General features: G+C 52.9%; 44 protein-coding genes and 1 pseudogene (2 of these 45 cut by a window edge). 10 read left to right on the top strand and 35 right to left on the bottom strand.

From position 1 onward, the window contains the following. From OM794_RS06820 to nrdR, 10 genes and pseudogenes are all read right to left on the bottom strand, one after another. Positions 1-1260: pseudogene (locus OM794_RS06820) on the bottom strand (methyl-accepting chemotaxis protein); it reaches 908 nt to the left of the window's first position. A 162-nt stretch (positions 1261-1422) separates the two neighbouring features. Beyond that, the gene (gene lon, locus OM794_RS06815; RefSeq protein ID WP_226251307.1) at positions 1423-3963 is read right to left on the bottom strand and encodes an endopeptidase La; all 2541 of its coding nucleotides are present in this window, start codon (positions 3961-3963) and stop codon (positions 1423-1425) included. Between the two features lie 140 nt (positions 3964-4103). Continuing rightward, a complete protein-coding gene (locus OM794_RS06810) occupies positions 4104-5360 on the bottom strand; it encodes a DUF945 family protein (RefSeq protein WP_226251306.1) in 1257 nt (418 codons plus the stop codon). 102 nt (positions 5361-5462) lie between these two features. Further along, positions 5463-5936, bottom strand: a complete 474-nt coding sequence (locus tag OM794_RS06805; protein WP_088701213.1) for a phosphatidylglycerophosphatase A — start codon at positions 5934-5936, stop codon at positions 5463-5465. Then, positions 5933-6922 (bottom strand): thiamine-phosphate kinase, encoded by a 990-nt coding sequence (gene thiL / locus OM794_RS06800; RefSeq protein WP_226251305.1) that lies wholly within the window; start codon positions 6920-6922, stop codon positions 5933-5935. The genes OM794_RS06805 and thiL overlap by 4 nt, the downstream gene beginning before the upstream one ends. Positions 6923-6958: 36 nt before the next feature. After that, complete coding sequence (gene nusB, locus OM794_RS06795; protein ID WP_007114491.1) at positions 6959-7453, bottom strand: transcription antitermination factor NusB; 495 nt, start codon at positions 7451-7453, stop codon at positions 6959-6961. Next, entirely contained in the window at positions 7450-7938 is a 489-nt protein-coding gene (ribE, locus tag OM794_RS06790) for a 6,7-dimethyl-8-ribityllumazine synthase (RefSeq protein ID WP_211593749.1), read from the bottom strand. The genes nusB and ribE overlap by 4 nt, the downstream gene beginning before the upstream one ends. Positions 7939-7957: 19 nt before the next feature. Beyond that, positions 7958-9124, bottom strand: coding sequence for a bifunctional 3,4-dihydroxy-2-butanone-4-phosphate synthase/GTP cyclohydrolase II (gene ribBA, locus OM794_RS06785; protein ID WP_226251304.1), 1167 nt, complete (start codon positions 9122-9124; stop codon positions 7958-7960). A 110-nt stretch (positions 9125-9234) separates the two neighbouring features. Further along, complete coding sequence (gene ribD / locus OM794_RS06780) at positions 9235-10410, bottom strand: bifunctional diaminohydroxyphosphoribosylaminopyrimidine deaminase/5-amino-6-(5-phosphoribosylamino)uracil reductase RibD (RefSeq protein WP_226251303.1); 1176 nt, start codon at positions 10408-10410, stop codon at positions 9235-9237. Next, positions 10407-10886, bottom strand: a complete 480-nt coding sequence (nrdR, locus tag OM794_RS06775; RefSeq protein ID WP_226251302.1) for a transcriptional regulator NrdR — start codon at positions 10884-10886, stop codon at positions 10407-10409. The genes ribD and nrdR overlap by 4 nt, the downstream gene beginning before the upstream one ends. A gap of 212 nt (positions 10887-11098) precedes the next feature. On the opposite strand from nrdR, the gene OM794_RS06770 reads away from it, so the two are divergent. Next, positions 11099-12865, top strand: coding sequence for a sugar phosphorylase (locus OM794_RS06770; protein ID WP_226251301.1), 1767 nt, complete (start codon positions 11099-11101; stop codon positions 12863-12865). Positions 12866-13014: 149 nt separating this feature from the next. Continuing rightward, positions 13015-13797 carry a thiol:disulfide interchange protein DsbG gene (gene dsbG, locus OM794_RS06765; protein ID WP_226251300.1) on the top strand — a complete coding sequence of 261 codons (783 nt, stop codon included), beginning with the start codon at positions 13015-13017 and terminating at the stop codon, positions 13795-13797. 52 nt (positions 13798-13849) lie between these two features. On the opposite strand, the gene OM794_RS06760 is transcribed toward dsbG, so the two are convergent. Genes OM794_RS06760 through OM794_RS06750 form a run of 3 tightly spaced genes read right to left on the bottom strand, consistent with a single transcriptional unit; the run spans position 13850 to position 15671 of the window. After that, entirely contained in the window at positions 13850-14299 is a 450-nt protein-coding gene (locus OM794_RS06760; protein ID WP_226251299.1) for a DUF6691 family protein, read from the bottom strand. Between the two features lie 11 nt (positions 14300-14310). Then, entirely contained in the window at positions 14311-14775 is a 465-nt protein-coding gene (locus tag OM794_RS06755; RefSeq protein WP_226251298.1) for a YeeE/YedE family protein, read from the bottom strand. Between the two features lie 29 nt (positions 14776-14804). Further along, the gene (locus OM794_RS06750) at positions 14805-15671 is read right to left on the bottom strand and encodes an MBL fold metallo-hydrolase (protein ID WP_226251297.1); all 867 of its coding nucleotides are present in this window, start codon (positions 15669-15671) and stop codon (positions 14805-14807) included. 198 nt (positions 15672-15869) lie between these two features. Here OM794_RS06750 and htc2 point away from each other — a divergent pair, with 198 nt between their 5' ends. Together htc2 and OM794_RS06740 are read left to right on the top strand one after the other, a co-directional pair. Further along, positions 15870-17486, top strand: a complete 1617-nt coding sequence (gene htc2, locus OM794_RS06745) for a methyl-accepting chemotaxis protein Htc2 (protein ID WP_226251296.1) — start codon at positions 15870-15872, stop codon at positions 17484-17486. 149 nt (positions 17487-17635) lie between these two features. Continuing rightward, complete coding sequence (locus OM794_RS06740; RefSeq protein WP_226251295.1) at positions 17636-19249, top strand: methyl-accepting chemotaxis protein; 1614 nt, start codon at positions 17636-17638, stop codon at positions 19247-19249. An 86-nt stretch (positions 19250-19335) separates the two neighbouring features. Here OM794_RS06740 and OM794_RS06735 read toward each other — a convergent pair whose 3' ends face one another. The 3 genes from OM794_RS06735 to OM794_RS06725 all read right to left on the bottom strand — a co-directional run bounded on the left by OM794_RS06735 (position 19336) and on the right by OM794_RS06725 (position 23049). After that, positions 19336-20556, bottom strand: a complete 1221-nt coding sequence (locus OM794_RS06735) for a glycosyl transferase (protein ID WP_226251294.1) — start codon at positions 20554-20556, stop codon at positions 19336-19338. Positions 20557-20574: 18 nt separating this feature from the next. Further along, complete coding sequence (locus tag OM794_RS06730) at positions 20575-21537, bottom strand: HAD-IIB family hydrolase (protein ID WP_226251293.1); 963 nt, start codon at positions 21535-21537, stop codon at positions 20575-20577. 507 nt (positions 21538-22044) lie between these two features. Next, positions 22045-23049 carry an OmpA family protein gene (locus tag OM794_RS06725; RefSeq protein WP_226251292.1) on the bottom strand — a complete coding sequence of 335 codons (1005 nt, stop codon included), beginning with the start codon at positions 23047-23049 and terminating at the stop codon, positions 22045-22047. 313 nt (positions 23050-23362) lie between these two features. On the opposite strand from OM794_RS06725, the gene OM794_RS06720 reads away from it, so the two are divergent. The 3 genes from OM794_RS06720 (at position 23363) to OM794_RS06710 (ending at position 25206) form a co-directional block, all read left to right on the top strand. Continuing rightward, entirely contained in the window at positions 23363-24025 is a 663-nt protein-coding gene (locus tag OM794_RS06720) for a hypothetical protein (RefSeq protein WP_264168005.1), read from the top strand. 4 nt (positions 24026-24029) lie between these two features. Further along, positions 24030-24620: a FlgO family outer membrane protein gene (locus OM794_RS06715; protein ID WP_226251290.1), complete on the top strand. Its 591-nt coding sequence runs from the start codon at positions 24030-24032 to the stop codon at positions 24618-24620. An 85-nt stretch (positions 24621-24705) separates the two neighbouring features. Continuing rightward, complete coding sequence (locus OM794_RS06710; RefSeq protein ID WP_226251289.1) at positions 24706-25206, top strand: GNAT family N-acetyltransferase; 501 nt, start codon at positions 24706-24708, stop codon at positions 25204-25206. Positions 25207-25229: 23 nt separating this feature from the next. Here the strand turns inward: OM794_RS06710 and OM794_RS06705 are convergent, their stop codons facing one another. Together OM794_RS06705 and OM794_RS06700 are read right to left on the bottom strand one after the other, a co-directional pair. Next, complete coding sequence (locus tag OM794_RS06705) at positions 25230-25553, bottom strand: DUF6916 family protein (RefSeq protein ID WP_226251288.1); 324 nt, start codon at positions 25551-25553, stop codon at positions 25230-25232. A gap of 55 nt (positions 25554-25608) precedes the next feature. Next, positions 25609-26154: a phage tail protein gene (locus OM794_RS06700; protein WP_226251287.1), complete on the bottom strand. Its 546-nt coding sequence runs from the start codon at positions 26152-26154 to the stop codon at positions 25609-25611. A 982-nt stretch (positions 26155-27136) separates the two neighbouring features. Between OM794_RS06700 and OM794_RS06695 the strand changes: the two genes are divergently transcribed. Then, positions 27137-33220: a DUF4347 domain-containing protein gene (locus tag OM794_RS06695; protein ID WP_226251190.1), complete on the top strand. Its 6084-nt coding sequence runs from the start codon at positions 27137-27139 to the stop codon at positions 33218-33220. A 187-nt stretch (positions 33221-33407) separates the two neighbouring features. Here OM794_RS06695 and OM794_RS06690 read toward each other — a convergent pair whose 3' ends face one another. From OM794_RS06690 to OM794_RS06625, 15 genes are all read right to left on the bottom strand, one after another. Continuing rightward, on the bottom strand, positions 33408-34925 hold the full coding sequence (locus tag OM794_RS06690; protein ID WP_226251189.1) for a DUF4214 domain-containing protein: 1518 nt from the start codon (positions 34923-34925) through the stop codon (positions 33408-33410). Between the two features lie 374 nt (positions 34926-35299). Continuing rightward, entirely contained in the window at positions 35300-35512 is a 213-nt protein-coding gene (locus OM794_RS06685) for a DUF6447 family protein (RefSeq protein WP_226251188.1), read from the bottom strand. Between the two features lie 93 nt (positions 35513-35605). Beyond that, positions 35606-36190 carry a hypothetical protein gene (locus tag OM794_RS06680; RefSeq protein ID WP_226251187.1) on the bottom strand — a complete coding sequence of 195 codons (585 nt, stop codon included), beginning with the start codon at positions 36188-36190 and terminating at the stop codon, positions 35606-35608. Between the two features lie 119 nt (positions 36191-36309). After that, complete coding sequence (locus OM794_RS06675) at positions 36310-37560, bottom strand: DUF4214 domain-containing protein (protein WP_265154380.1); 1251 nt, start codon at positions 37558-37560, stop codon at positions 36310-36312. After that, positions 37557-37997, bottom strand: coding sequence for a trypsin-like serine peptidase (locus OM794_RS06670; RefSeq protein WP_265154379.1), 441 nt, complete (start codon positions 37995-37997; stop codon positions 37557-37559). The genes OM794_RS06675 and OM794_RS06670 overlap by 4 nt, the downstream gene beginning before the upstream one ends. Before the next feature lie 207 nt (positions 37998-38204). Beyond that, a complete protein-coding gene (locus tag OM794_RS06665) occupies positions 38205-39008 on the bottom strand; it encodes a SapC family protein (RefSeq protein WP_226251185.1) in 804 nt (267 codons plus the stop codon). Positions 39009-39190: 182 nt separating this feature from the next. Then, positions 39191-42109, bottom strand: coding sequence for a DUF4214 domain-containing protein (locus OM794_RS06660; protein ID WP_226251184.1), 2919 nt, complete (start codon positions 42107-42109; stop codon positions 39191-39193). Between the two features lie 446 nt (positions 42110-42555). Continuing rightward, positions 42556-43473 (bottom strand): NAD-dependent epimerase/dehydratase family protein, encoded by a 918-nt coding sequence (locus OM794_RS06655; RefSeq protein ID WP_226251183.1) that lies wholly within the window; start codon positions 43471-43473, stop codon positions 42556-42558. A gap of 79 nt (positions 43474-43552) precedes the next feature. Next, positions 43553-44584, bottom strand: coding sequence for a GDP-mannose 4,6-dehydratase (gene gmd, locus OM794_RS06650; protein WP_226251182.1), 1032 nt, complete (start codon positions 44582-44584; stop codon positions 43553-43555). A gap of 128 nt (positions 44585-44712) precedes the next feature. Next, positions 44713-48195, bottom strand: a complete 3483-nt coding sequence (locus tag OM794_RS06645; RefSeq protein WP_226251181.1) for a glycosyltransferase — start codon at positions 48193-48195, stop codon at positions 44713-44715. After that, positions 48195-49472 (bottom strand): ABC transporter ATP-binding protein, encoded by a 1278-nt coding sequence (locus OM794_RS06640; RefSeq protein ID WP_226251180.1) that lies wholly within the window; start codon positions 49470-49472, stop codon positions 48195-48197. The genes OM794_RS06645 and OM794_RS06640 overlap by 1 nt, the downstream gene beginning before the upstream one ends. Beyond that, entirely contained in the window at positions 49469-50263 is a 795-nt protein-coding gene (locus tag OM794_RS06635; RefSeq protein WP_226251179.1) for an ABC transporter permease, read from the bottom strand. Before OM794_RS06635 ends, OM794_RS06640 begins: the two co-directional genes overlap by 4 nt. A 151-nt stretch (positions 50264-50414) precedes the next feature. Beyond that, positions 50415-50801, bottom strand: coding sequence for a GtrA family protein (locus OM794_RS23330; protein WP_226251178.1), 387 nt, complete (start codon positions 50799-50801; stop codon positions 50415-50417). Further along, on the bottom strand, positions 50798-51772 hold the full coding sequence (locus OM794_RS06630) for a glycosyltransferase family 2 protein (RefSeq protein WP_226251177.1): 975 nt from the start codon (positions 51770-51772) through the stop codon (positions 50798-50800). Before OM794_RS06630 ends, OM794_RS23330 begins: the two co-directional genes overlap by 4 nt. Further along, positions 51769-53472, bottom strand: coding sequence for a DUF6311 domain-containing protein (locus OM794_RS06625; protein ID WP_226251176.1), 1704 nt, complete (start codon positions 53470-53472; stop codon positions 51769-51771). Before OM794_RS06625 ends, OM794_RS06630 begins: the two co-directional genes overlap by 4 nt. 371 nt (positions 53473-53843) lie before the next feature. Between OM794_RS06625 and OM794_RS06620 the strand changes: the two genes are divergently transcribed. Both OM794_RS06620 and OM794_RS06615 read left to right on the top strand, forming a co-directional pair. Further along, positions 53844-55082, top strand: a complete 1239-nt coding sequence (locus OM794_RS06620) for an MBOAT family O-acyltransferase (RefSeq protein WP_265154378.1) — start codon at positions 53844-53846, stop codon at positions 55080-55082. Between the two features lie 27 nt (positions 55083-55109). Then, positions 55110-56108, top strand: a complete 999-nt coding sequence (locus OM794_RS06615; protein ID WP_226251175.1) for a hypothetical protein — start codon at positions 55110-55112, stop codon at positions 56106-56108. Here the strand turns inward: OM794_RS06615 and OM794_RS06610 are convergent. Next, positions 56105-57220 carry a glycosyltransferase gene (locus OM794_RS06610; protein WP_226251174.1) on the bottom strand — a complete coding sequence of 372 codons (1116 nt, stop codon included), beginning with the start codon at positions 57218-57220 and terminating at the stop codon, positions 56105-56107. The two genes, OM794_RS06615 and OM794_RS06610, sit on opposite strands and share 4 nt — an antisense overlap. Positions 57221-57268: 48 nt before the next feature. Further along, positions 57269-57671, bottom strand: the final stretch of a protein-coding gene (locus tag OM794_RS06605; RefSeq protein WP_226251173.1) for a mannose-1-phosphate guanylyltransferase/mannose-6-phosphate isomerase. Its footprint extends 1037 nt past the window's final position; the window shows 403 of its 1440 coding nt (coding positions 1038-1440); the start codon falls outside the window, past its right edge; its stop codon occupies positions 57269-57271.

Here is a 57671-nt window from a genome sequence, read left to right as displayed (position 1 = left end):
GCCCACGATGCTGGAAAGGCTAAAACGCATGGTGTCCAGGGAGTAAAGCAGCTCGCCAAACTCATCGCGGGTTTGGCGCCGCTCACGGGCGGCCAGGTTGCCAGCGGCAATTTGAAAGGTGATATAGCGTGCGCCGGACAGGCTGCGAAACACCGATCTCAGAATCATCACGCTTAAGCCGATCATGACCAAAAAGCCAATAGCCAGTAGCACCAGTTGGGTAATTAGCAGCTGTTGACGCCCGCCTTGCGCTTGAGTAACCAGTGCTTCGGCATCAGCGCGCACCAGCTCGACCAGGGTGCCATTCATCTCGCGTAGTGAGTCAGTGGTCGGCACCACCACGTCATTAAAGGCCTCAAAGGCCGCGAATCCATTCCCCTCCTCAATCGCCACCAGGCTGGTTTGTACCCCGGTTGTCCAGGTAGTCAGCGCATTATCAAAGGCCTGGGCGGCTTCAAGATTGACGGCATCATCGACATAGTAATCCGCCCACAGGGTTTGCATGGCATTGGTATATTGACCAATCTCTGCATTGACGGCCTCCATGTCAGCCCGGCGGGGACTGCGCACCGCAGGCTCCAGTGTCTCAATCGTTTGCCCCACGTAGCGCTCGATATGTTGCAGTGAGGCAACGTCATTCAACCCTGACCGGTTAAGTGTTTCCAGCCGCTCGCCAGAAACCATCACCGCGTACACCCCCAGCCCGCCCGAAAAGCAGAGCAGTAGCAAAGAGGCTACCACCATACTGATGAGCTTGGCTTTTAGACTGGAGAACTGAAAGCGCGACAGTATACCGGTCAAGCCTTTACGCCGCAGCGTGCCGTGGGCTAGCGCGTAGTGGCGGGACTTACCTTTTTCACGAATTTCAGCGTAGATCTTTTCTGCACGGGCCACCGCTTGCCCAGCAGCTTTGCGACGCACAGAGGTATAGCCAACGATACGCTCCCCGTCCCGCAGCGGGGCGACAGTGGCATGCACCCAGTAGTGGTCGCCATTTTTACGGCGGTTTTTGACCACGCCTTGCCAGGTTTCCCCGGCTTGGATGGTTTTCCAGAAATCTGCGTAAGCCGCTTCAGGCATATCCGGGTGGCGAAGGAGGTTGTGGGGCGCGCCGATCAGCTCGTCGCGACTGTAGCCGCTGACCTCAACAAAGGTGGAGTTGGCATAGGTCACATTGCCCTTTAAATCCGAGCGAGAGATAAGTACTGTCTCCTCGCTCAGGACATACTCGCGCTGGGTGACGGGCTGATTATTACGCATTAGTTCTCCGAGAATTAGATATTCTTAATTTTTATTAAAGCAGAGGTCATTATCGCTATAGATCATCTCGGCAAACCAGTGAACAAATATAAAAAAAGCGCCTTACTCTCGTAAGACGCTTTAAAAGGTTAAACAGCCGTTGCTGCAAATAGAATCAACGCTCTATTTTTGGCCGAAAACCACGTCTGATACATCACGGTAGCGCTTGGCAAAGTGCACCGTCATGCCCTCTTTCAGATAGTCCGGCAACTCTTCGTAGTCGCGCTTATTGGCATCGGGCAGAATCAATTCAAAAATATCACTGCGCCGCGCGGCAATCACTTTCTCGCGAATCCCCCCTACCGGCAGCACCTGTCCGGTTAGGGTCAGCTCGCCGGTCATCGCCAAGGGCCGGTCAATCGCATGGTGCTTGGCCAATGACAGCAACGCAGTGGTCATGGTGACACCGGCTGAAGGACCATCTTTCGGCGTAGCGCCCTCGGGTACGTGCAAGTGCACAAAGGCCGAGTCGAAGAAGTCCGCATCGGCGCCATACTCCTGTAGGTGCCCCAGGGTATAGCTGTAAGCGATATTGGCAGACTCCTGCATCACCTCACCAAGCTTGCCGGTAAGCTTAAAGCCGCGATCCAGCGAGTGCACTTTGCCCGCTTCAATGGGCAGCGTTGCCCCGCCCATGGATGTCCACGCCAGGCCTGTCACTACCCCTTCCCCGGTGAGCACTTTCTCTTTACGGAAGATCGGCGCCCCCAGGAACTCTTCAAGATTTTTAACCGATATCTTGACGGTTTCGGCCTCTTCTTCCAGCAGCTTAACCGCCGACTTACGCACAATACGGTGGAGCTGTTTCTCCAACTGACGCACCCCGGCTTCACGGGCGTAGCCTTCTATCACCTGCTTCAAGGCCGCATCAGAAAGGCTGATACGTTTTTTAGTCAGGTTGTCGCGTTTGAGCAGCTTTGGCCACAGGTGGTGTTTGGCAATTGCCAGCTTCTCTTCGGCGATATAGCCCGAAAGACGGATCTGCTCCATACGATCCAACAGCGGCCCAGGAATTGAATCCAGGGTGTTGGCGGTGCAGATAAACAGCACCTTGGAGAGATCCATGCGCACATCAAGATAGTGATCGAGGAAATCGACATTCTGCTCGGGGTCGAGCACTTCCAGCAGCGCCGAAGCGGGGTCGCCCTGGAAGGACTGTCCCAGCTTGTCGATCTCATCCAGCATGATAACCGGGTTTTCGACCTCGACTTCCTTAAAGGCTTGCACCAGTTTGCCGGGCATAGCGCCTACATAGGTGCGCCGATGCCCCTTGATTTCCGCTTCGTCGCGCATACCGCCAACCGAGAAGCGGTAAAACTGCCGACCCAACGCCTCAGCAATAGAACGCCCGATGGAGGTTTTACCTACCCCCGGTGGGCCTACCAACAGCACAATCGAGCCGCCTACATCGCCTTTAAACTTGCCCTCGGCGAGAAACTCGATAATGCGCTCTTTCACATCTTTCAGGCCGTCGTGGTCTCGATCCAGCACCTTACGGGCATGGGGTAGATCCAACTGATCCTGACTGGTCACTCCCCAGGGCAGCGATGTTAGCCAATCCAGGTAGTTACGCGTGGTGCCATACTCCGGCGAGCCGGTTTCCAACACACTGAGTTTATTGAGCTCGTCGTCAATACGCGATTGAACACGCTCAGGCACCACCAGCGATTCCAAGCGCGCCCTGAAGGTATCCACATCGTTTTCACGATCATCTTTGGAGATACCCAACTCACGCTGAATGACCTTTAGCTGCTCCCGCAGGAAGAACTCGCGCTGGCGATCCTGCATTTGCGCGTTGACCTGCTCGCTGATCTCACCTTGCAGCAGGGCCACATCAATCTCTTTACGCAGCAGCGGCAGGACTTTCTGCATCCGCTCCTCCACCGACAGGGTGGCCAGCACATCCTGCAGCTCTGGGCCTTTGGCAGAGGTGATTGCGGCGGCAAAGTCAGTCAACGGCCCCGGCTGATGTGGACTAAAGCGGTTAAGGTAGTGCTTGAGCTCTTCCCCATACAGCGGATTGATCGGCAGCAGCTCTTTAATGCCGTTGATAATCGCCATGGCGTAGGCGCGGGTCTCTTCGTTTTCCGCATCCACCGGCTCTTTAGGGTAAGTCACTTCAACAAGGTAGGGCGGCTCTTTAGAGAGCCAGCGGGTAATCTTGAAGCGCTGCAGTCCCTGGGCGATAAACTGGATCTGGTCATCCTCACCCTTGAGTTTATGCACTTTAACCGCGGTGCCGATCTCTGGAAAACCTTCGTGATCCAGGGAGGTAACGCCCTGCTCCCCCACAAAGGCAACGCCTAGGGTGTGGTGCGGCGTGTTACCCACTCGGCGCATGGTCTCTTCCCAGCGTTCGCGGTTAACCACCAGCGGCTGCACCTGGGCAGGGAAAAAAGGACGGTTATGAATAGGCAGAAGGTAGATGCGCTCGGGCAGCATTTCGCTGGCGGGCACCAGAGAGTTTACCCGTTCGCCGTCGGAGCGGTAATCACTGCCCTCCGGCTGGCTAGCCTGCTTTTGAGCGCTCTTTTCGCGACTCTCTTTACTGCTCTTTTCGTTATTCTCTTCACTACCGGGGGCATCATCACTGGTTGATGACTGTTCATCGTCAAGTTGCCAATCAAGATGTTCAGCGTCGTGTTCGTAATCCTGGTCGCTCATGCGTCCTCCAATGAACCGATACCGGCGGTGAACACCGCCAAGTGTTGTTCATGGAATGTGGGCAGTGAGCTAAAACTTCAACCCTTCGTAAGTAGAACAGTCGATTTAACCGCGCTCCCGACGGTCTTAAGCCTTTAACGTTATTGAGGCCAGAGCTCGGGCATTGGGCGGCCGTTGACTCGCCATACGCCGCGAACTACATCAAACTGCAGCTCCCGCGTTCCCAGCGGCAGCCCTAACCATAGCGCGGCGACGGTGGGCGCGTCGTGCCAGGTGAAGTCGCCATCGATACGCTCCAGCCATTTCGCCTGCTCTTTCTCTTTGTCGAGATGAATCACGCTGAGCTCATCCAACTGACGGGCATCAAAAAACAGCGCGCCATCCGCATCCAGGCGAATACCCAACAGCGGGCTATCCATAGCAACCGTCGTGACATCTAAACGCGGCGAGTCGCTAAGGACTTTGCGCAAATCCGGCTCAAGGCGGGCTAGCAGCCCTTCCGCCATGGGTAGCGTCGCGTCTCCCCAGGCAGCTTCCTGGCGCAAACGACGAATCACATTACGAACCGCATCGGCATTCAGCCGGGAGAGCTCCAACGCTATACGGCCGTTTAGTAGTGGCATGTCCGGCGCTTCAGAAGGTACCATCACGTCGCCTATTGTCAGGTCGCCTTTAATACGCAGCTCGCTCTCATCCAGCACCATGTGGCTATTCAAATCGAGGGGAGACAGCTGGATATCATAGGAGGGGTAGCTCAACGTCAGCGTTTCAATATGCAGGTGGTCGCGTTGAGCAAAATTGTAAGCATCATCAATATAGGTATAGCGGCTCTCCAGCTCTGTGGGGCCTAGTGCGAGTTGGGCCATGCCATCCATCAGGGTGAGCTGGTCAAACAGCGCACGTAGTCGCCAATCACCAAAAACACCTTCCAGGCGCAGCCGACCGCCGCGGACGGCTAACTCGCGACCATTTTGTTGGATAACGAAGGGGGCAAGGGCAAGGCGCACTTCGCTATGGCCGCTAAGGGTATGATAGCGCCCTTGCCAGCGCGGCACCGAGGGCGCAGTGACTTCACCCACCGCTTGCTGCAATACGGTATCAAGGCGAGGTAGCACCGTGCCTTCAACATCCGTGCTTAAAATACCGTGACGTGCGCTATAGGTGAGCTCGAGCCGCCAGGGGCGACCCAGCAGTGGTGACAAAATCAACCTACCCTGGGAACTTAACCAGCCTTGGTGGTTCTCAGTACGGTTGACGCGCCACTCCCCCCGCGCTTCCAGGTCCTCAAGCGCTTGGCGCAAGCTACGCTCAAAAAGCACGCTTGAGAGAAGCTGCGCGGCCGCCCACACGATGGCGATGATCGCCAGTGTGGGGACAATCAGACGTTCCTTGCGCATGCTACCTCCTTGAAGCCAACGCCTTGCAGCCAATGCTCTCGAAAAAAGTTATCAACCGCTCCTGAGCTCTATTTACCACTCACCACTCACCACTCAATCAGCTTAGTGCAGCCAGAACCACAGGTGCATAGTACTCCAGGCGTAGATCCCTGCCATCACATCATCAATCATAATGCCAAAACCGCCCGCTACACGGCGATCTGCCCAACGTATCGGCCAGGGTTTAAAGACATCGAAGATGCGAAATACAATAAAGCCCCACAACGCAGCTTCCCACGAAAAAGGCACCGCCGCCATGGTCAGCCAATAACCGACAAACTCATCCCACACGATGCCTGAGTGGTCATGGACACCTAAGTCGTGAGACGTTTTGTCGCATAACCAAACCCCCACCACGAAAGTGACAAAACAGATGCTCAGGTACCATCCCAGGGGCAATTCCGCCATCATCCAGTAAAACGGAATTGCCGCTAGCGTGCCGAAGGTGCCCGGTGCCCAAGGCACCGTACCACTACCTAAACCAAAGGCAAAAAAATGCGTTGGGCGACGCCAGACACTTTTTGGTGCACGATTCATGGCGCTTCCCCACTAAAATGCTGCCAACCGGCGTAGTCACTGAGGTCACTCTGGTCAGAGGCACTAACACCTAGTGCTTCACAACAGTGGCCGATGACGGTTAGCGAGAGCCCCAATGGCGCTAAACGCTGTTGCGCCTCTGCGACACCGTCAGCACCGAGGGTAACCAGTAATTCGTAATCATCCCCACCGGAAAGTGCCGCCTTTAGTGCAGCTTCCCGGCCTAAGGAGCTTTCCAGCGCATCGGCCAGAGGCAAAGCGTCTAACGCGATGACGGCTCCCACCTGCGAGGCGTCACGAATATGCGCCAAGTCAGCCAGCAGCCCGTCGGAAATATCCAGCGCAGCGGTGGCTAAACCACGCAACGCCAAGCCCGCCGCTAAGCGAGGTTGTGGCAATAGATAGCGACTTAGCAGCGGATGCGTCAAATCGCGCTCGCCCTGCTGCCAAAGCGCCAGCCCGCCGGCCCCGCCACCAAGTGCGCCAGTGACGGCGATCACATCGCCTACCTGGGCACCGCCACGGGTCAGGGCTTCGCCTACCGGCACTTCGCCCATTACGGTAACCCCTATGGAGAGCGCACCAGACGTGACATCGCCCCCCACCAGCGTTGTGGCGTGCAGCTGGCTAAGGGCATGAAAGCCACGCGCATAGTCTGCCAGCCAAGCATGGATAGCTTCGTCATCGGCAAACTGGCGCTGATCCAGCGTCAACGCCATTAAACACCAGCGTGATGTCGCCCCCATGGCAGCCAAGTCGCTCAGCGCAACGGCCAACGCACGGTGACCTATCGCAAATGCCGGGGCTTCGCGGGGAAAGTGTACATCCACTACCGAGGTATCAACGCTCACAGACAGCTGTTGGCCTGCTTGCGGTAGCAGCAGCGTGGCATCGTCTCCACATCCCAGTGCGACGCCATTTGACGCGGTCGACGCCTCCTGCGACGACATAAAGTAGCGTCGAATCAAATCAAATTCGGCAAGCACAAAGGCCCCTTAAACGCATTGTCATACCGCTCGCGTTCAGAGACGACGAGCGCTGACCTCGGCACTACGCAAGCGTATCGCTAGCTTGTCGAGAATGCCGTTCACGTATTTATGGCCGTCGGTGGCGCCAAATGACTTAGCCAGCTCAACGCCTTCGTTAATCACTACACGATAGGGTACTTCCATGCGCCGTGAAAGCTCGTAAGCGCCCAACCGTAGTATTGCCAACTCGACTGCATCCAGATCTTCCAGACGGCGGTCTAGCAGGGGAGAGATTTCACGATCCAGTTCCGCCTTAAAACGCACGGTGTTATGGAGCAGTTCGTGAAACAGCGCCTTATCGGCGATCTCCATTACCTTTACCCAGTTTTCATGATCTTCCAGGTCATCGTCAGCCACTTGGCTACGAAACTCGGCTTCAATGGTGGTGATGGATTTTCCCGTCATGTGCCACTGATAAAGCCCTTGCACGGTTAACTCGCGCGCAGCGTGGCGGCCCTGCTGAGCAGCAGAGGGTTTGCGCTCGCTCATTGGGTATCTCCTGCCGGCAGTGCGCGGAGCAGAGAGACCATTTCCATGGCGGCCATGGCAGCTTCGGTGCCTTTGTTACCGGCTTTGGTGCCCGCACGCTCGATCGCTTGCTCGATGGTTTCAACGGTCAACACACCGTTTGCCACTGGAGTGTCGAACTCAAGCTGTAAGTGATTAATCGCCGTATTGCAGCCACCTGCCACGTATTCAAAGTGAGGCGTTCCGCCGCGGATGACCGCGCCCAGGGCAATCACTGCATCGGGCTTCATCACCTTGAGCACGCGCTTTACCGCCAGTGGCAGTTCCCAGGCGCCCGGCACATGAACAATATGAATATGTTCGGCGTCTACGCCGTGGCGAGTCAAGCTGTCGACGGCGCCCTCTACCAGGCTATCCACCACGTGATGGTTAAAACGGCCAACAACGATGACATAGCGACCATCGACGTCAACAAAGGTACCTTCAACTTGAGTGAGGGAGTGCATCAAATTATTCCTGCTAAAATTAGTCTTGCTGAGAAGTTGGCTCGTACGCCGTGTCGTTAGGCCCTAGTCGCTCGACGACTTCAAGGTCAAAGCCGGACAGCGCGGAGAACTTCCACGGTGAACTCAGTAAACGCATTTTACCTACGCCTAAATAGCGCAGAATCTGCGAGCCGGTGCCAATGGTTAAGTAGTTACCGGCACCGTCGGAATCACTGGTACGCGGCTGACGCACGCGATCCAAAAAGATATCGAGCTGATCTTTTAAATCCTGATGAGGACGGCCATCATCGATCAGCACAAACACGCCTGCCGCGGCACCGGCAATTTCCTCCAGCGCGCGGTGAGCATCCCAGCGGCACTGCTCATCTTTCATTAAACCCATCACATCTCGGAGCGTATCGCTAAGATGCACGCGCACCGTGGTGGCTTGCTCAGGCGTAGGCTGGCCCTTCACCAATGCCAGGTGATGGGCGCCCTGGATACGATCACGGAAAACGTGCAGCGTGAGCTCGCCATGGGAGGTCATTACCGTTGACGCTTCCAGATGGTCAATGGTTTGCTCATTGACGATACGGTAGTGAATCAGATCCGCGATGGTACCGATTTTAATGCCGTGCTCCTGGGCAAAGGCTTCCAGCTCCGGACGACGCGCCATGCTGCCATCATCGTTCATGATTTCGCAGATCACACCGCTAGGGTCACAGCCTGCCAGTGCAGCCAGGTCGCAAGCCGCTTCCGTGTGACCAGCACGGCGCAGCACGCCACCCGGCTCAGCCATCAGCGGAAAGATATGCCCAGGCTGAACGATATCAGAGGGTTTGGCATGGGGCGCTACCGCCGCCTGTACAGTGCGCGCTCGATCCGCGGCGGAAATACCGGTCGTGACCCCTTCGGTTGCCTCAATCGAAAGCGTAAATTTGGTGCCAAAACCGGAGCCGTTATCGCGCACCATCAGCGGCAGATTAAGCTGCTCGCAGCGGGCGCGGGTCATCGGCATACAGATCAAACCACGGGCGAAACGGGCCATAAAGTTGATATGTTCGGCCTGCACCTTTTCGGCGGCCATGATGATATCACCCTCATTTTCGCGATCCTCGTCGTCCATGAGAATCACCATTTTGCCCTGGCGGATATCGTCCACCAGCTCGGCGATAGGGGCTAAGCCTCTAGAGGTGGGGTGCGCCATGGTATCTCCAATGTATTTTTTGCAAGCGGTTGCCACGAACGTTTATCACGAACGGTTTTCGTGCCATTTTTCACGAAAAAGGTCGCGTCTGTTAGTCACGATTTTGCGCGTCAGGGTACCTTGCTCTCGCTGAATGCGCCAGATGCACTCATCGGCTGAGGGGACGCAATAATACGCCAATCACGCCCCACTGCTCGCATATCGTGAATGGTTAACCGCCGTTGATCCGCCATACGTGAGAGCCCTGGCAGCGCAAAAAGCGGTCGGGCTTCGCCGCCTAACAGCGTGGGGGCGACAAATAGCTGCAGTTCATCAATCAGCCCCGCATTGAGCATAGCGCCCGCCAGGGTCGCGCCGGTTTCCACTAACAGTTCGTTAACCTGCTCATTTTCGGCTAACCACTGTAGCATTGCCACCAGATCGATCCGCCCATCGCTACCGGCCGGTAGTACCAGCACTTCGGCCCCCGCCTGGGTTAGCCGATGGCGCTTCTCTTCCACGTGGTCTGGTGTGGTGAGTACTAGTGTACGCCCTGGCTCGCGTAAACAGGCCGCCGCTAGGGGTAAGCGCAAATGCGTATCTAAAATCACCCGCAAAGGCTGGCGGCGAATCACATCGTCAGCGTTATCGAGCTGTAGCTGCTCTGCCCGTAGCGTCAGCCGAGAGTCGTCCATGATCAGCGACTCTACGCCGCTTAATATCGCGCTGGAGCGTGCCCGTAGCCGCTGCACTTGAGTGCGCGCTTCAGGCCCGGTGATCCACTGGGACTCCCCCGACCCCATGGCAGTGCGACCATCTAAACTCATCGCCATTTTCAGGCGCACAAAGGGGCGCTTTAGGGCCATGCGCTTAATAAAACCGGGGTTCAACGTGCGCACTTCGCTTTCCAGCAAGCCCACCGCGACGTCGATACCGGCCTGTTCGAGTATTCGAATACCGCGGCCGCTAACCTCGGGGTTAGGATCTATCATCGCCACGACGACCCGCGAGACCCGGGCTTCGCGAAGCGCTACTGCGCAGGGGCCGGTGCGCCCAGTGTGAGAGCAGGGCTCCAGGGTGACGTAGGCGGTGGCCCCCTGGGCGCGTGCTCCTGCGGCGTTTAAAGCGTGGATCTCAGCATGAGGTTCACCGGCACGCAGGTGAAAGCCTTCGCCGACTATCTCCTCGTCGCGCACAATGACGCAGCCTACCCGTGGGTTGGGATTCGTAGTGTATAAGCCTTTTTGCGCCAGCTGCAGCGCCCGGGCCATGTAGCGGTGGTCAGCCTGGCTAAAATCGGTGCTCATTTTGACGGCACGCTTTTGTTTGAGGGCTCTTGGGAAAGCCGATCTATCTCAGCGCGAAACTCATCCAGATCCTGGAACTTGCGATACACCGACGCGAAGCGGATATAGGCCACATGATCGAGGGTTTTAAGCGTATGCATCACCGCTTCGCCGATATCACGAGCGTTGATCTCACGATCGCCTCGAGCACGAAGGGTTTGACGAATGCGCTCGACCGCTGCCTCAATGGCTTCAGCACTGACCGGGCGCTTTTCCAACGCGCGCAGCATGCCAGCCCGCAGCTTGGCTTCATTAAAGCTCTCACGGGAGCCGTCGGACTTCACCACCCGCGGCATGACTAATTCAGCGGTTTCATAGGTGGTAAAGCGCTCTTGGCAGCTCGCACACTGGCGGCGACGGCGTACCTGGTCACCATCAGCGACCAACCGCGAATCGGTCACTCGAGTATCGTTTGCACCACAAAAAGGGCAATGCATAGCGGTCAACCTGTTGTCAGCTCGTGTCAGCGTGCCGCACGAGTTAGCGTGTTATAACCTGTCAATATGTGTGCTATTAGTAGCGTTTTAGCAGTATCCACTGCCATAAGCTAATGTATCTTAGCGTTTAAACGCGGTATCAACTTCGTATTGTAACGATTTGGCACACAAGCTGCAGCGTTTGTGGCAGATTGTTTATCAGGAGTCACTCCATGTCCCCCTTTGAGCAGATCGTTCACCACTACCTCACCCACCTTTACGGGCCCAGAGCAAGCGAAGTGCAGCGCCGCTTGAACCAGCGGCTAGCGCATTTCCAGTCGCTTGCCCTATTTCCATCCGCCCAGATAGAAAACAGCGCCAAGCATGCACCTTCTTGGAGCGAAAAAGATCAGTGGGTGATCAGCTATGGTGACTCCATTATCGAAGATAGTGTGCCGCCGCTGGCCGTACTTAGCGATTTTCTTCAAAAGCGGTTAGGTGATCGTATCAGCGGCGTGCACGTACTGCCCTTCTTTCCCTGGAGCAGCGATGACGGTTTCTCGGTCATCCACTACCGGGAAGTTAACCCCGACCTTGGCGACTGGTCGCATATCCGTGAACTGGCCAGTCATTACGACTTAATGGCCGACCTGGTGCTCAACCACGTTTCACGGGAGTCCCTCTGGTTTGTGGATTACCTGAGCGGCAGCCTGCCTGGCCGCGACTACTTTATCGAAGTCGATCCAGATACCGATGTCTCTCAAGTGGTGCGTCCGCGCAGCAGTCCCTTGTTAGTCCCCATATCCACCCGTCGCGGCACCCGCTATCTATGGGCAACGTTCTCCGAAGACCAGCTTGACCTGAACTTTGAAAATCCTGATGTGCTGCTGGAGTTCGTGGGTATTTTACTGTTCTACCTGGAGCAGGGGACGCGGATTGTGCGCTTGGATGCGGTGGCCTTTCTATGGAAGAAGCTGGGCACCGCCTGCATTCACCTGCCAGAGACCCACACCGTGGTGCGGCTGCTGCGGGCGATTGTGGATCACGTGGCACCCGGTACCCTGCTGATCACCGAAACCAATGTGCCCCATCAGGAAAACATCAGCTATTTTGGTTTAAACCGGCTACCGGAGGGGGCGCCCGACGAAGCTCATATGGTGTATCAGTTCGCCCTGCCCCCTCTGCTACTGCACACCCTCACCCGGGGGGAAGCCAGCACCTTGCAGAGCTGGCTTTCCAGCCTTCCCGTTCTGCCCGACCACTGCACCTACCTCAACTTTACCGCCAGTCATGACGGCATTGGCGTACGCCCTCTGGAAGGCCTACTGCCTGACCACGAGCGGGACGCGCTGCTGGAACTGATGCACAAGTTTGGCGGTTTTGTCAGCATGCGCAGTAACCCGGATGGCAGCGACACGCCTTACGAGATCAATATTACCTGGTTCGAGGCCATGCGCGGCACCCGCCGTGGGCCCGACCCGTGGCAGATTGCGCGTTTTCTATGCAGCCAAGCGATTATGCTCAGCTTACAAGGTATACCCGCGCTGTATATTCATACCCTGACGGGCACGCTCAATGATGTGGAAGGCGTTGAACGCAGCGGGCGACTGCGCTCGATCAACCGCCGACGCTGGCAGCGTAGCGAGCTTGACCTCCTGCTCGATAGCCCTTCAACGCCCACCCACGATGTTTTCCACGCGTTAAACCGGCTATTAGACCAGCGCCGCCAGGAGCCCTGTTTTCACCCCAATGCCGCCCAGCGGGTTGTGGTCTCAGCACCGGAACTGTTGGCAGTGGAGCGTGGCCCACTGCATGATGGCCGACGCTTACTAGCGCTGTATAACGTTACCGACCTGCCACTGCCCTTAGAAAACGTAGGAGAAGCGGTTACCCAGGCACTGGAAAAACACGCTTGGCAAGCGCTGGATCCCAGCAACCCTTGGATCCCCGAAGGTACACTGCCACCTTACGCAGTTCGCTGGCTGGTGGCTGATCGTTAGATTACATGGCGACATACCGCTCCAGGAGCAGCGCCCAACATTGCTGAATAATGTTGTGGTGGGATAATGGCAGTGCAGCATTGCGCCAGTGTTAAGATGGCGGATAGCAAACCTTTAGCCCTTCACTTCTTTTCAAACAAGGCGCTGCAATGCACTTGAAACGTCACTCTGTGATAAGCGGTTTTCTTCTCCTGGCAGGCTGGGCGGTGTCCTCTGCCAGCCCTGCAGATGAGCTTCCCCCCCCTATTCAAGCCCTGGCCGATCAGGGCCTGGAAATTCATGGCCAATTTGATGCCCCCGGTGGGTTACGCGGCTACGGCGCCAGCGTACAGGGCCAGGACATGGCGGTTTATCTGACACCTGATGGCGAGCATGCGGTGGTCGGTACGCTGATGGATAGCGAAGGTAACGACCTTACCGAGGAACAGTTGGATGAGCACGTGCGTGCGCCTCTAGAAGCACAAACCTGGCAGCTATTGAGCGAAAGCCACTGGATTCAAGATGGCGATGAGGATGCTCCGCGGGTGATTTACACCTTCACCGATGCCAACTGCCCCTACTGCCGCCAGTTTTGGCATGAGGCACGTCCCTGGGTAGAGGCGGGTGAAGTGCAACTGCGCCACATCATGGTCGGTATTTTAGCCGCCGACAGTCCAGGCAAAGCAGCCGCCCTACTCGGCGCTGACGATCCAGCGGCTACGCTGCGTGCCCATGAAAGTGGCCAGAAAGAGGTCGCGGCCAGCGCCCAACCACGAGAGATTGAAGAGCAGGTCTACACCAATAACCAGCTATTTGAGGAGTTAGGCCTATATGCCACCCCCACCTCGGTTTTTCAGCGCGAAACAGAAAATGGACACGTGCGCCTTGACCGTATTCAGGGTATGCCCAGTGATGAGCGACTCATTGAGATGATGGGCAGCGAAGCGCCCTGACATGTTGAGGGAGGCCGCTAAAGCAGCTTCCCTCAAGACCACGTAGATCAATCTAAGAAGCTGAAATTCGCTTAGCAGCGAACCACCCCAGCACCATTGTGGTGAGCATGGCCAATAGCGGTAAGGAAAGACCGCCAATAGAGGCAATCGCCGGCCCTGGACAGTAGCCAGAAAGCCCCCAGCCGATGCCAAACAGGGCCGCGCCCCCTAACAACTTCGCGTCTAACTCCCGCTTGGTAGGCAACTGAAAGACGCCACCCAACAAGGGGGCCGGACACTTAAATACCAGCCGATAGCCGATAAAAGTGGTGATAACGGCTCCGCCCAACACAAACATCAGCGTTGGATCCCAGGCACCCGCCACGTCTAAAAATCCCACTACTCGTGCGGGATCAGTCATGCCTGAAACAGCCAAACCAAGGCCGAAAAGCAACCCCGCTGCATAGCCCGCCGCTGTTTTCAGCCAACGACGCTTATCCGATTCATTGATTGAACTATTCATTAAGCTATTCATTATGGGCTGCCTAAACCTAGCAAGTGACGGGAGATATAAACGATCACCAGCGCTGTCACTAGAAACATGCCGGTGGCTGCCATGGAGCGTGGGGCCAAGCGCGCCAATCCACATACACCATGACCGCTTGTACAACCACTGCCCAGCCCTGTGCCTAGCCCCACGAACAAACCGGCCATCAGCATTAACCCTACGCCGCCTGCGGGTGCACCGATTACCTCACCTGGGCTACCGGCGACATTGCCTAAACCACCACCCAACGCCATGAGCACTAACGGCCCACTGATTAGCCCTAACAAAAACGCTACTCGCCAAGCGCTATCGCCCTTGGGTCGCTGCGTAATCAAGTTTCCCGCGATACCACTGATACCCGCGATTCGCCCCAGCGAGGCCATCAGCCAGGTAGCGGAAAGGCCGATCAATACCCCTCCAACCAACCCTTGTAACCCTGCTGTCCAATCCACTGATCACTCCTCAGCTCGCACTTAAACCGTTAGAAAAAATTAATCGGCACTTTGAGATAGACGGTGCCATTCTCTTCCGCCGGAGGCATCTCCCCAGCGCGCATATTGACCTGCACCGATGGAATGATGAGCCGTGGCATACCCAAGGTGGCATCGCGCTCAGTGCGCATTTTTACAAACTCGTCTTCGCTGATACCTTTATGTACGTGAACATTACCGTTTATCTGCTCAGCCACGCTGGTTTCATGCTGGAACGTCTCACGGCCAGGGGCTTTGTAGTCGTGGCAAAGGAATAGCCGCGTCTGCTCGGGGAGCGCCAGCACTTTTTGAATAGAGCGATAAAGAGTGCGCGCATTGCCGCCCGGGAAGTCGCACCGTGCAGTGCCATAATCCGGCATAAACAGCGTATCGCCAACAAAAGCCGCATCTCCCACAACGTAGGTTAAACAGGCGGGCGTATGGCCTGGGGTATGCAGCACATGGCCCTTTAATTGACCAATCGCAAATGTGTCCCCTTCTGCAAATAGTGCATCAAATTGGCTGCCATCCCAGGCAAACTCCGTACCCGCATTAAACGCCTTACCGAATATCTCCTGCACCACCACTATATTGGCGCCAATGCCGGTTTTTCCGCCTAGCTGCTCATGCAGGTAGGGCGCCGCCGAAAGGTGGTCGGCATGCACGTGGGTTTCCAAAATCCAGGTAACGTCAAGCTCGTGTTCACGAATAAAGGCGATGATGTTGTCAGCAGATCGCACGTCGGTTCGACCAGCGGCGTAATCAAAGTCGAGCACCGAATCTATAATCGCGCAGGCACGACTACCGGGATCCTGAACGACATAGCTAAAGGTGTTGGTCGGCTCATCAAAAAAGTGCGTAACGATTGGGCGTTGCATTACTGCCTCCCATAGAGTGGTAATGTCATTCTGATTCTGTAGAGACAGCATAGCTTAAAAAAAGGTTCTATACTTAGACTATTTAAGAATAAAAGAGCAGTGCTATCTTAAAATGGTGTTCAAGGCTATTTTTGCTAAGGTCTGTCCTGTTTAGGCCGATAGCTTAAGAGTTACTCAATTACAACAACTAGGAAAAACATGACTCACTTAACAACCACACAAAAACTCTGGGGAACGCTAGGTATTATCTGGATCGCCATGCTGCTCTTGGTTGGCTGGCTGGCCTGGGAGAACCGCCAAACCATTGAGAGCGAACGCCGCGACAGCATTCAGTACGTAGTGGAGAGCGTGCAGAACCAAATTGAAGCCCTCCAGGAGCGAGTCGCCGCCGGGGAGCTCAGCCTGGAGGAAGCACAACAGCGCGCGATCGATAATATGTCTAGCGTTAGCTTTGGAGCGGGGGAGTATATCTTCTCTTTTAACAATGACTTACTTATCATCTCTCATCCAAGCCGTGACCCCGGCACTGACATGACCAACTATGAAGACGCCAGCGGTATGGCGCTGTACCCCGAGTTGCTGCGTGTTGCCCAAGCGGGGGGTGGTCACGTTAACTACTACTCAACGCGTGCGGGTGGCGACGAACAGCTGCCAAAAACCAGCTATGTCGCGCACCTTCCCGAATGGGAGTGGTCACTGGCGACAGGCGTTTATGTGGATGATATTAACGCCGCCTTTATTGCTGGCTTGGTTCGCTCAATTGGAATACTGCTGATCATTGGCCTTCCGGTAACGCTGCTGATGGGCTGGGTTATTCGTGATGTTTCTCGTCGTTTAGGCGGTGACCCACGCTACGCTGCCAACGTAGTGCGGCATATCGCTGATGGCGACCTGACCCAAGTCACTCAGCTTTCACCCAAGGATCAACAAAGCTTACTATTTAATATCAATCGTATGCGTGAGGCGCTCGCCGAAACGATTGGCGACATCCATCTCGGCGCGAGCCAGGTCAATAGTGGTGTAGAGCAGATTGTGGGCGTTAATGAAGAGCTTTCCACACGCACAGAAGAGCAGGCTGCTTCATTGGCCGAAACCGCCTCTAGCATGGAACAGCTCACCGCGACAGTTAAGCAAAATGCCGAGCACGCCGATCACGCTCGTACGCTTGCCACCCGAGCGGCGGACAGCGCCCAGCGTGGCAGTGACTCCATGTCGACAGTGATCACGACCATGGCCACGATCAACGAAAGCGCCACCCAAATGAGCAGCATCGTTAACACCATTGACGGTATTGCCTTCCAAACCAACATTTTGGCCCTTAATGCTTCGGTGGAAGCCGCAAGAGCCGGCGATCAAGGGCGTGGGTTTGCCGTTGTGGCCAATGAGGTTCGCCAATTGGCCAGCCGTTCAGCCGCCGCCGCCCAGGAGATCAAAACCTTGATCGAAGCGTCGGATAGCAAAGTGGTGGAAGGTAGCCGTCAAGTGCGTGATACCGGCGATGTGATCAATGGCATGGTCGATGACATCAAACAGCTCAGTACCCTGGTTCAGGAAATCTCTGCAGCCACCATTGAGCAGAGCAGCGGCATTGAGCAGGTCAACCAGGCGGTAACGCAAATGGATCAAATGACCCAGCAAAATGCCAGCCTGGTACAAGAGAGCAATCACGCCACCCAGACGCTTGCACAGCTCAGCGCCCAACTGCGCCAACTGGTTGCCCATTTCCGCATCAACCAACAGAACTTGGAGCATACGCAGGCGTTACCCGCCTCCTCTCCTGCCCCGCGGACAGCCCACCAGCACAGCGATTTTTAGCGCCTACCATCACGAACAAAGCAATCTAAAAGTATGCCGTCGCGGCAAGCAGCACTGCCGCGGCGGCATTTACTTTAAATTACGTTAAGGTATTGGCGCCTTAAGCCGATAAGAAGCAACGTTGCTTACTTTCATCGGCTAGGAAAAACATGACTCGCTTAACGACGACACAGAAACTCTGGGGAACACTGGGCATTATCTGGGTGGCCATGCTGCTCTTGGTTGGCTGGCTAGCTTGGGAAAATCGCCAGACGATCGAGAGCGAACGCCGCGACAGCATTCAGTACGTAGTGGAAAGTGTGCAAGGACAACTTGCAGCTTTGCAAGAACGGGTAGCCGCCGGGGAGCTTGGCCTGGAAGAAGCCCAGCAGCGCGCCATCGATAATATGTCTAGCGTTAGCTTTGGTGGCGGGGAGTATATTTTCTCCTTTGATGACGATCTAAAGATTGTCTCCCACCCCAACCGCCCTCGCGGTGAAGACATGAGCGCGTACAAGGATGCCAGCGGTATGGATCTTTACGCCGCTTTTAGAGAGGCAGCCAAAGCCGGTGGTGGGCACGTTGACTACTATTCCCGCCGTATTACCGGGGATGAGCAGGTACCGAAAATCAGTTACGTGGCCTATCTTCCTGAGTGGCAGTGGTCGCTCGCGGCAGGCGTTTATGTGGACGATATTAATGAAGCCTTTATTGCCGGTTTGATTCGTTCGGTTGTCATACTGCTGATCATTGGCCTCCCGGTAACGCTGCTGATGGGCTGGGTCATTCGTGACGTGGCACGCAGGCTGGGCGGCGACCCGCGCTATGCCGCTAGCGTAGTACGCCATATTGCCGACGGGGACTTGACCCAAACCACTCGCCTTTCGGCGAAGGATCAGCAGAGCTTACTGTTTGATATCAACCGTATGCGTGAAACCCTGGCTCATACGATTGGCGACATTCACCAAGGAGCGAACCAGGTCAACAGTGGTGTAGAGCAGATTGTAGGGGTTAATGAAGAGCTTTCCACACGCACCGAAGAGCAGGCCGCTTCATTGGCCGAAACCGCCTCTAGCATGGAAGAACTCACCGCTACGGTTAAGCAAAATGCCGAGCACGCCGATCACGCCCGTACGCTGGCCTCGCGCACCGCTGAAAGCGCCCAGCGCGGCAGTGACTCTATGGCAACGGTGATCTCCACCATGGCGACGATTAACGAAAGCGCCACCCAAATGAGCAGTATCGTTAACACCATTGACGGCATTGCTTTCCAAACCAACATCCTGGCCCTTAACGCCTCAGTTGAAGCCGCACGCGCCGGCGAACAAGGGCGTGGGTTTGCCGTTGTCGCCAATGAGGTTCGCCAACTGGCCAGCCGCTCGGCCGCTGCCGCCCAGGAGATCAAAGTTTTGATCGAAGCGTCGGATAGCAAAGTGACGGAAGGCAGCCGCCAAGTGAGTGACACCGGCGATGTGATCAATGGCATGGTCGATGACATCAAACAGCTCAGTACCCTGGTTCAGGAAATTTCTGCGGCCACCATTGAGCAGAGCAGTGGCATTGAGCAGGTCAACCAGGCGGTAACCCAAATGGATCAAATGACCCAGCAAAATGCCGGCTTGGTGCAAGAGAGTAATCATGCCACCCAAGCCCTCGCACAGCTCAGCACCCAGCTTCGCCAACTGGTAGCCCACTTCCGCATTAACCAAAGCATGGAGCATACGCAGGTATTGCCCGCCTCCTCACCTGCCCAGCGGGTCGCTCACCAGCACAGTGATTTTTAGCACGAGTAAAAGCCAAGCGTTAAACATCAAGGGCTAAGAAAAGGCCAGTTACCCCAGGGCAGCTGGCCTTTTTAATGAATAAAATGTTAAACCTTACCCCGATTATCCAGTTCGACCGCCTCGTGCATACGGGTGAGCAGATCCGGCACCGCAGCCTGCACGCGGTTCCAGCTAGGAATAAAAGGCCGCTCTCGAGGGTTATCGATAAACAGATTGCCTGCTTCGAGCAGGTTACTGGCAAACAACTCCACGGCTTGCTCTTCACTGTGACGGTCAAGGCTAAGGCCGTTCATCGTCGCATCATGGTCATAGGCTTCTATCAAATCCAGCGCGAAGCGGTAGTAGGTAGCTTTGAGTGTGCGGAAGTCTTCGCTGCTAAACGTCACCCCCTGGGTTGCTAGTTTGCGATAGAGAGCTTTTGAAATATCCAGGCTCATGCGGTTCAAACCACTGTCTGGGTCATCTTCGCTAACCGGTTGGTGCTTGTGGTCATAGGCGTCGGCAATATCTACCTGACACAGCTGGCGCAGTGAGTAGTTACGCTGTAACTCTGATAACACGCCAATCTCCAGGCCCCAGTCTGCCGGCATACGAATTCCCTCAAGCACTTCGCTACGCATCGCAAACTCCCCCGAGAGCGGATAACGAAAGCTATCCAGGTAATCGAGGTAAGGCATCGGCCCGCAAACAGTTTTAAGCGCCCGCAGTAGCGGCGTCACCAACAGCCGAGAGACGCGACCGTTCAGCTTGCCCTCGGCAATGCGCGGGTAATAGCCTTTGCAGAAACTGTAGTTAAAATTGGGATGGGCCACCGGATACATCAAGCGCGCCAGCAGCCCCCGCTCATAGGTCAAAATATCGCAGTCGTGAAGCCCTACCACCGACGAGCGCCCAGACGACAGCATATAGCCTGCGCAGTACCACACATTGCGTCCTTTGCCAGGCTCTAAAGCGCCTAAACCGTGCTCTTCCAGCTCCGCATCAAGGGCACGCAACCGTGGGCCATCGTTCCATAAGATGCGCGTATGCTGGGGTAGACGTGAGAAAAATTCCCGGGCATACAAGAATTGCTCACGATCAGCACGGTCCAAGCCAATGACGATTTCATTGAGATAGGGGACTTTTACCAGCTCATCGACGATCGCCGACAGTGCCGACCCTTCCAGCTCCGAAAACAGCGACGGCAGAATCAGCCCCATGGGGCGTCGTCGCGCAAACTGACATAGCTCCTGTTCAAGCGCCTCCACCGAGCGCCGGGTAAGGTTGTGAAAGTCGGTAATAATTCCATTTTGATGAAAGTCACTCATACGCTTACCTCCCTGGATTCAAAGAGCTGTGCTCAAAGAACTGGATTCCGAAAACATAGCAGCCCCTTTCTCCGCCGTCGCTAAACGGCGGTCATCTCGCCCCCACCAGTAGGCCACCCCCTCGGCCCAGCCGGTCGGCCCTGTTGCGTCCGTGCGATAGAGTGAAGTATTGCGGGGCTCCACGGCTAGTTCGTGGCAGCCACGGATAACGACCGCTTGATCGACTGCTTCGAGCATGCTGATATCGTTCGGCCCATCGCCTAACCCTAGTGAAAGAGGCGTTCGACCTCTTAACGCCGTAAAGCGCTTGACCAACCACTCGACGGCACTGCCCTTATCGGCGGAGCGTCCCATTACGTGCCAAAAGCGCCCCCCTTGAGTAAGCTGTAGCCCATCCCCTTCCAGAGCGGTACGAAACGCCTCCAGCGCCATGTCGCTGTCGTGCCACAGCAAAGGCTCACTGCCTTCACGCTGCCGTGCATCCCGGGCGCGAACCGCGTCAAGCCCGGTAAGCTCCATCACCTCTGGCACACTCAGCTCACCCATGCGGGTAAAGCGAATATTGAGACGCTCGCGCCACACCTTCAGTCGGGCACGAATAAAACCAATATCCACACCGGGATGTTTGATAACGACGCCATCACGACCACTTCCTGGGCGGTCTAAGCGTGCATGGCACCAACCCGGCGGCAGTCCAATCACCGCACCGTTTTCCGCAATAAAGGGGGTTGCCGTGAGGCCTAAAGCTTCGCGCAGTGGTATCAGTTCGGCACGGGTTTTACTGGTGACCGGAATCACCGGCACCCCCATCTGCTTTAAGCGGGCAAGCCAGGGAGCAGCGGGGCTGAAATCGTAACTGTGATGATCAAGCAGAGAGCCATCTAAATCGGTCACTACCAGCCGTGGCTGTAGAGCGGGATCAACTGAAGGGGTTGACGCTGCCGAAAGCGTTGATGGAGAAAGACGAGCGGATTCAGGCATGGCACTACCTCTTTTCGGGCTCAACGAATCGTTAAGGCGTCATGTCTGGGACACCTAATGGCTATGGCCAGTTATTAATTGCTATGTGAAAGCATAGCAATTAATAAGCCAAAACAGAGAAGCACTGTTTCAACAAGGGGTTACATAGCAACTGGCGGAATAGAGAGCGAGGAAAACAGCAAGGCACCAAAAAGAGGCAACGCAGTTGCACCAAAAAAGCGCATGATGAAGATCAGTGCGCTTCTGGCGCTATTCTCAACCAAAATGAAAAAATATAATTAGCATTGATAAAAATAGTTCTATAAAAAACGTTACAGCGCTTGGCAACGTCTAATAAATAGCTATACTGAAATTGTACCCACTGACCATCCTGTACACCCCTCACCTGATGCCAGTGGGCTGCAGTGAGCCAAGCCCTTTGATGCCCGCCTCCCTGGCGGGTTTTTTTTGCCCCCACGACTGAAATGCCTACCAACAAACAGTCGCTAGTTCCGCGTTATTCACCCACTACTCGACGTGAATCACCACCTCAACTCGACGATTACGCGCACGCCCTTCAGCAGTAGCGTTGCTTTCCAATGGCTTGGTGGCCGCCAGTCCTACCGCGCGTAGTCGCTCGGCATCGACTCCCGCGGCTTCCAGCGCTTCCACAATGGCAATCGCGCGGGCGCTAGATAGCGCCCAGTTAGACGAGAACTCATCGGTGCTAATCGACTGGCTATCCGAATGGCCCTCAACCCACACTTCACCATCGTAGCGCTGAATAGTCTCCAATAAGCTACCCACTAGCGACGATCCGTCATTGGTTAATTCAGCCGTTGCTGAAGGAAACAGCAGTTGATCCTGCACACGGAGACTAATCCCCTCGGCCACCCGGGAGACTTCAACCCCCTCAAGGTCGGGCAGGTAGGGAGACTCTTCTACGCGCTCTGAAAGCGCCTGATTGAGCGCAAGTGCCCCCGAGACTGACTCATCGCTCACTGCCTCTACATTCACCGGGGGACGGTCAGTTAACACCACCATGTAGTCAGCTAAGGGTGATGTAAAATCATCGCTGCCCGCGGGCATCAACAGTTTTGGTAAAGCAATATCCGGCTCGGCGGGCGGCAGTGGTGCTGCCAAAAGCGGTGGGACACCGACGCTGACTCGCCGAGGTAGATCAGTCAACTTGGGCAACCCAGCGACGCCGAGCGCCGCACTAATAGCCATAGGGCTCAACCCCGCCCCGCTCCACCGGACAACGCCCGCACGCTCATGATTTAGCTGGGCCAACGACTCAGGCAGCGGGACTTCCAAGGCCGACGATGGTGTATAAGTATAGTCACTCTCACTGTCGGCCTGGTTCCACTGGGGTATTATTGGCCCTGCCGCGGCAATAATGACCACGAAAAGAGCCACCAACAAGGTCATGATATCGAGATAGCTGATCATCCAACCACTACCACTATCACTTTCATGATAGGCCGACATTAGCGAATCGTGGCGTGGGCCGCCGCGATGATCTTCAAGCATTGGTTTTATCGCTCATTAAAGTTTTTAACCTCGTGGCCGATCTAGCTAAATATGACGTATTAGGTACATCACGCTAGGCGTGTCAAATCAAATGCTTATAATTAGTCACATTAAGCTAGGTACGTCAAAATTAAGTATGCCGAAAAAGTACACCGAAAAAGTACGTCGAATTAGGCATGGCAAGCTAAGCATGGCGAACAGTCTATCAAAAGCCGTTTTGCAGCGAAAAAGGAACCCGCAGGTGCGCACCCGTCCCAGATTATTCCCATTACCCTATTTCATACGTCCTGTTAGTTTGGGGCTGGCAAGCTTAATGCTCAGCGGCTGCTTTTATGCCAATACCTCTCAAGCGCCAATCGCCACCACCTACCCCTATACCGAGCAGCAGCGTATGCAGGCTGCTCACCACTGGGATGTGCTGGCCCGCCATGAAGCTACCAGCATTTTGAAACGCGAGCGCGTTCGCAATCGCGATTTACACATTAGCGAGCCAGACGAGGCACTACACGCTTACAGTGGCGGTGAGTTTGGCCGCGGCTTTCGCGCCCTGCTGACCAGCGAACTGGTCTCACGGGGCGCCAACCTCACCACTGTGCCCACTGCAAACAGTGCCAACATTACCTTTGATGTCGAAGTCGTCGAACACCGGGATCGTGGTTTTATTCGACCCCCCGTCGGTGCTTTTACCGCCCTCACCGCGGGCATCGCCGTGGCCACCATTCCCTATAATCAGTGGGCCGAACCTGCTTTGGGGTTAATCCCCGCAGCCATGCTTGCCGATACCACTAGCGGTAGCTGGACACACACTGGTGATGAAGAGATCATCGTGACCACGCAAATTATCGATGGCGAACGAATTCTCTACTCTTCGTCCAACATTTACTACATCAATGCCGGTGACCGTCGACAATACGCCCCTCACCGCGTGCCCCAGGCACCTACCACACCCTCCGTTCCCCTTACTGATACGTGGTAATTTCATGCTGATGACATTATTAACGACTTGGCACGCTCGCTCTATCAGCTATGCTGCCCGTGGAGTGGCCGTGATGATGGCGCTACTTTTACTGGCTGGCTGCAGTACGCTGGGTAATGCTAACAATCGATCAGCCGAACCGGAACCCGATCTCTCCGAATTGGTACATGCCGCTGCTGAACAGATGGTTGCCAGCAACCCAGAGCTCACGCGCTATAGCCCCATGATTGCCGCTACCTTTGTCAGCATCGATAATTTAAGCCAATCCTCCACCCTGGGGCGCATGAGCTCAGAAATTATGGCCTCAGCGCTATCCCGTCAGGGCATGCAGGTGCGCGAAGTTAAAATGCGCGACAGCATGTTTATCGAAGAGAGCGTGGGCGAGCTAATTCTTTCGCGGCAAGTTCAACGCTTAACCGCCCAGCACAATGCCCGATCAATATTGATGGGCACCTATGCGCAAGGCCAAGACTACGTCTATGTAAGTGCTAGGGTGGTGCGGGCAGGTGATGCGATGGTACTCGGCAGCGCCGATTTCCGCTTGCCGCTCAATAACAACACCCGCAGCTTGTTAGAGGGCCAAGGGGGGTGGTGAGCACTCCCCATTTTTGGCAAGCTCACGCTTATCTTGTAGGGGTGGGCGATTCAATCAATGTATATCCTTGGGCAATGGCAAACGAATGGCTGGTATTGGCGGACACTTAAACGATGGGTTGCAACTTCGACCCTCCAGAGATTCAGATAATCTTTTTCTTGAAGCGCTTTATCGAGATATCCGGCAAGACCTGCAACTGGCGCTGGCTGATCAGGACATGATTGAGGCGCTGCTTGAGATGCAGGTTAAGGCCCAGGCAATTGGTTATGGAACCGCCTACCCCAATGCCTTGTATTATATCGTCGAGAAACAGGGTGAGCGGATCGGCCGTGTCACCGTGGATTTCGGTGCCAACGAAGTGCATGTTCTTGATCTCGCGCTGATCAAGGGAGCACGTAACAAGGGCTATGGGGCTGTCGTTCTTAAGGCAGTCCAGTCAGCAGGGGCTCAAGTTATGAGCCCCGTTTCCCTCTCCGTCGATCCATTGAATGTGTATGCCAAACAGCTTTACCAGCAGCTAGGCTTCCGCTTTGAAAGACTAATGGGGGCGGTAGAGCGCTGGGTCTGGTATCCGCAAACGCCCTAGTCAACTATTAGTTAGTAAAAATATTAGTTAAAAACCAGTTGATACCAGGGCCGTGGGTCGCCACCCATTGGGGGTAACACACGGTTAATGTAAACGCCTTCCAGCGTTGCCCCGTCGCCTAAGCGCAAGACCCCGGTGGCGCTGGTAAAATCAACCTCGTCTTGTTGCCCCGATAGAAGAACACCAAAAGGCTCCCGTGCCTCGCCTGCCCCCGGCACTTGGCAGTCGGGGCGGCTGGTGACTTGCTCGACCGTTAATCTCACCGAAAGCGTTGGGGTCGTCGTCTCAAAGATACACACTTGTCCTTGTAGCGGCTGAAAGTCTGCCGCCGTAATGGTGCCTAACATCATGACTCCTCAATAAGAGGCCGAACCCTCGCGCGTTCGGCCACCGCCACTTGCCCTAAGGGCGGGATGGATAGATACCCTGTAACGCAATACTGAAGTTCAGGGCGAGATAAGGGTTCATGACGTTAAACGGTTGGCTCCCTCCGCTAATGCCCGTTTGGCCATTGCCTAACTCAACCGTGCCAGAGGGGGTGCCACGATAGTAATTGCGAACCGGGTCATTGAGATTAACTTTACCGCTGGCTAGATAATCCCCTGTAGCAGGCGTGTCTTCATTGGCGGCATCAGGTGTGGTCATTGCCCCAGCGGCATGCGTGTGTTGAGGCATTTGATTGATAGTCAGTGTGCGGTTTTCCGCTCCAGCCTGCTCACCGATAGTGACATTTGGCATGCCCGCTCCCTGACCTTGCCCTCTGGGCATTCGCCCTCTCAGATCTGGCAAGTTAAAAACGGTTTGGCCATTGCCGCCATAAACGGTGCCGAGCAAAGAGAAGAGAGCCTGATATTGTGCAATAGATAGCTGGGCACCATTGCACAGAGCCCAGTCCACCGGTGCCCATGCAAAGCCTAGCATTTTGATTTCCCCAACAAATGGATCCATAAAGCACTCCTTGTTACTGTTGTAATAAAAATGCCTTTAATAAGGCATCACTTTAATGCTTACGCTGGCTAACATTGTCCACTCGCTACTAGGCCACTAACCGCTACGCGTTAGTAGTGGTCAACCCTGCTGCGCGCTCTAGCACCATAGCCTCATTGAACCTAGCAGTAAAATCTTGCACACACTTAGGCCAACGACCATAATATTAATACTTATTTGGCAATTTTCTCAATAAACTTCAATGACTGTTTTCCGTTCAAGAAACCCAAAATTGTATAAGTGGTAATTGGTAAGTGGTAAGTGGTAAGTGGTAAGTGGTAAGTGGTAAGTGGTAAGTGGTAAGTGGTAAGTGGTAAGAAAATCTAAATAAGAAAAATCTAAAAATAAAAGTTAAATAAAGATTCAGGACACTTTACGAATCAGCGAGGCCCTTTGATGTAGCGAAGAGCGCGATCACGTGTTTCTGAACGTGGAAAGATGGGCCTAATCGAGCGACCAGATCATCCAGCAGTGTTGAAAACTGCGTTGAAATAGGGAAATCCAATGTATGCATCTTTCACCCTGTGAGCGTCTTTATATTAATCACAGACAGTGTCGCTTACTCAGTGACGGCTGTCATACTCAGCATTTCAGCTTAAATGCCGCAGAATCACAGTATCAGTTGGGTATCACTGAAATTACTAGAACGGTCACCCACAGCACAACGGATCACTTCAGTATCAGCTTCTCACAACCCCTTGTCAGCGACGTACTCTCGAAAGATCCTGGAGAAAAGAACTGCACTAGGAGCATTAAAATGGACATTACAGCGCTTCGGGTTGCTATCTTTGACGGCGACAGCTCCAGCCTGTCACTTGCCTATTGCCGGGTCGACGCCGTATAAGAAAATCCATATAAAAAAGACATATAAACAAAGACTTACAGATAAAATATACACAAACATACAACCAAATCTCTAGATAACTTAAAGAGTGTGCTCTTTATGAATACTCCCACCCGCCAAACGCCCCCAAGCCAATCGACTGGACGTAACGAAGTCATCTTCGTCGACCCCCGAGTTGAAGACTACCAGACACTGCTTAACGGCGTGGCCGACGATACCGAGGTCATACTCTTAAACTCTAACACCAGCGGCGTTGAACAAATCGCCCAGGCGTTAGCACAGCGCGGCGAATTTGACGCCATCCACCTGGTTTCCCACGGCAGTGAAGGGCGCCTAGCGCTTGGTAACAGCACGCTTGATAGCGAGACTCTGCCGGGTTATGCCAGCTTCCTGGAACAATGGGGCGAAGCATTGGGGCCAAACGGTGACATCCTTATTTACGGCTGTGATGTTGGCGCGGGCGAGCAGGGACTGCGGTTTGTGGAAGCGCTAGCACGGGTAACTGGGGCGGATGTGGCCGCTTCCAATGACTTAACCGGTGCGAACAGCCTTGGCGGCAACTGGGTGTTAGAGCAGCAGTATGGTCAAGTGGAAACCAGCAGCTTAATAGGTATTGAGCAGCAGAACACTTGGCAGGGGCTGCTGGCGGCAGAATCTGTATTTGATTGGGATTCAAGTACCGCCATTGATAACGGACTAAGTGTCAGCGAACAAGTCGACGGGGTTACCTTAACAATATCGGCGTCCAATGGGGCCGATATGGGGCTAGATAATGTGGGCGGCGCTTTTAATATAGAAGGCTTTGCCGCTTATGTAGAGACTAACTTCAGTACTGCAGGAACCACATATACTTTTACATTCGATCAAGTTGTTGATATGGGAACGATCGAACTCCTGACAACCTCTGGCGAAACTCAGGCTACGTTCAGCGCCAGCGGTCATACGGATATATCTAGCGGCCCCATTGCTAATCTAAACGACGCCAGTGTCGTTGACTTAAGCAGCTTTACTGGTATCACATCGTTTACTATGGCACCAGTTGACCCTGAGCAGTTTTATTTTGACGATATCAGTTTTACTAGTACAAACAACTCGCCAGTGTTCACTACCATCAACGACGGCAATATCGATGAAACCGCCATCAGTGGCACCGTGGTGCTGGCGGATAGCGATATAGAAGCGAACGATGGCGACGGTGGCGGAATTGATTCGGTCATTTATTCGATTGTCGGTGGTACAGGGGAAGACTACTTTGATATCAGTGCCTCCAACGGCGAAGTCACGTTAAATGCCGCCGGTGCAGCAGCGCTCGACTATGAAGCCACCGCAAGCTACACCCTGACTATCCAGGCCGATGACGGTGAAAGTAGCAACAACACCGCGACCCAAGACATCACTATTTCGGTCAACGATATCGCCCCGGCCATCACCGCCGGTCAATCCTTTAGCGTTAACGAGAGCGATACCAACAGCACTTCCCTGGGCACTGTCGCCACTACCGGTGACGATAACTCGGTGAGCTACTCCATCGAGTCCGGCAACACTGGCAACGCCTTCACTATCGATGGCACCACGGGCGAGATCACCCTGAGCGATACCAGCCAGCTCGATGCCAGTGCGACCGGCAGCTATACGCTCAGCGTACAAGCCACCGATGGCAATACCGCATCAACGCAAGATGTCACCATCAATGTCACCGACGATGTGGCTCCCAGCGTTACCAGTATTGCCCCCAGCGGTTCACCCGATGCCAATGCTGCATCCGTCGATTACACCGTTACCTTTAGCGAAAGCGTCAACAATGTTGACGCCGACGATTTCACCCTCACCTCCACCGGCACCGCCTCGGGCACGATTAGTGCGGTTGCTGGCAGCGGTGACAGCTATACGGTCAGCGTTACCGGTATTAGCGGTGAAGGCGACCTGCGCCTGGATCTTAACAGTGGCACCGATATCGATGATGGGGCCACCAATGCCCCGGCAGGCTACACCAGCGGTACGGCTCACAGCGTTGATCGGGTCAAGCCGAGCGTCACCAACGTCACCTCACCGACGGCCGACGGGACGTATAACGCGGGTGACACCGTTGATATTACGCTGACCTTTAGTGAAGCTGTGACCGTCACCGGGACGCCGCAGCTAACGCTGGAAACCGGGGCAACTGACCGAGTCATTGACTATACGGCGGGCTCCGGGACTAACACGCTGACGTTCGCGTATACCGTTCAAGCAGGCGATGAAACCAGCGATCTGGCGCTGGCGGGCAGCGAGATCCTGCTCAGTGGCGGTACCCTTCAGGATGCCGAAGGCAACAACGCAGTGGTCACCCTACCCACACCGGGGGACGCGAACTCGCTAAGTGCTAACAAGGACATTGTCATCGATGCCGTCGCGCCCAGCGTTACAAGTATTGCGCCTAGTGGTTCGCCTGCGGCCAATGCTGCCTCAGTGGAGTACACCGTTACCTTTAGCGAAGACGTCGACGGTGTTTCTATCGATGACTTCCTACTCAACACCACCGGCAGCGCTTCGGGTAATATCGCCTCCATTTCAGGCTCCGGCAGTAGCTACACCGTCACTGTGGATACCATTACCGGCGAAGGCGACTTGCGCCTTGACCTGAACGACGGCACCGACATCAATGATGGTGCAGGCAATGCCTCGGATGGCTTCTCCAGCGGCACTGCACATACCGTTGACGTGGTGAACCCGAGTGTGACCAATGTCACCTCGACGAATGCCAACGGTACTTATAAAGCGGGCGACACCGTTAACATCACCCTGACGTTCAGCGAAGCTGTGACGGTCAGCGGTACACCGCAGTTGACACTGGAAACCGGGGCAACGGATCGCACCATCGATTATGTGGCTGGCTCAGGTACCGATGAGCTGACGTTTGCGTATACCGTCCAGGCGGGGGATGAGTCCAGTGATCTGGCGCTGGCCAACGCTGGAATCATCCTCAATGGCGGCTCCATTCGCGATGCAGCAGGCAACGACAGCGAACTCACCCTGCCTACACCGGGGACTGCCCACTCACTCAGCGCCAACAAAGACATCGTCATTGATGCCGTCGCCCCCGTTATCACCAGCGTTTCTATACCCAATAGCAGTCATAAAATCGGCGATGCCGTGGTCGTCACTATTACCGCGGGAGAGGAAGGTTTATCGCTGGAATCTGGTACGGTGAACGGGGTAGCGGTCAGCGGTTTTACCGATCAGGGCGGCGGCAACTATACCGCTACTTACACGGTACAGGAGGGGGATACCTCCCGCGCTCCAGGCGACGATATTCCCTTTAACTTTGTGCTGTCCGATACGGCGGGCAACAGCTCGGAGTACAACACCGCAATCAGCCAGAGTGCCGATGCCATCGACGCTGCTCGCCCCACCCTGGATGGCGCTATTGTACCGTCGCTCACCACCATTACTGATGATCAAATAGGCAGCAGTCGTTTTACTCTGACGCTGAACTTCAACGAAGCGATGGATACGGGCGTTGATCCGACGATCGACTTCCCAACGGCAGATCTCAGCAACACCCTGACGTTTAACGCGGGCAACTGGGAGAATGCCACCACCTATATCGCCACCTTTGACACTGTCGATGCCGATGAAGTGATCAATGACATAGACGTGGAAGTCAGCAATGCTCAGGATGCGGCGGGTAATACGCTTGTCACCGTAACGCAAAACGACCTCTTCAGCGTGGTGACCGCCACCAGCCCGGTTATTCAGACGATCACCTCCCCCACCGCCGACGGCACCTTTGCGGTGGGAAGCAGCATTGATATCACCGTGACGTTCGATAAAGCGGTCGACTTTACTGCCAACGGCGGCGCACTGACGGCCACGCTCAACACCGGCACCACGATCCTTCTCACCAATAGCGACGCCGCTAATCAAACGCAGTTTAGTGGCCGCTATACGGTGCAAGAGGGTGAGACCGACACTACGGGGCTTAACGTCGACTCGCTAACCCTGACCGGCGGTGCCACGCTGGTCGCCCACGATAACGGCATTGCGGCGGACCTTGCTACGCTGCCCAGTGGGCAAAACCTTGCCGACAATACGGATTTGTCGGTTGATGCCAATTCGCCCGCGGCGGCTTCAGCGCCCACGCTAGCGGCGGATTTCGATAGCGGTGTGAGCGACAGCGACAATATCACCAACCACACAACGCCCACCCTGACCGGCACCGGGGCCGAGGCAGGCGCTACCGTGACGGTGCGTGTCGATGGTAACAACGTGGGTAGCACCACCGCCAATGGCAGCGGTGACTGGGCCTTCACCTTGGCCGAAAGCGACCTGAGTGAAGGCCTCAACATCATTGATACCATTGTGAGCGATAGCGCAGGTAATACCAGCAGCGCATCGGCGGATCTGGCGTTGACCCTGGATACGACGCCCCCCACTGTCAAGGACGACACGACTGCCACGGTACGTGAAGACGCGGGGGAGACCCTGCTGACCAACGTTAGCGGAGCCGGCAACAAGTTAACTGATAATGATACCGGCGCAGACAACATGGCCCCGATCAACGCTGTTAACGGCCGTTCCGATGCCCTGGGCAGTGCAGTGGCGGGCAGCCACGGCGGGCGCTTTATTATCAATGCCGATGGAACCGCACGCTTCGATCCCAATGGTGAGTTTGAAGCCCTTGCACACGGCGAAACACGCACCACCAGCGTCACTGTCGACGTTCAAGACACGGCGGGCAACGTCAGCTCTTCCACCCTGACGGTGACCGTGGAAGGGGTGAACAGTGCTCCGACCATCGCCACCAACGCAGGCCCCAGCGTACAAGCGGGGCGCAGTGTCACATTGACCACTGACAACCTGAATGAAGGCGATCCAGATAATGAGGGAGCTGAACTCACTTACACACTGAACACCCTGTCAACGTCCGGCACGTTATTTCTTAATGGCACCCCCTTGGCCGCGGGGGAGACCTTTACCCAACAGGATATTGATGATGGCTTGGTGACATTTACCGCAGGCAGCAGTGCGGGCAGCGCCAGCTTTGACTTTACCCTGACTGATGGCGGCGAAGATGGCGTGGAAAGCGTGTCGGGCACCCTGACGTTCGACGTACAAGCCGACCCAACGCCAGAGCCGGAGCCTGAACCACAGCCAGAACCTGAACCTGAGCCTGAACCGGAGCCAGAACCGGAGCCAGAACCGGAGCCAGAACCGGAGCCGGAACCGGAGCCCGAGCCTGAGCCAATCGAGCTCGTTAACTTTGTTGATATATTCACGGCAAAGGGATGGGAATTACCCGCTGAGCTATTGGAGCAGTTGCGTAATACCAGCACCTTTGTCCGTTACCCTGAGTTCGATACGGTGCTGACCCCCATCATCCGTTTGTACAACGGGATCCTTGATCGTGTTGCTGAGCGGGAAGGTTTGGAGTACTGGGTAACGCAACAAAATACTGGAGGCAGCTTCAACAATATTGTTGAAGACTTTATGTTAGCGGAAGAGACGGTCGCCGCGTTGCAATCCATGGGCAGCGATAATCCCACCTTTATTGAGACGCTGTATCAAGCCGCGCTAGGCCGCGAGGCGGATGAAAGTGGCCGCGATTACTGGTTAGACGTCTTGGTGGACAGTAACGGGGATCGTAGCGAGGTCGCCCGTTGGTTTGTTCAATCACAGGAGTATATCAACGCCAATATCCCCCTCGTGAACGGCAATAAACTGCTGGCCTGGGGGGTAAACCTTGAGCAAATGGAAATGCGCTCGCTGGGCTTTGATACCGGTGTATCAGCAGAACAAGGCCCGTTGGCCGAGACATTGGTACGCCTCTACACCGGCTTAGTTGGCGAAGCGCCCGATGAAGCTGCGTTTGGTGAATGGCTGGAGAGCGGCCAAGCGCCAGAAGCCTTAGCGGTAAGCCTGCTAGAAAGCGAAGACTTGCTAACCACCAGCGAGCCGCTCGATGTTGAGGTCTTCATCGATACGCTTTATGAGCGGGTGCTCAATCGCACACCGGACACCGCTGGCGAACAGTATTGGCAAGAGGTACTGCAAAACGGAGAGGCCACGCTGGTTGAAATGGTGCTGGCGTTTACGGACTCCGACGAACACCAACAACTCAGCCGTTCAGAAGTGGATAACTATCTGGATCCTGCCAACCTGGTAGGCGTTGAAACGGATCTTGAGTCCTACCTGTTCGGCTAGGGCCATGGGCTAACCCCACGGCACCGCCACTAAGTGGCGGTGCCGATTTTCTCTCATCGCTCAATAACAACACTCGCAGTTTGTTAGAGTGCCAGGAGGGAGGTAATAAAAAGCTTCCCCTGCTCAAACTCAGAGCTTATGGAGAAGCTTTTTTGATACTCAATGCTAATCGGCTACAGGCTGATCCTTAAGCCACTTGCAATTCTTGCGGAAGAGGCTCAGAGGTGCCAATAATGGGCGTACTTTCCATCAACGTATCCAGCCCTGCGACTATCTCGCCTTGGTAAGACTCTTCGCCCTCACCTGCCCATTCGATCTCTTCAGCGTAAATCTCGTCAAATTCAATTCGCTCACCACGCTCAGGTATCAGCGTTGCCAAAGCAGGATCAATGCTATCAAAACTGTTTTGCCCCATAGCCTCTACGACGCCTAGCATACTCAGTACGCCCTCAAGCACTATGGCGCTAGAAACCGCATCAAAATCTAGCTCCAGTCCTTCCAGCGCTTTTAGGCTCAACTCTTCCAGGCCACGTTGCTCAATGAGGAGCGTAGGCACACCATCAATAGCAATGCCATTGCGTGCTATCTGTGGCGTGTCACCACCGGGAAACAGCGACAAGTAGCCATAATCAAAATCCTCGAGCCCTTGTGATATAGCTACCGCCGCTTGCTGTGCTGTTGCGGTAATGGTGGGATCGACATCGTCATTGGTTGGCCACAAGACTGACATCGTGTCGAGCTCGCCTGACTCGTTGATGTAGTTATTCTGGTTATGATAATCAAGGATTAGTTCAGGTTGAGTTGCTTCGATCACCTGCCTAACAGCGGTGGTTTCTGGGATTAATGATGCATCAATCACTTCACTAGAATCCCAGGTACGGTTGAGGTCAATATCTTCAGAGTTACGACGGGGATCAATGGTTGTTTCAGGATCTAACTCACCTGCAACGAGCCCCTCCCAGCGCTCAAAACCATCAGGGTTGACTCTTGGCATCACGGTTAACGTCACTTGTTCACGCAACGCTTGGGCAGCTTCGCTGTCACCGCTCAGCCACTCTAGCAAATGCATGGCCGCCTCAGTCCCGGTTGGTTCATCACCATGCTGTTGCGTCACAATCATTAACTTGCGTGCCCCTTCACCTACCGTGGCACTATATAAGGGCCTGCCTTCCAGCGACTCACCCGCCTGCTCTACGCTCAACGTATCATAGGTGGCGTCTAATGCTTCCAGGTCTTGATATAGCTGTTCATTGCTGCGAAAGCCATCTTGTACAAGCGAGCGCTCTGCGTCATAGCTATCAGCATCAACATTGGACGAATAAAAGTTAGCGATAGAGGCATAGGCTTCGAGCGCCTCTGCATCCGTTGCACTAGCGCCTGCCATAAACCCCTGTAATAACGCTTGCTGGGATTGGCCGGAGCTGGCCTGCTCTACCCAGTATTCAATGCCCTCTGCCTCGGCCTCACGAGCAAACAGGCTTTGATAAACTTCGTTTACCCAGCCGTTATCTTCCAGCTCTGCCAATTCAGTACGGCGCGCCTGGAATTCTTCGGATTGCAGCATAATAGACATGACGCCTTCTAACGTCACAGCACCGCTTTCCAGCTGATCTAACCAGTAATTAAACCCTTCCGGGTCAGCCGCGCGGCCTAGAATACCCAGATAAAGCGTTTGTAGATTTTTTGCAGTGGAGAGAGTTGTCATAATTAATGCCTCCAGGCATCACAACGTATCGTTCCCTGTCTTGATGGTGGAGCGCCATTGGCGATGCTAAGAAAAAATGATAGACGCGGCTTTCCATTACACTTTTCTAAGCATCTCTTCTCAGCACCTTTATAATTTTCACGCAGAAGGCTCTCAATCGCAGCAGCCAACTTTTTCACACCCCTTTAAGGAATAGAGACAACCACCCTATTTGTCAATATTTATGCCCTGATTCTGGATTATTCAACCTCTCGGCAGGAGCTATTAGGACACCGGCATCTCTATCTGCTCACCCGCCTGTGGCGCATAAAAAAGCCAGTCAGCATTACCCGACTGGCTTTAGGCAATATATCAATACCTATCGATGGTTACCTTTAGTGCATCTTTTGTTCCGGCAGCTCATCTTTTAATGCGCGTGCATAGGCTGTACGAGCCGTTTGCGCAATAGCCAATTGCTGGTTCAAGCGTTGAATCTCCTGATCGGTTACGCGTAGGTTGAGTAACTGGTTGCGTGCATTTTCAGATAGATCTGCCACATTGTATTCACTACCGTCGATAGTGACGGTTTGTCCTTTATCCTTCGCCATATAAAACTCCTTTACGGGTAATCATCAAATTAGCGGTGAATTATTGCAGTTACGCTCCTAAATGTCGAAAGTGATCCACACCTAGAAAGCTTTCTACGATGCCGCTTTAGCTGCAAGTGCAGACAACAGTCCTTCAATATCAGCAGTGGGCGGCACCGTCTGCGATGGACGACTAGGGTGGCGTAGCGAAAACTCTTTCAACACTTTTGCAGGAATTGCTTTATCCAGCGTCGGTACGCTTACATGCCAGATCAAATGCCTTTTAGTTGAGTGAGTATCCATTTCGACACCCCCACAGCCCACCACCCCATGGCCTTTCACGTAGCATAGGATCTGATCGCCTTGGCGATAATGGCCAGCGGACTCAAAAACACTCAAGCCCAATGTAGCTGTTCCCATTGGCCAATGCTTTTGCGCCCACTCTTTTGAAACGCTTTGCCAGAAGTATCGGGTGCTTTCGGATACCGAAGGCTGGCGATTAGGTTCTGGCAATGCGCTCGCTAACAGTAACTGATAATGTTGACGAGCAACCTGGTGTTGCGCCAGCCGTTGATGCAGCTCTGCAATGTGTGCATCTACATGATATAAATTTACCAGCTGTTTACGCGCTTTCACGCTTAATGCCCACGTGGGGTAGCGACGCCCTTCAATCACGATACTTCTTGGTAATTTCGCCATTACTTCCCAATCTCGTCGCCTAAAACCAGCGCGGCATTGTACTCAATTCGACCAGCATGGTAAAAATATTCATCCTACATCTCTGGCTTCAGTCAGTGAAATTCACCCAGCCGCTTTCTCTAACCTAGCAGGTATGTCTCGATATCTTCCGGCACGCCAATAAGCCCCTGCTCATAATGCTGCTGTACGTATAAATCAACATTTGTTTGGGTTGCTTTGATGTATTCATCAGAGTTGGTAAATGCCAACACCAGATCACCCTCATCAAATCCTTCTTTTTGAAGTTGTAATTGCCAGTAGGCTGCGCCTTCTTCATCTGGCTCACGCTCTAAAACCTGATTATAAAGGGAGTCAATTAATGCCACTGATGTCCACTCAGTTTGGTCATTCAAAAACTCACTGCTCGCAAAGAAGTCCCCAGCGGTAGACGTAAGTGAATTGCCGCTAGCCAATGTTTCGAGCCAGTAGCCAAAGCCTTCATCATCAGGCTCTCTCCCCAACACGCCAGTATATAAACGCACTAAAGCAGCAGCCATCTCCTCCTCTGCCAGGGTCGGACGAGCTTCAAACCCAAGCGCCTTCATGTCTAAATCCTGCAAGTCAATACCCCACAACAACAGCTTCGCTCCCTGAACTAGAGAGTAGCTACTGGCGACGTACTCTGCCGAGTTAGTAAACGATAATGCAATATCTGCGAGCTCCACTTGGTCACTTTCGAGTTGCTCTAACCAGTATGCCCGCCCTGCTGAATCCGCGCCGCGATCAAAGATACTGTTATAAAGCGCCTCAACACTGCCCTTAGCTCCCCCACCTAATTGGTTGGTTAGCTGCATAAACTCATTCGAGGCGGTAAACCCCAGCGCTAAATCACGAAGATCTTTATCAGCGTTCAACTGCGATACCCAGTACTCAACGCCTGCCTTATCTGGCTTGCGATCTAACAAGCCCGTATATAAACGGATAACAGGATCGATGGTATTTTCCACAGCTGGGTAACGCATTAGCTCTACTTGGTTTTTTAGCTCGTCATACAAGCTCCCAGGTAATTCCCAGCCAGCCGCAGCTAACGCGTTGGAAAACTCATCAACAGGAGTAGCGCTATTCGCAATGCCAAAACGTGTTTCTATTTGTCCGTTCTGTAAAGAGGGAATAAGATAGTCATTACCTACTATCCAACTAGCGAGCGTTTCATAATGAGCGCTAACCTCGGCGGCCCACAAGCTAGTTGAAACGGCGCCTATTACAACAGGGCCTTCGATTGAGCTGTACCAGACAGGGCCACCACTATTACCTGGGTTGATTTCAAAATCACTAAGGTCAATTAAATCATAATTTGGCATAGGCATAGAAGTGCCGATATCTTCTATCATCTAGGGCCACTAGCATCACGATATATCCCAGGATAACCTGTAACACGGTACTCCTTCCCAGGAGCATAATCACCCAATGCAAACCAGCCAATATCATCTCCAACAGCATCACTTAATGACACTAAAGCAAAGTCGTATTCACTTTCTGACTGGGACAACAGCCCCGGTTCTTCAGTCTCCAGCTTGTAATAACTAAGCTCCGTTGCATCATAAGTGTCAATAGGTCGTGTTCTACCATCTCGGCCAAACTCGACCCGAACATTGGTAGCAGCACCTAATACTGGGTCATAAAGCACATGGGCAGCTGTCAGCACATCGTTTCGGCCAACTAGCGTACCCGAGCCAGAAATACGACTGCCATCAATAAAAGTTGCTTCAATATAAGCCAAAGCTGAATAAGGAAAGGTGCTGCTATTAGCGCCAACGAAACGGGTCATGGAGTACCTCTCTAATGAGTCAGTAAATAGCTAATGTTATAAAAGCAATATTTTTCTATGAATTATTAGCGTTTACACACCTTATTCCCATTTAGATAACGTGGCACAAGGTTACTGACTGCATTGCTAAAAAAGCAAAATCAACGCTCGAAAGAGGGTATAAAGCTCTTTTTCACAGTACCTTAAATATATAAAATCCGTTTTACATCAGCTATCGAAATCAAAGCTTATGCTATCGTCACCACTATCAAACAGCGATTCCAAGTCAACATTCTCGGCCCCTTTGGATGCCCATTGATTGTGCAATCCGTAGAGACGGACTAAAACATCCAGACGGTGCTGTGCAAAAAGCTGGGCATAAACAATTGGCAGTGCATTAACCTGACGTAACGCGTTTAGCTCGCTTACCGGCAAGGCGTTAAGCGCTTTTTCATCAATACGGTAAAAACCCGTTACTGTTCGCGTCGTTACACCCTCCTCAGTTTGCATATTAATATTCCAAGGGGTTAGTAGCTTCAGGCTAGCCATCATATCGACTGCCTTCTGCGTTACAAAGCGCTGCCGCTCCCATTTAGTAAGGAACTCTATTATCTGACTTAATAGCTCTGCGGGTTCACCCGACTCATTAAAAAAAGGTTCACCTTGGCCATCGTGATGGTCTACGATCAGGCCACTGCTTTCATCTACGCAAAGCACATACTGCTTTTTTGTTAAATCATGGCGCAACAAAAATGGATAAGAACGCACTAGCGCCGGTTTATAGCTTGCCATCCAGCGTCCATCAGGATGGACAAAAAGGTTCTTCTCATCCCCAAGTGAGCAGATGGCAATTAGTTCAAAATTACCATCCTGTCGCTGACGAAAACCAACTGGCATAGTAACTAGTGCATGAGGGAGCTCTTCCGCCACAAGTGCAATCGCAGCTTGGTCAGCCATAAACAGGTAATCAGCAGTTTTAAGCCACCCCTTGGTTTGATGAGTACTTGGCGATAGCGGTGTAAAGCGAGACATAAATACCCTTTTGAAAAACAGTAACAAAGTGCCGTATGTGGCATTCGGTTCAAATCAACTATCAAAAAAACCGACATCATTATAGACATGCCTAACTACACATGAGTTCTTTGATAGCGGATTTAAAATAAAAAACCCCCAGCCGAAGCCGGGGGTTCATTCGAGTAGCTATCAGCTATGCATTAAGCAAAGTTGGCAGCGTCGAAGGTCTGAGTTTCACCGAAGTCCAGAATGCCCAACAGTTGAACACTGAAGTCATCACTATCGGCAGTCGAGGCCAGGGAGAACGCCTTGTACTGACCAGTTTCGGCGCCATCTTGTACCAACAAAACGCCGTTGGTATCTTCAGCAGCGCTAGACAGGCCTTCAAAGCTTGCAGCAATGTCAGCCGCACTCAGGTTGGCCCAAGTAACACCATCACGCGCATAGTCACCAGCAGCGTAGGTGATGACATCAACGGCCTGATCGTCAGCTGCGATGCTGCCATCGAAGTCAGCTGCACCGCCAAGGATGCTGGTGAAGTCAAGGATGTCAAAACCGGCATCTGCGCTGTCAGACTCAAAGTTGACAATGCTGTTGCGATCAAATACACCGTCGATCTTAACAGTATCGTTGCTCTCTGCGCCTGTACCCAGAACGATCACATCGTTACCAGTACCAGCGTTGATAACGTTGTCGCTCTCAACTTGGCTTGCCTCGCCAACAACTTCGCCAACCACGCTATCAGCAGTGCCTACACCATCAGTGGTGTAAATTTCTTCAATGGCACCCAGCTGAGCTGTAGCATTGGTTTCATCAGCAGTCAACTGCGGACGGCCAGTCGGGTTCGCTGCACCCGCTGCCAGAGGACCGCGGAAGTCAATGCTTAAGTCTTCCAGGTTACCCAGATCTTGGCTTTCGTCGATCAGGGAAACGATGTCCAGAATGTTGCCGTTGCCATCGTTGGCTTCAATCAGGTGCTGCAGAACCGCGTCGTTGTTAACCGCGTCCTTGATAGCTTGATTGATTTGCAGCGAAGTAGTCTGGGTAGCAGAGTGAGGAACATTAACCCATACTGACTCAAAGCCTTTAAAGCTTACTTGAACCTGAAGCTTGAAAGCATTGAACGTTTGAGCTACGCCGTTAGCGCCATTAGACAGACCAGCGTTGCTGTTGGATTCTTCAGTCGGCGCACCGCCAGCTGCTGTGGAGTTGAACTCCCAGCGAGTGGCATCGATAGAGTCGCCAGTAGCCAGATCAACAAGGCCAGAGTTATCTGCATAGATAGCATCGTTGCCAGCGCCAGTACTGATGGTAGCATCGCCAGCACCCCAGGTGCGCACAACGTCATCGCCATTGCCAGTAACGATAGTTACTTGCTCAGCACCGAAATCCTGATTGAGCTGCTGGTTGACAACAGACGTCGGCAAACCGTTTGCATCAACGATTACAGTTTCAACAACGTTGTCACCGTTACCGGCGTTGATGTTCAGCAGAGCGTCTTCACGCTGCAAAACTGTTTCCTGGATAGCCAGAGAGATCTGGTCATCACCATCAGCAGTCTGGTAAGTGTAGTTGACGTTATCATCTGCAGGAACATCTTGATCGTCTTGAGCATTCAGGTCACGCTCAATAACGTCTTCAGTGATATAAGCGTTTAGCTTGATTTCACCGTCAAAGTCTTGACCATTAAACTTCTCAACGTCAACCAGGCCAGTGATGGACTCAGGCGTATTCTCAGTACCAACTTCCCAAGTATCAAGCAGCTCAGCCACACCCAGAACGTTCTGGTCAGCTTGCTGGCCAACGCGGAAGTAGCCGCTACCCGTCAGATTAATCTCTTTCAGCGCCTGCTTGCCAGAAGGCGATTCAGACTCAAGACGAGACAACCACACACCGTTCTCAGCGTTGACGTTGAACTCTTCAACACCTTTATCGGTGTTAGACTCACCGGCCAGGTTGATAGAACCACCCTGAGAACCGTAACCAACGTTATCGAGTTCCAGGTTAGTAGAGATCAATTCACGTACGGATTCAGGCGCTTCAGTGGACAGATCACCGTAAAGGGTGAAGCCGCCAGTTTCCTGGTCGCTATATGTGAAAGAACCACCGGAAATTTCGCGGCCTTGTGCATCGGTCAGGATAATCGTGCTACCCACTGCACCTGGAATTGGCTGGCCGCCGTCGGTAGCAGTGAAGCTAGAACCAATCTGTGCAGTGAAACCAGCTAGATCGCTATCGTTAGCAATGGCTTCACGAATAGCAGACAGCAGTTCCGGATAGGTTTTGGCTTCAAAGATAGCGTCAGAACGCAGTACGGTGGCTTCGCCGTCAACTTCGAAACGAATACCATCGATAGGCAAGTTGCCTAGCGGCTCTTCAGTACCTGCAGCGCGGATATCCAACAGCTCGATAAACAGCTGAGAGTTGGTGCTGCGCGACTCAGAGGTCAGCAGCGGGCTCAGGAATAGACCGGAATACTCTTTCTCAGCGCCCAACTGGTTGGACATATTGAAAGTGTAGTCAGCAGAAGTGGTTACCGGACGACCAGCAGCATCCCACTCAGCTTTACCGATAGAGGTCACGGTTTGCTGGCTGTTGCGAATAGCACCTTCAGGAAGAGCGATCTGGTTCAGTTCACCATCCGCCGTTGCCTCGAAAGTACCGAAGATATCTTCAGAATCACCTACGGTGCTGGTATTGAAGGTAATATCGATAGTGTCAGAAGGTACTTCTGGCTCGCCTGGGCTAGGAATGTTCGAGATATCTTCACCAACTTGAGCATCAAACGCTTCACGGTCTTCTGCTGAAGCGGCATTGATGAACAGCTGCTGCAGTTCGCTCGCAGGTACGGAAGCGCCGTCGCCATTTACCCAGTACTCTAAGCCAGCTTCTTCAGGCTCACGACCAAACATGTTCTCGTAAACAGCAGTTACCAGCTCTTCACGAGTACGATCGCCGTATAGCTCAACGTATTCAGGCTGGTTGTCGTTGGCTAGATTAGCACGCAGTTCAGATTCGCTAACGTCCTGTTCCTGCCAGTACTCAAGACCTTCACGATCAACTGGACGACCCAGGTAGGCCGTATAAAGCTGCTGAATTTCAGTGACTGTTAAAGCCATTGATGTAACTCCTTATTTAAGTGTCGAATCGACATTAGCCGCGAACGAACCTGTATGGTTAGCGCGACCGTGAGCGAGGCCTCGCTCCAGAGATCAGGATTGATGGTAACCACCAACACTAATACTCATCCCTTGCGTTCCGGTTTAGGTTCCGCCTTTTTTTGGTGAATACCCAACACCGTTACAAATATTTAGCTGCTACGTTGTACCCGTAGCCCCTAAGGTAAGTCAATAGCATGAGCTTAGTAAAAAAACACCGTCAGGCGCAACGTAGGATTTGGCGGGGCTTGTAGCCATATTAGCCCGCACCTGCCAATTTGCTTTTAGGCGAACCCTAACAATGTTTTCGTTATCCCTCGCTCACCCTATTCTATTAACTTAGCATTGCCCAAGCTTGCCATAGTTCATGGCTATTGCCAATAAAAAACAGCGTTTCCTTTATAATGCTATCCGTTTCTATCTCCTTCGGTAGGTGCTGCTTCTAACATTGCAGCAAGCGTGTCATCCAGAGAGAAGCGCTTCAAGTCAGGCACCCATGCATTTAAACGCTGCGTAGAGGCCTTTAACTCGGGTATCTCACTGCTTCGGACAAAGGCAGGGTTTACCCTCACTTCCAACGTATGCTTGCCCAGAATTTGCAGTTTATGGATCAGCATTTTCAGCGATACGGCTTCTCCGCTACCCACATTAATGATGCTGCCGCTGATCGCCTGAGCTGGCCACTGCTTTAACAACCGATGGTAAACAGCCACGATGTCCCGCACATCGCTAAAGTCGCGGCTTACATGGATATTGCCAAGCTCAATCACGTTTGCCCGCTGCTTAATATGCTGAACAATCTTTGGCACTAGAAAATGTTCAGCCTGCCCTGGACCAGTATAATTAAACGGCCTGGCAATAATAATTGGCAGCCGCTCGGCGTAAGTGCGGGCGATGCACTCCATTGCCATCTTGGAGTTGGCGTAGTGGTTAACTGGCGCGGGGGGGACGTTTTCATCAATGACAGCTTGGCCGTTCGCTCCATAAACGTTGGCGCTACTGGCCAGTAAAATTTGAGGCGGCTCTGGCAGCTTGCCAAGGGCTTGAAGCAGGGCTTCAGTACCCAGAACATTCACACGGTAAAAATCCAGCGGTGTAGGATGGCCCACAAACGAAAGCGCCGCCAAGTGGTAAACCTGCTGCGGAGCTATGCTGCTTACCAGCGCGCTTAACGCCACCTGGTCGTTTATATCGATGCGGTGGGTTTCATCTGCCCCGCAAGGCTGGCTTGCCAGAGCCACCACACGGTGGCCCTGATGTTTTAAGTGAGCAATAAGGTGGCGGCCGGTAAAGCCGCTACCGCCGGTTACCAGGCAGGTAGACATGGTGGCTCCTTGGCAGTGTTATCTTCGGCATGCGCGCTAAACCGAAGCAGCAACTCGCGCTGAGTTGTTTTTAGACGAATTATGCGCTGGTGCCGCTTTTAACCCGCTCTAGATCCGCATCGACCATCATTTTGCATAGCGTTTCTAGGCTAGTTTGCGGCTGCCAGCCTAGCTCATCGGCGGCCTTGGCAGGGTTACCTATGAGCAGCTCTACTTCTGATGGGCGATAAAATTGTGGGTCTATCACCACCACGACATCACCGGTGGCAACATCAGTGGCGGTTTCTTGTTCAGCTTCACCTTCCCAGCGGAGTTCAATATCAGCCGCTTTAAACGCCAGGGTGACGAAGTCGCGCACGGTTTCGGTACGATTGGTGGCAAGCACATAGGTGTCCGGCGTGTCAGCTTGTAGCATGCGCCACATTCCTTCTACATACTCTTTGGCGTAACCCCAGTCACGCTTGGCATCCAGATTACCCAGGGCCAAGTGAGTTTGTTTGCCTAGCTTTATACGAGCAACGCCATCGGTAATTTTGCGGGTGACAAACTCCCGACCGCGCAGAGGCGATTCGTGGTTAAACAGAATCCCGCTGGTGGCGAAGATGTTATAGGACTCGCGGTAATTGATTGTCATCCAGTGGGCGTAGAGTTTTGCCACGCCATAAGGGCTGCGTGGGTAGAAGGGAGTGACTTCGGTTTGCGGCACTTGTTGTACTTTGCCAAACATTTCCGACGTTGAAGCTTGATAGAAGCGGATAGAGGTATCCACAATACGGATCGCTTCCAGCAAATTCACCGCTCCTAACCCAGTTATTTCAGCCGTCGTTATAGGCTGATCAAACGAGACCCCTACAAAGCTTTGGGCAGCAAGGTTATAAATTTCGCTTGGTTTACACTGCTGCACCAAGCGAATGCTGGAGGATAAATCGGTAAGGTCATACTCTACCAGATGCAAGTTGGGGTGGTTCTCTATGCCCAACTCCTCGATACGCCAAAAGTTAACTGAGCTAGTACGGCGGTAAGTGCCGTACACGGTATAGCCTTTTTCAAGCAGTAACTCGGCAAGGTAGGCGCCGTCCTGGCCCGTTATTCCTGTCACGATAGCGTTCATGACGCAGTTCCTTTCTTCATAGTAAGTTTTTCACAATTGGTTTTTCATTGTCAGCTCACGGCCAACACAATTGGATATTGGCAGTCTCTGCGGCAGTCAAGTGCGTTAAGTATTGTGGCGGGCTAACTTTAGGTGTCAACCTGATTTAACTCAGTCGTTTGAAGCAGCAAGTTATCCACTAGCGCCGCGCTGAGCAAACCATGGTAGCGATTTGCAAGCGTTAACCAATCACGCTGGGTTAGCCATTGTCCACGGGCTTTGTGGTATTCATCCCTTTTGGACTCTGGTGCATTCAGCACACGGATAATCCCTTCGGCAATATCATGACTATCGAAGCCTCTGGTTTGCCATACGATGTCTTTTACTTCGTCAAAGATGGGAGCCGGCGTGGTCAGAATGTTCGGGCACGCCGCCACCGCTGTACGTACAGCCGCACTGCTGGACTCCTGTGTGTACTGGTACGGCAGTACCACTGCGCTGCACTCTGCCAGGTAGCGCTGAGCCTCTTCCAACGGTAGGAAGTCGGTGACCCACTCAATATGATTTTCTATCCCCAAGCGCTGGGCAGTACGCTGACAGCGAGCTAGCTCCTCTTGTGAGCTGGGCTCATCACGCACTGAGGTTACCAAACGCAAGGTGGCACCTACCGGCACCGCCTGCTGCTTACGCAGAGCGGCGAAAGCTTCAATTAGTGTATTTACCCCTTTATGAGGTAGCAGGAAGCCGAAGCTACCAATAATAGGTGCCTGGCTGCCTGCAGAAGCTGGAGCGTATTGGCAGGTGTCTACCCCCTGGGGTAGTTGAGTCACGTTGTCGGTTAAACCAATACGTTTTAGATAGTTTAGATCATCTATAGTATGGACAAACACTCGATCAAAAGTAGCTAATGTGGCAGCCACAGTGCGACGCCGCGCACTGTCGAAGTCGATCACGGGACGAGTAGTGTGCAGGGTAATGTATACCCGCTGTCCCTGGCGACGACATTGCTGTACTTGTTTTTGCAACTCACTATCCAGCTCATAAAATGCGAAGTGGTGCTGCAGCCATATTACGCTGCCAACTGCGCCTGTAAGCGTAGGGCTTTGGCCACGCTGCCAATTGCGGCTCACGTGCAGCTGTTTTTCCTGTTCGTTTGGTTTTGGCTGCTGGCCTTTACTAAACCGTGGAGCAGAGATATCGCAGGTAAAAGCGGGATCGACTTCTCCAAGGGCGCTGACCAAATGGGCACTATATTGAGCAATGCCGCAGGGCTCATCCCAACTTGAATACAGACTTATTGAAAGCGGCGGCAGAGGCTGCCGGGCAACTGCCTGTAAGCGACCGAGGGCGCCCAACACGGAATTCACAGCAAAGGGCGAGAAAAAGCGTGCCTGCATGGCATTGTGCAGCTCACTGGCGTGCCCTGAGGCCCTTTCGCCGCCGTGGCGGAGTGCTTGTACATGTTGCTGCACCTGCTCTACAACGCTTGCCACACTAGGCTCTGCCCATACCGCTTGGCCTGCGCTAAAGTGCGATTGAGCATGGTCAAAACAGTAGTTTATCCAACCAGCGTATTGTGCCGGAGCAAAATCGGTATGAGCACCGTAGCCGGTGACCACCAGCATACGGGAGAACTCTCCTGCTTCAATGGCGGGCATGTTGAGCCCTTCCCCCCTGGTGGGAAGCACCACGATATCGGCCGTTTGGTAGAGCGCGGCCATTTGTGCAGCGTCAAAATCTTCCATAATGATATGCAGGCGATCACGGTGCTGTTCGCTAACGTATTGCTCTACCCAAATATCTACCTGGTTGTGAGGATTAGGGAAAGTTTTTAAGGTTAGTGTCAGTTGGGAATCCTGAGCTGCAAGCTGTTCAAAGGCTTGCAACAGCACGTCTACGCCTTTACGCGGAAAGGCTGATGAGACATGGAGCAAATTAACGGTTTGCTGCTGTGCAACGCGAGCCAGGTCATTTGCGCTACTCTTTATAGCATGCGGATTAGCCATCAGCGGGAGTGCCACCACGTGGACAGGCAGTTTACATCCACTGTCCATGAGTACTTTTTTCACGAACCAAGCAGTGACAATTACCCCAGCATAATGTTGATTCAGAGTGTCAACCATGTCGCTTGGCACCCAGGACTCTTCCCAGAAGAACAGTGCGACCGACAGTCCAAAACGGGGATCAGGCTTAATGAGTGGATAGTGGTGGTAAAGCGCGACGCGCTGCTCCGGTGCTAATATTTGCCACGCAGAAGGGTCAGTTAGGGTGTTTAGCTGAGTAGTTTCTTCTTCGCCACCAGGCGTACCGCGAACTTGGCTCTCTAGGCTTGCCTCGTGAGGGACTAACCACAGCACCGGTGAATGCTCGCTGGCATGCAGCCGGTTTAGCAGGTGCCGGTTTACCGCGGCTAGGCTGTAGCTACCATTAATATGACCTTCTAGGCGAATGCCTTTTGGAAATAAGGCTTGATCGGCTAACGTAGCATCGCGCAGTGTTAGCGCCTCCTGGCGTACAGCGGCAGTTACGTCAGCATCTAAGTTTTTGAAGTCTTCTTCGCGGAGCTGACCCGCTCGACTAAACAGTCCTTCACTAGCAGCCATGCGCTTTAAAACCCGCACTTTCAAAGCAGGAAAGCGGTTAAGCACCTTAAGTGCCAGCCGCTTTAACCAGGGTATTTGTGCCAGGCGGCGCAACAGTTTTCCTAAAGCCTGAGCAGATCCCCGCTTCCAGCCCATTACCTGGCGTAGCGGCAAGGTTATGCGCCATGAGCGACTCTGGAGTACGCTGTTAAGGTGATGTTCCAAGTGGGCATTGTGCTGCTCTAATAGCTGCTTTTCTTGATCGTACTTGACCAATTGCTGCTGGCATCGCGCTAGCTGCTCGGTTTGCTCTTCCATTTTAGCGGCCAGGGTTTCTAGCGTGCCTTGCTGAGCTTCGGTTAGCTTATCCAGGTAGTCGAACCAAGGTGCGCTGGCTTCATCAGCTTGCTTATGGGCAATAAGCGCGTAATCGGGATAGGCGGAGACCACCCAATCCAGGTAATCACGCAACGGGGCGCTCTCTTCTGGAGGCTTCGGGCCGTTTAGACGCAAAATATTAGCTTTGGCATAGCCAGTATCGGTAGCCACAAAATGCAGCAATGGTGGTGGCAGCGGGTGTAGATGGGTAGGATCAAGATAGAAGCTCCACAACCCGACGGTTAGGTTTTCGGGATTGGGAGTTTCGAGAATGAGCACCCCACCCGGTACCAACGCTCGATGCACTTCTTGAATCAGCGTGACCAAACTATCGAACGGAATATGCTCGGCAATGTGAAAGCCAGTTACTGCCGCCAGAGTATTTGTCGGGGTTTGCTCCAGGGCGGTTAGCGCGTCATTCACTTCAACGTGCAAGCCGCTTTCGTTACACGCCTTGGCCATGCTTTCGTTGGTATCGATACCTTTGGCGGGCCAGCCATTTTCCTGCATTAGTTCCAGCCACTCGCCCCGTCCTGAGCCTAAGTCGACCACCTGAGCATCGGGGTAGCGCGCCATAATAGGCGCCAGCAGTGGTATATACACTTTTAAGCGATCTTTAATAGCGTCTTTCTCGCCGCGAAAGTGGTTGGTGAAACGGGTATAAAAATCCATTAAACTGACTCGTTAGATTCTGAACTTTTCGCGGTTTGCCGCTCGCACTCAATAGTGGGCATGATCCAACTGCTGCCCAAAAAGAAGTCTTTTTCCATATTGACCATTTGGAACACCAGCGCGTGATCGACCCATTGATAGTTGTGAGTCAAGTGAGTATCGCTGCTGTGTAGGGAAAGCGACACAGAATAACTACCAGGGCCAAGATTCGCATTGAAGCGCATGCGATAGGTGAGCGTTTCGCCAGCGCTTAGCTCCCGTTCGACTTGATGAGTGTGCCAAGTATTAGTGCCAAACACATCTTGGCCTACACGATCTTTCAGCTTATAGCCTATCACTAGCTCTGGCAGGTCAGCGCTAATGACCACGGTGATCCGCAGTTCGACTTCCTGCCCGACATCGACAACATCCAGAGGATTGCCACTAGCAGCATGTAGGCTTACCTGCCTTATACTAGCCTCACCTGAGCCTGAACGGGTTTGAATCTGCCCACTGTCTAGAGGGGTGATTTCTACTTTATCGTTCTCTTTTTTAGCAATAATGGCATTATAGTAATCCATGATATCTTGGGGCATACCATCCTGTAGTACCCTGCCCTGCTCTAACAAGATAGCCCGGTCACAGAGGCTCTGTATGGCTGCCTTATCATGGGAAACTATCAACAGCGAAGTGCCTTGACGCTGGAACTCACGAATGCGGTCAAAACTTTTGTGTTGGAAATAGGCATCACCCACTGAAAGCGCTTCATCAACAATCAAAATTTCAGGGCGGAAGGCAGTGGCGACTGAAAAAGCAACACGCATTTGCATACCACTCGAATAGACCCGCATTGGCTGGTCGAAGTACTCCCCTATTTCGGCAAAGGCTTCTATATCGTCCATGGCGGCATCAACCTGTGCGTGAGTGAACCCCATCAACCCCGCCGAGTGCAGTACATTTTGCCTGCCGGTTAGCTCACCATTAAAGCCCATTCCCAGCTCTAAAATAGCGGCTACGCGACCATGAGTACGTATATATCCCTCAGAGGGACGCAGCGTACCCGTTATCATCTTAAGCAGCGTGCTTTTACCTGCGCCATTTTGCCCCACGATGCCGACAGCCTCACCCTGGGCGACATCAAAATTGATATCGCGCAGTATCCAAGTCTCTTCCTGGGGTTGAACCGTGCTGAACCAGCTAACTACACGCATAAGCTCATTGCGGTAACGGCGATATGCTTTGCCTAGTTCACGCACTTCCAATAACGGCTTTGGGGTTACGTTGGTGGTGCGGTTCATAGAGCATCCACCATTTCCGGGCTGGCTTTGCGGAAAAGCAATGCGCTGAGAAACACTAACCCAGCACCCAAGAGCGTTAAGCCCGCCAGGGCGGGGATCGAAGGTGCTTGGCCGTAGGCCAGTACATTATGGTAAGCACCTACCAAGTGAAAAAGAGGATTGAAGGACAAGATTGCCTGCAGAGAAGGTGGGACAATTTCTGCAGGATATACAACAGGGGTAAACCAAAATAAAAACTGAAGCACAATCGGCATCAGTTGACCAATATCGCGAATAAAGACGTTCAAAATGCCCAGTAGTAATCCCAACCCTAGCGCCAACAGCACTGTTATGCCGGTAAGCACAGGCACCCATAGCAAAGTACTGGGAGTAAAGTGCCCAAGCACAGCAAACACGACCAAAATCACCGCAAACAGAGCAAGATTATTTATCAAGCATGAGCCTGTAATGATTACCGGTAGCGCGATTTTAGGAAACACGAGCTTTTTCATTAGGTTGGCATTTTCAATAAACACGCCTAAGCAGCGATTGAGTATTTCGCTAAATAGGCTCCAGCCAAGCATCCCCGCCGTTAGGTAAATGGCGTAGGCGTATTGACTCTCGATACCGGGCAATTTGGCAGACAGTACAGCGGAAAGAATTAATGCGTAAATCAACACCATTGAGAGCGGGTGGATAATCATCCAGGCGCCGCCAATGCGGCTACGGGCAAAACGTGTCACCAGCTCGTGACGAATCGATGTGGCAATAAACTGGCGATAGCACCATGCCCCTTTTAGGGATTCCAGCATTCCGTTACCTTTTACGCGTAATGAGCCGTTATTGACTTAAGTACATTAGTTTCAAAGGGCGCCATGGTAAGCCAAGCGCTTATTGGACACCACCGTTACTGGCAGCGCCCTGCCTCGTAAGTTCCTCCCCAGGCACTTACTTCAGCTCCACTTACTGTTTTGGTAGCGCAAAAGTGTGATGCTTTGCCAGTATGTAGGTACTCACTGCGGCAATAGCAATGGCGATTAACATGGCTAGCAAAGGGGGCAACGGCGTGAGCAACAATAGCCCTAATGCAGCGTAGTTTATCCCTAGTCCTGTTAACGACATCAGCAGAAAACGGTGTAAGGTGGTTTGTCGTTTAAAGGTAACCCGCTGGTGACCCCAAAACGAGACGCTAAATGCGACTAGCCAAGCGATAAAATTGGCAAGAGCTATGGCTCGGCCATGCATTAAAGCATACAGCAACGTGGCCACTGCCATGTGGGTAGCCGTAGCGACACCTCCAACGGCGATAAACCGCAGGGCTTGTAGAGCTTCCGCGCGAGTTTTGCTCATCCGTCAATGGCCGAGGGTTGGTCGTTCACTGCGGATCCGGAGGCTTCCTGCACTACGTAAAGCGGACGGCCTTTTACTTCAATAAACAACCGTGCGATGTATTCACCCAGTATGCCAATCGAGAGTAACTGCATACCGCCGAAGAACAGCACTACGCTCATCAACGATGCATAACCTGGCACATCACGCCCACCAAGTAGTACGCTGGCTATCAAAATCAGCATATAGACAAAGGCAATTAGAGCAACACCTGCCCCTATATAGCTCCATACGCGCAGTGGAATCGAGCTAAATCCCACCAAACCATCCAGGGCAAAGTTCCAAAGTTTCCAAAAACCGAACTTGCTTTCGCCTGAATGACGTGAGGGACGCTGGTACGGCACACCTTTTGATTTGAACCCGGTCCAGGCGTAAAGCCCTTTCATAAAGCGATTGCGTTCGGGTAGCTGTAACAACACATTAACTACTCGACGAGACATCAGCCGGTAATCACCTGCATTGCCGGGAATAGGGGAGTGAGTAATGCGGTTAAATAGGCGGTAAAATCCTTTGGCAGTGGTGCGCTTAACAGCAGAGTCTTCGGGGCGTGAGGCACGCACGCCGTATACCATATCGTAGTTTTCTTCACGCCAAAGGCGCACAAACTCGGGGATCAGTTCAGGCGGATCCTGAAGGTCAACATCCATAGGAATAACAGCATCGCCTTGCGCGTGGGCCAGCCCTGCGGTCAAAGCGGCTTCTTTGCCAAAATTACGACTGAAAGAAACAAAGCGTATGCGTGCATCCTGCTGATTAAGCACTTTTAATTGAGCAAGGGTTTCATCGGTAGAACCGTCGTCGATAAATAGAATCTCGAATTCTGGGGTACAGGACTCCAGCACTGGTAGTATCTGAGCAATAAACGACTGCAATGAGTCACGTTCGTTTAACACGGGAACAATAATACTTAGGCTCCAACTGGCGTTGCTCATTTCGTTTCCTCAGGTGTTGGTTGCCAAGCGAAAGTCGCCATGGGTGTAGCGACACACTGTACATTAGCGAAGGCACAGGTATTTTGCGCTGTCTCAGCGCTGGTGATGGCATACATCACGTCAGGGTTAAGCTGTCCCACCGACAGCGCTTGCAAAGAGGGGGCTGATGCCTGATGAATAATGGGCAGCGTAATCCGTGCCACATAGGCGACGTTGATTGACATATGGTGCTGGCCTGCTAACCACGCGAGTGGCAGCATGCTGACAATATCATCAGCATGGGAGATGTGCAGTGCCTGACGCCGGCTTAACGCTTGCTGCAGTGCGGGGTTTTGCCAGCCAACAAAGCGTGGGTCTTCTACCATGCGGTAAGCGTTGGCTTGTTGGCTGCGCTCATGAAAGTAGCGGTGCCAGTGATGCAAATCGAAGAACTGTAGAGCCAGGATAGCATAAGCGACTATTATTAAGGGGCGGGGTGCTAGACGCCGTGCAAATACAAGCGCAGCCGCAAAAATAGCCAAGTACATGAGCACCCAAACCATTCGTCCACTAGCGCGTAAAATAGCGCGCAGCGGTTCAGGCCAGGGCAAAGGTAAACTGACTGCGTATGGACCAATAACTACCTTATTACTTAATGCAAAAACGAATAGGCCCACTGCCAGTACTGCCAAGCCATAAAGCTGCCACTTATACTCAGCGGATATGCGCAGAGGCTGCTTGATATAAAGTAGCAGCGCCCCTATCCACAGTGCTAGTACGCCCATTCCAGTATAGGCCATCCCTTCATACTGACCGACAACGCTAGGCACCCAGGAAGGAAGCAGCGCCGATGCACTAGCAATGCCAGGCAGGTAGCTGTAAGCATTAAAGTAGGTTGCAAGCTCTGCCGAATAAAAACCGAACCCGCCTGCACCTGGGGAATCACCACTGCTATGCAGATATCCTACGGCCCACATTACCCATAAAATAAATAACGGTTGCAGCAGGCTATAGAGTCCCCAACCCCACCACCACTGCTTCTTTAGGTTATTTTGGGTATAGAAACGATATCGCTCTATGCTGCCCAGCAGCCACCAAAAACCCCAGAATATCCCCACCAGCAGAAACAGATAAAAATGAACCATCACAGCCACCGCCAGCAGCACCCCCCACTGGCTACGGGCTTCCCAGCCCGTGTCTTGGCGAAAGAGCACTAAATAGATGGCGAATAAAAAAGTCCAATGCCCCATTAAGGATTCGTGCCCTGCCCCCCCGGGCCCACGGAAGAGCACGGTGGGCATAAAGGCAACCATAAGGCTGAACGCAATCGCCACAAGAGCCGGCATTCTAAACCGGCTAAAAATACAGCAGGCAGCAGTGGCATTGAGCACCACGTGGCCCCATGAGGCTAACCCTTGATATTGAAATGGATCCGGCAGCCATGCCTGGATTAACTTCAGGGGGATGGCGATCAATGGCAGAGAGTCGGTAAATACAATACTGCTGCGTACTTCTGTGCCGAAGGTGTGTAGAGCGCCAATTGGCCAACTCCACTCCTCATGGCGGTAGTAGTGCCAACCAAGGAAGTGCTGAAGCAAATCACCTTCTTGCAATAGCCACTCCACTTGCAACGGATTGAGAATACCCGCATAGAGGTAGCTTGCCAGCAGACCAGCGATGCTGGCAGCAAGCGCTATTGTAACGCGGGGGCGGATATCCATTTCCAAAACCTTTGAGCATGAGCGGATTTCTGGGAGCGGGTATATTACCAATAGTCGGCGTACGGCGCACATGGCATTGCCCTACCACTAACACAGGGCGACTATCGGTTATGCTATGCTGCGCGCCGTTTACTATTGGCTCTATTTTATTACTCTGGTTTATTACTCTAAACCATTCAACCCGCCCTTGAGTGAGCGCCTGTGGCATGATCTTTAGCACGCCTGAGTTTCTCTTTATTTTTTTACCCACTACTTGGCTAATTTTTTGGCTATTGTCATTATATGCTAAGCAACACTTGTTACTTGGCTGGTTGGGGCTGGCATCCTTTGCCTTCTATGGCGTATGGGACATCACGCTACTCCCGCTTTTAGTGGGCAGTATTGTCGTTAACTATTGGCTGGCTGGCTATGTATCCAGGCCAAGCCGGGCTTGGCTATGGCTGGGCGTTGGTTTCAACCTAGCGCTGCTGGGCTGGTTTAAGTATTCCGTTTTTTTCCTTTCATTCGCTGCCCTCCCACCGCAAGCGTTTAGCCCTTTGGTGCTGCCGCTGGGAATTTCTTTCTTTACCTTTCAGCAAATTGCTTTCTTAGTCGATATTCGCCAAGGGGTTATTCAAAGAGGGCCACTCTCAATTTACGGCGTGTTTGTTAGCTTTTTCCCACAGCTGATTGCCGGCCCTATTGTCCATTACCGAGATTTAGCTCCTCAGCTTGCGCGTTTAAAGGCGCCAAGCTCTTCAGCTGTTCGGTGTGGCCTGCTGTTACTCATCCTTGGGCTGGCTAAAAAGTTAATGATTGCCGACAATTTGGCACCTTATGTGGATCACCTCTATAACACCCCCGCGAGCTCAATCGTCGCAGGTGATACGCTTGTGGCGGGCTGGTCATATGGTTTACAACTCTATTTTGATTTTTCAGGCTATGCGGATATGGCCATTGGCCTAGCATTACTGTTTGGCATAAAGCTGCCCGAAAATTTTGCTTCCCCCTACCAAGCGAGCGACATTCAAACATTTTGGCGACGCTGGCATATAACGCTTTCACGTTTTCTTCGCGACTACTTATATGTTCCCCTCGGAGGTAGCAAACACGGCTTACCACGCCACTTATTTGCGTTATTCATAACGATGCTGTTAGGAGGGCTTTGGCATGGTGCAGGCTGGCAGTTTTTGTTATGGGGGGGTATGCATGGGGCTTTATTAGCCGTAATGGTTTTATGGCGGCAATTTAGCCAATTTCGCATGCCCAAAACCGCTGGCTGGCTTTTGACCTTTTGTACTGTAATGCTCGCCTGGGTGCCATTCCGAGCAACCAGTCTTGAACACACTTGGTCTCTCTATTCAGGCCTGACAGTATGGCAGTGGGGCGCGCTTGGTGAGCTCGTAAACACTCTAGGCCAAGGGGCCATGTCTCTACGCTCACCTGGGCTGCTCATCATAGTGGCAACACTAATTGTATTGGTAATGCCAAACAGTATGGCGTGGGTGAAGCAGTTGAACCAACCTCGCCACTATTTTTGGCAAGGCGTAGTCGCTGGCGGGGTATTATTAGTGGTAATGAAAGCAATGCAGGATCTGCCCAGCCAGGCTTTTCTTTATTTTAACTTTTAGTACTGCGCTCTCCAAAAGGTATTTTAAATGGTACGGTTTTTAACAGGGATGGCCGCTGGCAGTTTAGCCATTCTCACGTTGTGGGTAATTTTTTGGGCTGGGCAGTTGGGACGGCCTCACCCTAACAATGAGTGGATTATTGAGTCGATCAACTACAAACAGAAAGTCGCTGATGCGTTAGCGTCCCCCAAAATAGTGGTGCTGGCTGGTTCTGGCGCAATGTTTGGGGTTAACAGTACTTACCTGGAAGAAACTTATGATCGCCCCGCCGTTAACCTTGGTGTCAATGCTGGCATCTCTCTGCCTGTAATTTTAAGCAGCGCTGAGAACAGTATCCGGCCAGGAGATTTGGTACTATTGCCCCTTGAATATCCGCTGTATAACCGGGAAGAGGCGGTTTCAAGCGCGCTGATACATTGGGCGAACAGCTACCCTAGCACCCTGTTGCAATTACCTCTCAAGCGCGCGCTTGAGGTATTCGCCAAAACATCCTTTACACGGATTCTAGAAGGTTACCGCGGGCTCCCAGAGGGCTTCACCGTCAGCGGTGATTATGGTGTCCAGCATCAGAATGAGCACGGCGATCAAATAGGCACCGAGCGTGCACGGCGTGAAGAGCGTCACTGGAATTTTTTAAACTCTTTACCTGCTGAAACCTATGGAAAGGCATTGCGAGACGGTAGCTTTGATTGGGAGAGGCTACGTCGCTTTCGCGATGAATTGCTTGCCAAAGGCGCCTGCCCGGTGTTTTTGCCGCCCCCTATGCTGTTCCAGCGAAGCTATATGGAGTCTCTTAGCGAAGCCCATTTTTATGAAACATTACCCCGTATAGCCACAGCAGAGGGGCTCTTTTGGGTGGGCAAGCCAAGAGCGGCTATGCGCGATGCCAACGATTTCTTTGACACTAATTTCCACTTAGTTGATGAGGCACGCTTAAATTATACCAAGCAGTTAATCGGTTGGCTGGGTAGTCAACCGATGGAACGGTGCGAACAGTTCTATCACGCCTTAAAAGCAACCAGCTAGTGGAGGAGGTGTTTTTTAACCAAGGACTGGATGGCTTGGACAAAATTTGCGGTAGCGAAACGCTCTGCACTTTGTCTACATACTTTCGGAGAAAATAGTGAAGGATCTAGCCTTTTACTCGCTTCAAAGTGCTCAATACATGCCACTAATGCATCACTGGACTGCTCTTTTACCCATAGGCCGGACACGTTATTCAACGTTGTTTCTGCCAATCCCCCAACACCATAACCAATGACAGGGGCTCCTGCGGCCTGTGCCTCTACGGGCAAGATACCAAAGTCTTCTTCTGCCATAAATAAAAATGCTTGACTACGCTCTAGGTGATCAATCAATACACTGTCAGATTGATAACCCATCATTATCACATTCGAACCGGCCAATGCTGCCAATTTGGCATAATCAGGGCCATCACCGATAACAATTAGCTGCTTGTCCGGCATTTTATTGAAGGCTTCAATCACTAAATCGATGCGCTTATAGGGCACCATACGTGAGGCGGTTAGATAAAAATGTTCTCTAGGGCGATCATAACAAAATTTATCCACATCCACTGGGGGATAAATCACATCAGCTTCGCGTCTGTAGAAGGTTTCAATACGTCGTTTTATATAACTTGAAATTGCAATAAAGTGGTCAACACGCTGAGCACTAATATAATCCCACTGACGTAGCCGGTGTAGCTGCCAACGCATCAGCCAACTCATTAAGCCTTTCTCTTTTCCTGACTGGCGTAGGTATTGGTGCTGCATGTCCCAGGCATACCGCATGGGGCTGTAGCAATAGCAAATGTGTACAGCACTGGGATCAGAGATCACCCCTTTTGCTACCGCATGACTGCTGGACAGAATCAGGTCGAAGCCCTTGAGATCGAACTGTTCTACTGCTAATGGCATCAGTGGCAAATACTGCCTATATCGCGTTCGCGCCCAAGGCATGCGTTGGATAAAACTGGTGTGAATAACATGACGATTTAGCGCCGGGATCGCCCCCTCTTCGAGAAAATTAACGATGGTAAATATTTCCGCTTGAGGGAAACAGTTGAGCAACTCGGCCAGCGCTTTTTCGGCACCAGCCCAGGTGGTCAGCCAGTCGTGGACAATGGCGACTTTCATTACAACTTTTTGCTCCTATTTTTAACCACTCTTTATTATCGAGCGTAATTATTCTCGACCATATTTGTCGTTATAGCGGACGATATCGTCTTCCCCCAGGTAGGAGCCAGTTTGTACTTCAATGAGCTTGAGAGGTATCACGCCGGGATTTTCAAGACGATGCACTGTGCCTAATGGTATATAGGTGGACTCATCTTCAGACAGCAAAAAGCTGCGCAACTTCGATATATCCCCATGACCTTCTCCCTGAGTAACCTGCGCCGTGCCTTGCACAACCACCCAGTGCTCTGCACGATGGTGGTGCATTTGCAAGGAGAGCTTGCCACCTGGATTAACGACGATTTCTTTCACCTGAAAGCTATCCGTTAATACCATGGTGCGGTAATGCCCCCAGGGTCGATAAACCTGTTGGTGCGACTGAAACTCTTTACGTCCCGCAGCTTTAAGGGCA

The organism is Halomonas sp. BDJS001, assembly GCF_026104355.1.
Taxonomy (GTDB): Bacteria; Pseudomonadota; Gammaproteobacteria; order Pseudomonadales; family Halomonadaceae; genus Vreelandella.
Note: the sequence above shows the minus strand (reverse complement) of the source record. Positions and strands in the feature narration are given on the sequence as shown.

Coding starts and splice junctions, on each gene's coding strand:
- OM794_RS06655 (WP_226251183.1), bottom strand. CDS start 43,473: ATGTCTACCTGCCTGGTAACCGGCGGTAGCGGCTTTACCGGCCGCCAC.
- ribBA (WP_226251304.1), bottom strand. CDS start 9,124: ATGGCGCACCCCACCTCTAGAGGCTTAGCCCCTATCGCCGAGCTGGTG.
- OM794_RS06760 (WP_226251299.1), bottom strand. CDS start 14,299: ATGAATAGTTCAATCAATGAATCGGATAAGCGTCGTTGGCTGAAAACA.
- OM794_RS06615 (WP_226251175.1), top strand. CDS start 55,110: ATGGTACGGTTTTTAACAGGGATGGCCGCTGGCAGTTTAGCCATTCTC.
- htc2 (WP_226251296.1), top strand. CDS start 15,870: ATGACTCACTTAACAACCACACAAAAACTCTGGGGAACGCTAGGTATT.
- OM794_RS06720 (WP_264168005.1), top strand. CDS start 23,363: ATGCTCAGCGGCTGCTTTTATGCCAATACCTCTCAAGCGCCAATCGCC.
- OM794_RS06640 (WP_226251180.1), bottom strand. CDS start 49,472: ATGAACCGCACCACCAACGTAACCCCAAAGCCGTTATTGGAAGTGCGT.
- OM794_RS06730 (WP_226251293.1), bottom strand. CDS start 21,537: ATGCCTGAATCCGCTCGTCTTTCTCCATCAACGCTTTCGGCAGCGTCA.
- OM794_RS06645 (WP_226251181.1), bottom strand. CDS start 48,195: ATGGATTTTTATACCCGTTTCACCAACCACTTTCGCGGCGAGAAAGAC.
- OM794_RS06625 (WP_226251176.1), bottom strand. CDS start 53,472: ATGGATATCCGCCCCCGCGTTACAATAGCGCTTGCTGCCAGCATCGCT.
- OM794_RS06770 (WP_226251301.1), top strand. CDS start 11,099: ATGTCCCCCTTTGAGCAGATCGTTCACCACTACCTCACCCACCTTTAC.
- gmd (WP_226251182.1), bottom strand. CDS start 44,584: ATGAACGCTATCGTGACAGGAATAACGGGCCAGGACGGCGCCTACCTT.
- OM794_RS23330 (WP_226251178.1), bottom strand. CDS start 50,801: ATGAGCAAAACTCGCGCGGAAGCTCTACAAGCCCTGCGGTTTATCGCC.
- OM794_RS06810 (WP_226251306.1), bottom strand. CDS start 5,360: ATGCGCAAGGAACGTCTGATTGTCCCCACACTGGCGATCATCGCCATC.
- lon (WP_226251307.1), bottom strand. CDS start 3,963: ATGAGCGACCAGGATTACGAACACGACGCTGAACATCTTGATTGGCAA.
- OM794_RS06635 (WP_226251179.1), bottom strand. CDS start 50,263: ATGCTGGAATCCCTAAAAGGGGCATGGTGCTATCGCCAGTTTATTGCC.
- OM794_RS06710 (WP_226251289.1), top strand. CDS start 24,706: ATGGCTGGTATTGGCGGACACTTAAACGATGGGTTGCAACTTCGACCC.
- OM794_RS06685 (WP_226251188.1), bottom strand. CDS start 35,512: ATGGCGAAGGATAAAGGACAAACCGTCACTATCGACGGTAGTGAATAC.
- OM794_RS06610 (WP_226251174.1), bottom strand. CDS start 57,220: ATGAAAGTCGCCATTGTCCACGACTGGCTGACCACCTGGGCTGGTGCC.
- OM794_RS06660 (WP_226251184.1), bottom strand. CDS start 42,109: ATGGCTTTAACAGTCACTGAAATTCAGCAGCTTTATACGGCCTACCTG.
- OM794_RS06675 (WP_265154380.1), bottom strand. CDS start 37,560: ATGATAGAAGATATCGGCACTTCTATGCCTATGCCAAATTATGATTTA.
- OM794_RS06740 (WP_226251295.1), top strand. CDS start 17,636: ATGACTCGCTTAACGACGACACAGAAACTCTGGGGAACACTGGGCATT.
- OM794_RS06705 (WP_226251288.1), bottom strand. CDS start 25,553: ATGTTAGGCACCATTACGGCGGCAGACTTTCAGCCGCTACAAGGACAA.
- OM794_RS06630 (WP_226251177.1), bottom strand. CDS start 51,772: ATGAGCAACGCCAGTTGGAGCCTAAGTATTATTGTTCCCGTGTTAAAC.
- OM794_RS06750 (WP_226251297.1), bottom strand. CDS start 15,671: ATGCAACGCCCAATCGTTACGCACTTTTTTGATGAGCCGACCAACACC.
- OM794_RS06680 (WP_226251187.1), bottom strand. CDS start 36,190: ATGGCGAAATTACCAAGAAGTATCGTGATTGAAGGGCGTCGCTACCCC.
- OM794_RS06735 (WP_226251294.1), bottom strand. CDS start 20,556: ATGAGTGACTTTCATCAAAATGGAATTATTACCGACTTTCACAACCTT.
- OM794_RS06715 (WP_226251290.1), top strand. CDS start 24,030: ATGCTGATGACATTATTAACGACTTGGCACGCTCGCTCTATCAGCTAT.
- ribD (WP_226251303.1), bottom strand. CDS start 10,410: ATGAGCACCGATTTTAGCCAGGCTGACCACCGCTACATGGCCCGGGCG.
- dsbG (WP_226251300.1), top strand. CDS start 13,015: ATGCACTTGAAACGTCACTCTGTGATAAGCGGTTTTCTTCTCCTGGCA.
- OM794_RS06805 (WP_088701213.1), bottom strand. CDS start 5,936: ATGAATCGTGCACCAAAAAGTGTCTGGCGTCGCCCAACGCATTTTTTT.
- OM794_RS06695 (WP_226251190.1), top strand. CDS start 27,137: ATGAATACTCCCACCCGCCAAACGCCCCCAAGCCAATCGACTGGACGT.
- OM794_RS06690 (WP_226251189.1), bottom strand. CDS start 34,925: ATGACAACTCTCTCCACTGCAAAAAATCTACAAACGCTTTATCTGGGT.
- ribE (WP_211593749.1), bottom strand. CDS start 7,938: ATGCACTCCCTCACTCAAGTTGAAGGTACCTTTGTTGACGTCGATGGT.
- OM794_RS06700 (WP_226251287.1), bottom strand. CDS start 26,154: ATGGATCCATTTGTTGGGGAAATCAAAATGCTAGGCTTTGCATGGGCA.
- OM794_RS06670 (WP_265154379.1), bottom strand. CDS start 37,997: ATGACCCGTTTCGTTGGCGCTAATAGCAGCACCTTTCCTTATTCAGCT.
- OM794_RS06665 (WP_226251185.1), bottom strand. CDS start 39,008: ATGTCTCGCTTTACACCGCTATCGCCAAGTACTCATCAAACCAAGGGG.
- nusB (WP_007114491.1), bottom strand. CDS start 7,453: ATGAGCGAGCGCAAACCCTCTGCTGCTCAGCAGGGCCGCCACGCTGCG.
- nrdR (WP_226251302.1), bottom strand. CDS start 10,886: ATGCATTGCCCTTTTTGTGGTGCAAACGATACTCGAGTGACCGATTCG.
- OM794_RS06725 (WP_226251292.1), bottom strand. CDS start 23,049: ATGCTTGAAGATCATCGCGGCGGCCCACGCCACGATTCGCTAATGTCG.